The organism is Nocardia sp. PLKS1-43, from assembly GCF_059510335.1.
Map to the genome: position 1 here is coordinate 1 of NZ_JCAJZQ010000009.1, position 56,025 is coordinate 56,025.

Below are 56,025 nucleotides of genomic sequence, written 5' to 3' on the forward strand. Positions count from 1 at the left end.
GGCAGGTCGGGACGATGCCGGGCAGAACGAACGGACCCCGCACCGGAGCGCTCTCCCCCGAGTTCGGGTGCGGTGCAGCGCCATCCGTCCACTCGCTGGCTTCGCTACGTCGAGCCCAACGTGTCACGGATCGAGATCGGTTCAGGGCCAGATGCTCTCACCCTCGGCTCCGGGACCGTGCACAATCAGTTTTGCGTGCGTGGCCCGAGATCACGGGCCTTGGCGTAACCGATATTTCGCGCGAACAGCCTTCCTGGCCCAACCAAGCGGGTCACCGTCTCGACGGACGCCACCGACGAAGAACCGGCGACGTGTGTTGCCGAGGACGTTGTGAAGGCATCCCAATATCGGCAACGGTGATGGGTAGGCCGACTACTCACGCCATCGCATAACGATTCACTGTCGTATCATTCCGGCCCATTGGTCCGCTGCCCGCGCCGCCCTTCCAACCACCGCGCTTGACCCGAACCGGTTGGACCTCCGTGGCAGAAGTCCCGTGACCCCTACTGAATCCGAGTACGAGCGAAAAGCGCGATACTGAACCCGAGTTCGAGACACGCCGATGATCGAGAACCTCTTCAATCAGAACCGAACAGGCACATCAGCGCTGAAGATGACTCGAACATTCACACGATCGCGGTCGCCGCGGAAAGTGGTTCAGGAGTACCAGCCCATCGGCCCGTCCACCGCGTAACCCGCTGCTTTCATGTTGGCGATGTCCGTGGCGTTGTCACGGAAGACCCGCCACTTCCCGTTGTTGCTGAAACGCAGCAGGCGGGTCTGGCCGGGGTGCTGAGCGCTGTCGATGTAGCCGAGAACGCCCTCGTCGGTGAAGCGGGAATCTTTGCTCTCGTTGGGTGACACCGAGAGCATGTAGGACGCGGCGTCACCCTTGTGCCGCAACCGGTGCACCGCCGTCGTTCCCGGGGCGGCCTTGGTGTGCAGGAAGCCGATATCGGCGGACTTGGTGAAGTGGTACTTGCTTTGCGCGCTCGCGGCCTCGTTGCGATCGAGCGTGTAGAACCAGCCCTTGTCGCCCGGGGTCTTGAATTCCTGAAGCTGAGCCAGATCGTCCGCCACGGGCCGGGCAGGAGCCGCCGAACTGAACGGAGACCCGCCGACCAGCGATCCGACCAGAAGTACTGCCGCAGCGGCGAGTCCGGCCGTGGGCGCGACGCGGATACGGTGCAGTTTCACAAGCTGACCTTTCGGAAGTTGTTACTACGCAACACGTGGCAGCGCGTTGTCCTGATGGTGCCGATGGCAGTATTCAATGCCGCTGCATCTCCCGCATCGGTTTCTGCATAGGTATCGGATCGGTAATCTACCTATATAGGCTTCAGTCGGGGCGTCGGTGCCGCGCCTACACAATCGACACATGGTCACGTGTCGGGACGAGCAAATCCCCTGTGCCCGATCGAACCCCGAACGCCACGCTGGCAAGCCATGCCGGAGCGTTGTCGAACACACCTCGACGAGGCGATGCCATCGAGTGGTTTCGTGGGCCGCGAACCCGAATTGGGCTCTGGCGACCCCCCGGATCGGCTGTGGCACGATCCGGGCGGTCGGTACTAACGCGCGGCGCGGGCGCGTTCCAGCAGCTCGGCGGTGGCCTCCCACAGACGGCGCTCGCGTTCGCGGTCGCGGGCGACCGGCTGCACCTCGGTGGGCTTGGTCTTCACCACGAACGCGCCGTCGCGCAGGTGTGCCCACTTGTCATCGAGAGCGATGGCGGCCAGCAGCGGTCCCGAGCGTTGCGGCGTCGACACGCCGGGTACACGGCCCAAGGCGCGGCCCAACGCCTGGGCCGCCTCGGGGGCGCCGCGGCCCAGCGCCGTGCCGGGCATCCAGCCCGGCTCGAACACCGACACGTTGATCCCGGCGCCGACGTGGCGCTGCAGCTCATGGGCGTAGTACAGGATCGCCAGTTTGGCGTTCGAATAGGCGACACCGGACGCTGCCATACTCGGGGCCTGCTCACCAACAGCCGGGCGGGCGAGCTCGACAGGGTCGGCCCACTCGGCTTCAGCGACACGCAGCAGCTTGCGCCAGAAGTTCGCGTGATAGGTGTTCGAGCCGAGCAGCACGACTCGCGCCGGGGCGGTGAACGAGCCGAGCAGATCGCCGATGAGCTGGGCGTGGGCGAGGTAGTTGACGGCGAAAGTCAGCTCGTAGCCGTCGGGTGAGGCCCGCCTGGTGTCGGCCGAGACAGCGCCGGCGTTGGCGACCAGCGCGCGCAGCGGTCGTACGGCGCCGGCGGCGAGCAACTCGCGCACGGTAGCCGCGGCCGCACGCACGTCGGCCAGGCGCGACAGGTCACAGCCGATCTCGTGGACGTGGGCGCCACACGCGCGGGCTTCGCCGGCGACCGCGGTCAGGTCCGGCCCAGGACGGCCGACCAGCAGCAGATCGGGTCGCTGCCCGTGCGCGCGCTCGGCCATGGCCAGCACGGCGTGGCGTCCCAGGTTGCGAGTCGGGCCGGTGATCAGAACAGTTCCGGGTTCGGTCATAGCCCCAGCCTGCCGCGACGGCCGGGCGCAGGCAGTCGTCCGGTTTTCGTAGGACTGCCAGGGCCAGGACAACCGGACGCGCGCTCGCGCAGACTGGAGTGCGTGCAAGCGTGGGAATTCGGTCCGACGGTGCGCCGCTGGCGCGACCGGGTGGCACCGGAGGCGGTCGGCGTGCCGGTGGGGCGCCGACGCCGGGCCAGCGGGTTGCGCCGCGAGGAACTTGCCGCGCTCGCCGGTATCTCGGCCGACTACCTGACCCGCCTCGAGCAGGGGCGCGCGACCTCGCCGTCGGCACAGGTGGTGGGGGCGCTGGCCCAGGCGCTGCGTCTGTCCGGCACCGACCGCGACCTGCTCTACCGCCTTGCCGGGCACGCCGCGCCCGGCCCGGACGTCGTGCCATCACGGATACCCCCGAGCGTGCACCGGCTGCTCGACCGACTCTCGCACACCCCGGTGGTCGTGTACGACGCCGGCTGGACGCTTGTGCTCGCCAACGCGCCCTACGACGCGCTCATGGGCGACACGACCACCTGGCACGGCCTGGAACGCAACGCCGTCTGGCGCAACGTCGCCCGCCTGCCCGCACGGGTCGTGCACACCCCCCAAGAACAGGCCGAGCACGAGGCCCGGCTCGTGGCCGACCTGCGCCTGACGGCCTCGCGCTACCCCGCCGACCGCGCCCTACGACGCTTGATCACCGACCTGGCCTCCGGCAGCCCGCGTTTCGCCGAACTCTGGGACGCAGAGACCCCACCGCCCTCGACCGAACCGTCCAGGCACAAGACCATCAACCATCCGGCGGTCGGCCCGATCACCCTCGACTGCGACACGTTGTTGGTCGCCCTGGACGACCTGCGCATCAGCGTCTACACCGCCGAGCCCGGCACCGACGACGCAGACCGCCTGGCCCTCGCCATCGTCCTGGGCACCCAGTCGCTAGCGCTGTGACGCGAACCAACGCCACCCAACCCTCACACAGGCGACTGCGGCCGTGACGAAGCTCGTCGACGCGTGCGTGGCCGATGGAACCATCGCTTCCGGGCATGACCCTGCCGACATCATCATGTTGATGAGCTTTCTGTGGCGGGTCCTGAACGACGACGAGGGTGCCGCGCAGGGGCGACGGCTGATCTCCGTCGTTTTCTCCGGTCTGAAACAAGCGCCGCAACCGAGCTGAAATAGCTGGTTCGGTGACGAGTGGACCGCTTTCGTGGCCGGAATTTGCCACGGACGCACTTTCGCCATCGGCGAAACGAGCGAAGGCAAGTTGGATTCCGACTGGACGGACTGGCAGCCTGCACGTCGAGCGACAACCGGACACGCCGAATCGCTGCGGGCATGTCCGCGACAACAGCAAAACTCCGTTCGACAGTTCGGCCGAAACGTCCTGTATTCGGTAATACCGCGCACCGCCAGCGTCGAGCACTTCGTCTACGTCCACCCACAGGACCCGCAGCTGGCATGCTGGCCTGGCTCTGCTCGTCGGCCTGTCGAAAGAGTGGGTTTCGTTTGTCCGGATCAGGAAGCCGATAGTTGCCCAGTGACCTGTGGCCTGGGGCATAGTCGCCCCGCACCCTGGGAATCCGTTCCCCATGTTCACGGGTGTTCCCGGCGGGGCGCCATGCGGATGGTATCGGTACTGGCCAGTGATTTTGCTGGGGGCGCTGACGGTTGATGCGGGATTCGACTATCGGAATCCGGATTGATGACTGTTGCCTGCATCCGTCGCCTCCGTCGGTGGCTGCCCGTCGTTCGACGGGCAGCCGTTGTCTGGGAAGCTCTGGCCGGAACTGCTGCGGAAGCTGTGAATGGCCGAAAACCGCTCGATAAGCGTGGCATGCGCTCAGTTGTGCCAGATATCGCTAAGCCCGTGAGTGCGGAGTATTCACTCGTCCGAGGTGCTCAGCACGGTAGCGACGAGCGCGGTGCCATCGGCAGTCCGACCACCCGGGCCCGGTTGATACGCAACGGATTCGGCGGTCAGCGCACCGCCGCAGCGGTCACATGTCACCGCAGCATTGGTTTGCTGGTCGCACGCATGGTGCCGCAGGGTCAGTGGTGGCCCCTGTTCTCCGGATTCCCATCGATCACCCCACGCCATCAGCGCGAGCAGCGCCGGGATGAGGTCCTGTCCTTTGTCGGTCAGGTGATACTCGTAGCGGTCGGGCCGCTGGTCGTACAAACGACGCTGCAGCACACCTCCATCCACCAGCCGCTGCAACCGCTGACTCAACACGTTGGTGGCCACACCGAGGTCGCGCTGCAGTTCCTCGAACCGGCGCAGGCCCAGTGCGGCATCGCGAAGCACCAGCAGCGCCCACGGATCGCCGACGATCGATGCCGATCGCGCGATCGAGCAGGCGATCTCATGGAAGTCTGTTCTCGCCATCACCAGTCCCTTGCTTTTAGCAACCTAGCTGCTTAGAGTGCGTTTATGTACCATGTCATCGTACGATTCCTGGTCCGGAGAACCTGGCGCCGCACCGGCTCCGGCGATTACGACGCCGCGGTGTCGATGGCCGCACCCGATCTTCGGTTCCGATTCCTCGGCGATACAGCACTGGGTGCGGATCTACACGGCCCGGAAGCGTTCCGGGACTGGTTCACCCGATTCGGCCGGCTTCTGCCCGGCGTTCACCTGGAACTGGTGGACGTGGTAGCCAACGGCTGGCCGTGGAATACCAAGGTGGCGACCCAGTTACGCGTCACCGGGACCCTCTCCGACGGCACTGCATACCACAACACCGCAATGCAGTGGCTCACCCTGCGCTGGGGCCGGCTCGTGGATGATCTCGTCCTGGAGGACACGCTGACATTGCAGCGCGCCCTGAACAAGCTGCAACAACCCCGGCTGGAAGCTACGGCTGATCCGCGGTAGCGGCTTGTTAATTGCCTCGCTGACCGAAGTATGCATCGCAACGGGTAGGGCCCCGCCCGCTCGTCGGCATTATCGAGCATCGCCAGCGTCGAGCGCTCCGTCTACGTCCACCTGCAGGATCTGCAGCCGGGTGTCGTTCGGCTCGGCCCATCGCCCAGGTGGAGGAGTGGGTTTCGTTCGTAAGAAGTCGGTGGCTTCGCAGCGGCGAACGTTGCCGTCGAGCGCAACGACGGAACGCCCGGCGGCCGCCTTGGAGCCGGACGCCGGTCCTGGGTTGCGGGAAGAGGGGCGTTCAGCTCGGATCGCGTGTGCGGTGTCGGAATCACGGCTGGGTACGGTGGCTGTTGTGCCCCGAGAGACGTTGACCAGGGACCAGATCGTCACGGCGGCGGTGGCAGTGCTGGACGCCGAGGGTGCGGCCGGGTTGAATGTGCGCCGGCTCGGTGCGCAGTTGGGTGTGGCTGCCACGGCGATGTACTACTACGTCAGGAACAAGGACGAGTTGGTCACTCTCGCCGCGGATACGGTCTGGCAGGAACTGACTTTGCCCGATCCGGCAGTGGCCGAGTGGCGTTGTGCCGCCACGTTACTGGCACGTGAGCTGCAGTCGATGATCTCCAGGCATTTCTGGCTATTACCTGCCATGAGTACGCACCTGATCTATGGGCCGGGCAAGGCCCGGTTCGACGACTGCTGCCTGGCGGTGTTCGAGGGCGCCGGGTTCGCCGAGGCGGACGCGGACCATGCTGCCGCGACCATGCTGATGTTCGTTATCGGCGCGGCACAGGGATCGGCCGCCGAACGCGCCTGGCAGGCCCGGATGCGCCGCAGCGGAGTCGACGAAGACGCACGACAGGCCGAGACCAGGGCCTCCATCATCGAGACCGCGCAGCAGTTCCCTCGGCTCCTCGCACGGCTGAAGGCATCTCCGGACAGCATCGAAACCCTGCCCGGCGACACGGGATTCGAGTTCGGGTTACGCACCGTGCTCGACGGGCTGCAGGCCCGGCTGGATCACGAGAAGTAACGGCCGGCCGAGGGTAGCGCGAGCAGCACGATCACCGCGAGCGAGCCCGCGGTGGCCAGCAGCCACCGCGCCACGATCGCCGGTCGATACCACAATGGCAGGGTGTCGACTCCCGCCTGCAGCACCGCGCCGATGTCGAGTCCCCGCACCCGTGGATCGTCGAGTTTGGCGAACGCGGACACCGTCATTCGCATCGCGAACACCTGCATGGTCGTGACGAAGCCGACTCCGAGCAGCACGAGCGGCTCCGCCACCCACGACAGCACCCGCCCGATCCCGAACCCGGACAGATTGAGTACCGACAGCACGATCAGCACAGCTGCGATCGCATACCCCGCGATGAACGCCCCGCGCCCCTCCTCTAACCGAACCCCGTGCTCGGCAAGCACCTCCGGCGCTACCCCACGCCTCACCACTTCCGCGTCCATCGCGCGCTGAGCCCGTGGCCCGGCGGATCGGTACGAACCCAGCATCACCACGAACGACCCCGCCAACCCCAGCTGCAACAGACACGCCATCGCCACGGCAACGGACACGACACCTCCCGACTGTTTGAACTAAGATAAAATCGAGGCTACCGGCATCTTCAACTTTGCTCAACTCATGAACTTGCAGCTTTCATCGAAGATCGTTCCGAACATGGACAGCGACCCAGTTCGCCTGGGACTGTCTGAGATCCGGCTCTGGTGCACATTCGGTGGTCACGGCACTGCCGCCATTCCGCAGTCTTGAATGAGGCATGAATGACTTTGCCGTAGTGGGCGTTTCAAGCGGCCGTCGTGATGTGCCGCCCACCGGACCGCCGGATAGGGCGCGACCACCGAATGTGCACCAGAGCCCAGAAACTTGTGTACGACATGCCTCGGCTGTGGACGCTGAAGCGCGGAAACGGTTCGTATAACTACACACAGAGTAATAAAGCCGCAGGTCGTTGACCTGCGGCTTTGTTACTCTGTGGACCTTGGGGGAGCTTACTATAACCTGAAAGCGCAGGTAGAAGCCCTGGAAGCGCTGCGCCGGAAACTTCCCGACCCCACCGCACCCGCCCCGTCGCCCGCTGATCGACCCAAATCCGGCCGGGCTCGTCAGCTTGGTACCGATCAGGTTCAGGAACTGATCGACGGATACAAGGGTGGGGAGACGGTGTACCAGTTGGGTGCTCGGTTCGGTATCGAGCGGCGGACGGTCAGCGAGATCCTGCACCGGCATCGGGTGCCGATGCGTCGCCGTGGTCTGACGTCCGAGCGGGTTGATGAGGCCGTGCATCTTTACGGGTTGGGTTGGTCGCTTGTCAGGGTCGGTCGGTATCTGGGTGTTGACGGTATGACCGTTCTGAACAGGCTCCGCGAACGAGGGGTTCCTACGAGGGATTCCCAGGGCCGACCCCGGGCGTAGTCGACTGTCGCAGGTTCGTGCCCCCAGCGGGGCACTGTGAACACGGGCACGTGGATGACCTCCTCAGGTCGGTTATGGTCGGCAGTCACGAGCAGTCGGTAGGGGTCGCCAGGGGCCGAGCCAGGGATGCAGCTCGGTCAGCGCATGTTCGAGGTGCCGGGCGATGTCCCCGACGTCGGGAACGGCGTCGGGGCAGGCGAGGATGCCGAAATCGAGATGTCCGTCGTAGGACATGACGGTGATGTTGAGGCTGCCCGACAGCTCGGTCAGGACCGAGACGGGGTAGCTGGCCAGGACGCGGATTCCGTTGAGGTACAAGGGTATCTGCGGTCCCGGAACGTTCGACACGATCAGGTTGGCCAGGGGTAGGGCGGCTGCGGCGGCTCGGAGCAGGGTTCGGGTCGGCATGCCGTGTCCGACCGGTGTCAGCAGTGCGGTGATCTGGTGGAGCAGGGTCGGTGGTTGCGTACCGAACCGGTCCTTTGCCGCGAGTAGATCGCTGTGCAGGAGTTCGAGTCGATGGTGCGGGTCGGGTTCGGTGATCGGTAGCGGCGAGAGCATGATGGAGAACTGGTTTCCCGCGCAGCCGAACTGTTCTGGAGTTCGCACCGATACCGGCACCGCGGCCAGTAGCGGCCGGTCGGTGGGGATGGCGTGGTCGTGCATCCAGCTGCGCAGGGCCGAGGTGCACAGTGCCATCACCACGTCGTTGACGGTGCCGTTGACCGATTTCTTGATGGACTTGATCTTGTCCAGCGGCAGCGAGGTGTACGCGAGACTGCGAGCGGCGGTGGTCGGGCCGTTGAACGGCACATCGGGATGCTTGTGGTGCAGATCGTCGCGGGCACGCAGGAGCGCCGGCCCCGCCTCGAGCATGGCGTGTGCGCGCGTCGATTGCCGGGTGACCGCGTTCGGGACGCTGCGGGCGAGCATTTCGATGGCGGAAGGGGTCCGGTCGCGGCGCATGCCGGCGGCGGGTAGTGGTGTGGCGGTGGGTGTTTCGGAGATGTCGAGGACTGCTGCCATGATCTCTGCCGCCGAGACGCCGTCGATCACGGCGTGGTGCACCTTCGTGTAGACGGCTTGGCGTCCATCGGTGAGTCCTGAGATGAGGTGGCATTCCCACAGTGGGCGAGATCGCTCGAGTGGTTGGGCGTGGCGCCGCGCGACATACGCGGCAAGGTCCCGATCGGTCGCGCCGTCGTGCAGCAGTACCTCGCGGACGTGGTAGCCCAGATCGACGGTCGCACAGTCTTCCCAGTACGGCTGGTCGAGACCGAGCGGGACGGTGCGCACGCGGCACCGTAGCGGTGCCACCAGGTGCAACCGAGCGGCGAACAATCGGCGCAGTGACTTGATATCGAGCGGGCCGCGCGGTGCATCGGCGGAGTCGAGGAGCATGAGCGCGCCGACATGCAGTGGCGTCGAGACCGATTCGCTGTCCAGCAGGTACAGGTCCAGTGCACTCAGTTGCCGTGGCTTTCCGAAGATCGCCGCGTGCGGAATAGTCGTTGCCGAAGGGGGCCGTATCGCGCCCGCTCGGTCTGTGCCCAGTGCTTCACCCGGCGTCTCGATGCGCACGGTCGTGCCACGACCGTCGAGAACTGTGCTGTCCGAGCTGCCCATGAGTTTGCTCCCGATCGTGTCGGTTCCGGGAAGGGATTCGCCGAGGTCGGGGGTAATCGCACCGCATTGATCCCGGATATCTTGCGTGACACCGCGTATCGCGGAGCGGGGCCCGATACAGCGTTCGCGCATCGTTGCTCGAACCGAAGAACTGTCTCGACTTCCGAGACCGTGGGTGCGAGTCTAGTTTCGATCGCGGGTTCGTAGGCTGGGCGAGAGTTACAGCTCGTTAAGTGTGTGCAAACAACCAACGCGGGACACTGTCCAGAGCGGTCGTGGCGTGGGTGAGCACGTCTGGTTGTGCCCGACGATGGAGTAATTGGTGGATACGCCGCGGCATCTGAGCCATGATGACGGGCGACCGAGTCTGTTTGAGACATCTGATGCCGAGCCGACGGTTTCAGTTGATGACGCGCCGCGGCTCTCGAGGGTATTGAATGATCGACTGTTTACGCCGCCCTGAAATCCGGTGAGATACACCTATAGCAGCCAGGTGCGATCACTCATAGCCGTGGGAAAGGTTGTCGAGCGTGCCGCAACTCGGATCGGCCATCTTCTTCCATCACGATGACGAGCGAGGCAGCCACACTACTGTCGGTGGATCTGATCGGCAACGACGTGCTGTCCCTCAGGCAGTCGGTCGTGCAGATCATCTCCGACCTGCTGAATGGCGGCGGATACGGTGGTGGCGGTGGAGCCGTCCCGCCGGGACAATACCCGCTCGGATAACGCCCCCGCGAGGTCCATTCGCCACATCGGTCCTCCTCGCAACGAGCATCCGCACCGTGGCGCGGTACCGGTTGCACCTGCTGGTAGCGGGGGACCGAATGTTCATCGCGGAAAGGTCCGCACAGCCATCGCGGACAGCAGTTCGTATGCCACATGGGCAGCGGCGATACCGGTGATCTCGGCGTGGTCGTAGGCAGGGGCCACCTCGACGATATCCGCGCCGACCAGGTTCGCCTCGCCGAAAGCCCGGAGCATGTGCAGCAGCTCGCGGCTGGTCATCCCGCCCGCCTCGGGCGTTCCGGTACCGGGGGCGTGGGCCGGATCCAGCACGTCGATGTCGACCGAGACGTACACCGGCCGATCCCCGATCCGCGCGCGCATTCGCTCGACGGCCGCCGCGATGCCGTCGATCTCGATCTCCGGACTGGTGACCGCGGTGAAGCCGAGGCCGCTGTCGGCGGCGAGATCCCCCTCGCCGTAGAGCGGCCCGCGAATGCCGATGTGCATACTCGCCTCTCGGTCGATCAGCCCCTCCTCCGAGGCACGCCGGAACGGGGTGCCGTGCGTGTGGGACGCGCCGAAGTAGGTATCCCAGGTGTCCAGGTGGGCGTCGAAATGGACGACCGCGACCGGGCCGTGCCGTCGTGCGGCCGAGCGCAGCAGCGGCAGGGCGATGGTGTGGTCGCCGCCGATGGTCAGCAGCCGGGCTCCGGATCCGGTGAGAGCATCGGCGCCGCTTTCGATCTCGGCGATGGCCGCGGCGATATCGAACGGATTGCAGGCCAGATCGCCCGCGTCGCATACCTGCAGCGAGTCGAACGGTGCGACGCCGACCGCGGGGTTATAGGGGCGCAGCAACTTCGATGAGGCGCGCACATGTCCCGGCCCGAACCGGGCGCCCGGACGGTAACTCACCCCGCTGTCGAACGGGACACCGATGATCGCTATGTCCGCGGCGCCCACCTCGTCGATGCGCGGTAGCCGCGCGAAGGTCGCAGGCCCGCCGAAGCGCGGCACGGTAGTGGCATCGACCGGTCCGATCGTCATGGTCGGGATCTCCTCAGCGGTAGCAGGTTGGGTACGGGCGCAGGCGAATTCAGTCCGCGTAGCCAGGGTCGATCCGGTCGAGCAGCCGCAGCAGCGCCGCCCAGGCCATGTCGTAGGCCTCGGGGTCGGTGAAGTCGTCACCGATGTCCGCACCGGCCAGTTGCCGGGCACTGCGCTCGCAGACATCCGCAGCAGGCAGGTTCAGCGTCCCGGTGGCCGCCGCGCTCACCTGGATCTCGCACGCCCGATTCAAATAGAACATGCGCAGAAAAGCCTGTGCCGCAGTCGTTCCCACGGTCAGCAACCCGTGGTTACGCAGGATCAGCGCGGGGTGCACACCGAGATCGGCCACCAGGCGAGCCTGTTCGTCCAGCCTCAGTGCAACGCCCTCGTAGTCGTGGTAACCGACCCGGTCGTAGAACTCCATCGACATCTGGTTCACCGGCAGCAGCCCCTCGGCGGTCGCCGCGACCGCACACCCCGCCCGAGTATGGGTGTGCAGCACGCAATGCGCGTCGGGCCGGGCGGCGTGCACCGCGGCGTGAATGACGAACCCGGCTGGATTCACCGGATGTCCGGTCTGCCGCAGCGCAATCCCGTCCGGGCCGACAACCACCAGGTTCGAGGCGGTGATCTCCTCGAACAGCAGGCCGTACGGGTTGATCAGGAACCGCGGTTCGGGTCCGGGCAGGCGCAGCGAGATGTGGGTGAATATCAAGTCGGTCATCCCGAAGTGCGCAACCAGGCGATACACCGCCGCCAGCTCGCGCCGCAACCGCAGTTCGGTTGTGGCGCCGGACAGGGACTCCGGGTCCATCAGGTGCATCAGTACCCTCCCATCCGCTTCGCCACGCGCTGCTGAAACAGCGCGGTGACCTGATCCCAGTGCGAGACGAGGTTGGTCGCGTCGGCGGCCGGTGAGTGCCGGCCGGCCTGCAGGCGTTGCAGGATCGGCAGATCCTGCTCGTTGACCCGCCACAGCACCTCGGTCAGTTGCTCGCGCGCGGGCGCGAATTCCGCACCGGCGGCGGCGGAGTCGACGAAGACCGCCATATGTTCCACGGTGCGATCCGGCGCGAGCGGGTGATATCCGATCACCTGGAACCAGTCGGCCTCGAGGAACAGCAGCGCATTGGGAAAGACGCAGAAGATGTCCTGGCGCTCGAGCCGTTCCGTGGGCACATCCCCCAGCCATGGCAGCACCCGATCGGTCTTGTCCGCCTTGCCCACCGCCCCGCGCGGGTAGCTGCCGCCCATGATGTCCGGATGCAGTGCCACATCGTCCACGTCCAGCGCGGCGGTCACGGCGCCGACCTGCGGGTGCACGAACGGAAGGTGGTAGAAGTCGAGGAAGTTCTCCACCACCAGCTTCCAGTTCGCCGCTACGTCGTAGCCACGCTCCCCGGCCAGGTGCAGGCGGCCGAAATCGATATGGTCCCAGCGGGCCAGCAGCGGCGCGAGCCGCTCTCCGAAATCCCGCGCACAGACTTGCGGATCGGTATCGGCCGCTGACAGATCGACGAAGACCATGCCCGCCCAGACGTGGCAGGCCACCGGCAGCAGGCCGAGCGTCGCGGCTACTTCCGGCTCCACCTTCGCCCCGCGCTCGCGCCCGTAATACGGTGCGGTGGACAGTGATCCGTCCAGCCGATAGGCCCAGCAGTGATAGGCGCACTGCAGGCGCCGGTGCACGACCAGCGGTTCCTCGGTCAGGGCCATCCCGCGATGACGGCAGGAGTTGTGGAACACCCGGATCCGGTCGTCGTCACCGCGAATCATCAGCAGCGGTTTGCCACCGATCGTGATCGGATGCACCGCACCGGGTTCGGTGAGCCAGTGCGCGTAGCCCGCCCACACCCAGCCGGCCGAGAAGAGGCGGTCCTGCTCGAGCGTGAACTCCGCTGCTCCGGTATAGGCGCGGGCCGGCAACAGCGCACGGCCGTCGGGCGGATCCGGCAGCGGGCCGTCGACGACGACGTTCCCCAGCGAAGTGGTCCGTCCGGGCAGCGGACATACCGTTTCGCTCGTGTGACTCGACATATTTCTCCTCAGGACGAGATCCGCCCGCGGTGGGCGGCGGCGTATGCGGCCATCGCGCGCTCGCGCAGGGTCAGGGTGTCGGCCCACCGATCGGACAGTTCGCGGCCGTCGCGGTCGGTGATGGCGTAGGGGGTGGTGCCGAGTTCGGTGCAGAACAGCACCGGTTCGGAGTCGGCCGTGCTCGCGCGCCGCTCCAGGATGGCGTCGAAGGCCCGGACCCACCATTGCTCGAACAACGCTTCCCATTCGCGGTGCTGCGGGAAGCCGAGCGGAATCTGCACCTGGCAGCGGGTGGCTATGCGGCCCTGCACCGATTCCGTGCGCGCGAACAGCCGATCGAGGTGGCCCTCGATCTCCGCGGTGGGCGGCACCGGGAATTCGCTACCGCAGACGTAGTGCGACAGGTCGATCGCGAGCCGCACCTGCTCGTCGAGCTCGCCCAGCAGCCGTGTGGTGCGGCGCATGTCGTCGGTGAGTGTGTTGCGGTGCGTCTCGAGCTGCATCGCCACGCCCGCCTCCGCACATCGGCGGAACCAGCGGTGCACAGCGCTGACGACGGCGGCATCCTCTCCGAAAATACAGCCGCACACCACCATCCGGTACGCGCCGACGCGTTCGGCGTACCGCAGTGCGGCATCCAGATCGACATCGCTGGAGACGAAGGCGAAAACCAGCGCACCCAGCCCGCGTTCACGCAGTAGCGGAGCCAGGACGGCCGCCTCGGGCCGGCGGCGAGCACCCAGATCCACCGCCGCGCCATCGAATCCGGCCGCCGCCAGCCGGTCCAACTGCTCACCGAGCGTCCACGGCTCACCCCGGTACGGCAGGTCCTCCATGGCCCACAGCGAGTTGTAGATCTCCAGCGCGACAGTCATCGAGGCCCCCGCGGACTCACACCGCCCCGGATCGAGGGCGGCTCGGGCGGACATCCGGTGCGCTGCCAATGCACGACGTTGCGCGCCTGGGTCAGGATGTAATCGCGGGCCGTGACATCGGACAGGTATGCCACGTGCGGGGTCAGCAGCACATTCGGATGTTCGGCGAGCCGGTCACCGGCGGGGGGCGGCTCGGTGTCCAGGACATCGAGGGCCGCGCCGGCGAGGTGGCCGAGGTCGAGCGCATCGGTCAGCGCCCGCGCGTCGATGATGCCGCCGCGCGAGACGTTGATCAGCCAGGAACCCCGGGGCATCCGTCCGATCAGGTCGGCGTCGAAGAGCCCCGAAGTGGATCCGGTCAATGGTAGATGGATGGACACCACATCCGAGCGGGCGACCAGATCCTCGAGCGACGTCCCGGTGACACCGGGCACGGTCCGGCCCGGCCGGTCGAAGCCCAGGACGGTCTCGACCGAACCAACCGCGAATTCGGCGACCGCGGCGCCGATTCGGCCGAGACCGACCAGCCCCAACGTCAGCTCGGACAGGCGCCTGGGACCGTGAACCGGACGTTCCAGCCAGCCGCGCCCGCGCAGCGCGAAGAAGTCCAGCCGCCGCACCGCGGCCAGGATCAGAGCCCACGTATGGGTGGCCACCTCCGCGGTCGCGATATCCCCGACGGTCGCGACCCGGATACCTCGTGCGGCAGCGGCATCCACGTCGATGCCGTCATAGCCGCGGGACAGCATCGAGATGATGCGCAGCCGCGGCAGGCGCGCGAGCAGGGCGGCATCGATCGGCGCGAAACCCGCCAGCAACGCGGTGGCCCGCGCCGCGGCGGCGGCGATCTCGCCGGGATCGTGAGTTTCGAGCACACGGACCTCGAATCCCGCGGACTCCAGCAGCGCCACCCCGGGGCCAGGATCGAGGTCGCTGACGTCGGTGTAGACCGCCAGTGGTCTGTCGGACATGGTTATCGGTCCTCGCGGGAGTCGGCGGTTTCGGGCTGTAGGTGACGCAATGCCGCTGCGCCTCAATGGATGTGGGACAGGAATGCCCGGGTGCGCTCGTGTGCGGGCTGGGTGAAAAACTGCTCCGGCGGGGCCTGCTCGACGATGCCGCCCGAGTCGAACAGCGCCACCTCGTGCGCCACCCGGCGCGCGAAACGAGTCTCGTGCGTGACCACTACCATCGTCATCCCTTGTGCGGCGAGATCTTCCATTACGGAGAGCACCTCGTTGACCAGTTCCGGATCCAGCGCGGAGGTCGGCTCGTCGAACAGCATCACCGACGGCTCGAGCACGAGCGCCCGGGCGATGGCGACCCGCTGCTGCTGCCCGCCGGACAGCTCGGAGGGATAGTGGCGCGCATGCCCGGCCATGCCGACTCGCTCGAGCATCGCACGGGCCCGCTCGGCGGCCTCGGACCTGCTGAGCCCCCGCACCGCGGTCAGCCCGAGCATGACGTTGTGCAGCACGTCCAGATGCGCGAACAGGTTGAATCGCTGGAACACCATTCCGATATCGGCGCGCTGGCGAGCCAGTCGCCGCTCGGGCATCGGCGCCCGGTTCCCGCCGCGACCCGTCTCTACGCCGATCTCTCTGCCGTGCAACAGGATCGAACCTTCATCGGCGTGTTCGAGCAGCGACATCAGCCGCAGCATCGTGGATTTGCCGGATCCCGAGGGGCCCAGCACGGCCTTCACCTGCCCGGGCGCGATGGCGAAGTCGACACCGTCCAGAATCAGGTTGTGGCCGTAGCTCTTGCGCAGACCCACGGTCTGCAGCAATGGGGTGGCGTTCACACCGTCACCGCGTCTTTCTGTGTAGCAACCTTCCGTAGGTCGGCCCCGGGCGCGGCGGCCCCCGTGGACACCCATCGATACCGGCGCTCGATGAGGGTTTGAAGGGCCATCAGGGCACTGACGATCACCAGGTAGTAGACGAGTGCGGCGCTGTAGTACTCGGCGTAGCGGAAGGTCACCGAGACCTGGTTCTGAGCGCTGGTCAGTAGTTCGCGCAGCGAGATCACCGAGGCGAGGGAGGTGTACTTGAGCATCGCGATGAACTCGTTGCCGGTCGGCGGCAGCGCCACCTTGACCGCTTGCGGCAGAACGACCTTCAGCAGCACCCGATGCGGCGGCAGGCCGATCGCACGCGCCGCCAGATGCTGCCCCTCGTCCACGCTCGACAGCGCCGAGCGCAGAATCTCGGCCATATACGCGGCCTCGACCACGGCGAATCCGAGGAATCCGGCGATGAACGGGGTGAACCAGCTCTCCCGGAGGCTCGGGAACAGTTGCGGCCCGGCGTTCCAGATGATCAGCAACACCAGCAGCGTCGGAATCGCCCGGAAGAACCATACATAGGCGCCGCCGAGCGCCCGCAGCACCCGGTTCCGCCCGATCCGCATCAGCGCCACCCCGAAACCGAGCAGGGTCGCCACCACCATCGAGACGGCGGCCAGCGCCAGCGACAGCCACGCGCCGTGCAGGAATTGCGCCGAGGTCAGCGCTGTCCAGAAGATGTGGGTGTCGAACGTCATCACGCGCCACCGCGCTGGATCCGCGCCGGGTCGAGCCCGTACTTGGTGGCCAGTGCGCCCAGCGTGCCGTTGCCGGCCAAGGTCGCGACGGCCGCGGCCACCGGCTTGCTCAGCGGCGAGCCCTTGCGGGTGAAAACACCGAATGTCGTTTCCGTGGAGAAGATTCCGGGTGCGGACACCAGTGCGCCACCGGACTTCGCGACCATGTCGACGGTCGCGACATCGGTCTCTATCAGCGCATCGGCCTTGCCGTTGGTCACAGCCGCAACGGTTTCCGCTGTCTTCGGATACGCCTGTACGGTGATCGGCGCCTTGCCCGCCGCGGTGAACTTGACCGAGAGCTGGTTCAGGGTCTTCTCGTTGGCGCCACCGCCCTGCACGGCAACGGTCTTACCGGACAGGTCGTCGGCGGACTTGATCCGGGAATCCCCGGTCCGCACGATCAGGCCGGGGCCGGTCTGCAGGAAGGGCGCCGCATCGGCCACCGCGGTGCGTTCGGGGCTGACGTACAGCGCCGACCACAGCACATCGCACCGCTGGGCCTGCAGCGCGGGCATGAGCCCGTCGAACGAGGTGACCTGCCAGCTCACCTTCACCTTCCACAGATCCGCCAGGGCCCGGGCGCCGTCGGAGTCGAAACCGGTCGGATCGGTGGTGTCTGCGCCCTTGAAGTACTCCATCGGCGGATATTCCGGATCGGTACAGAACCTGACCTCGCCGCCACGGATCAGCCCGGCGGGCGCCGCGCCGCTGGCCGCACTTCCGGCGGATCCGCCACCGCAACCGGCGATGAGCAATGCCATACCCGATCCCATCGCCACCAGAACCAGCTTTTTCATCTGCTCAATCTCCTGCCAGTGCTGCGGCGTTATGGGCAACGTTCCCGCGCCGATCATGCTCATCTCGATTGAGTAGCACCATAGAAACTGCGATAGGTTCAGTCCAGAGGGGAAACTGGACTGAATACATCACTGATTGATATTTGGAAAAGATGATCGGTATGCCAACGGAAATATCAGCATCGACAGGAGGAAGATCTTGATGATAGGAGAATCAGCAGTGGTCCGGTCGTTGATTGTTAAGTTCCGGTGACCGGGCCCGCGACCTCGGCGGGGCAGGATCTGGATGCCCGCATCCTCGACGAGCTCCGCCTCGATGGGCGCATCGGCCGCAATGAGCTCGCCGCCAAACTGGGCGCCTCCAGGCCGACCGTCTCCAAGCGGCTCAACGCGCTGCTGACGAGCGGCCGGGCCCGGGTGGTCGGCGTTGTGCATCCGGCCACCATCGGCCTGGAAGCCCTTGCGCACGTATCGATCAACGTCGATCAACCGGTGCGGCAGGTGGCCGCGCGGCTGGCCGCGCTCGCCGAGGTGCCGTATGTCTCGCTCACCAGCGGCCGCTATCCCCTGCTCGCCGAGATCCGCACCCTGGGTCCGGTCCAGCTCGCTGCCGCGCTCGACCGGATCCGCGGCATCGACGGTGTGCGCGAGACGAATACGCTGACCTACTCCGATCTGCTCATCGATGTGGGCCGGCCGGAGAGAGCCTCGGAGGCGCCGATCGACGGGCTCGATATGCGGCTGCTCGAGGTGCTGCAGGCCGACGGCCGCGCCTCCTACGCCACCCTCGCCGCGGCCGCCGAGACCTCACCCGGCACGGCGCGGCTCCGGGTCAAGCGCCTGATCGAGGAGGGGGTGGTGCACATCGGGATGTTGTCCGGTGTGGCCCAAGGTGATTCGGAGTTCGCGGTGGGGTTCGGAGTGCGCGCGCGTGGGCACACCGCGAGCCTGGCGCCGCTGCTCGCGGAGATTCCCGGCCTGCATTTCCTTGCCGCGACGATCGGGCGCTTCGATCTGGTCGGGACCGTGCACGCGGCGGCTCCCGACGAGATCGTCGTCGCCCTCGATACCGTGCGCGCGCTCCGGCCGGTGCTCGAGGTCGACAGCTGGGTCCACCTGGTGACGGTCAAGGAGCGTTACGCGAGCGTCCCCGTACTCACCCGGATTCGCAAGGAGAAGTGAGGTTTTCCGACCTCGGAAATCCCTGGAGACACGCCTTGGTTCAGCGCGAATTCAGCGCGGACCGGTGCCGAGTTGGATCTTCCGGTGTGGGTGGTTCATCGGACCGCCGGGGAAACGACACCGCCCGAGGGGCGCAGCGTCACGATCAATCAATGCCCGGATTACGCTGCCGCGGTGCGCCTCCCGGTGCTGAGCGCGTACATGATGCCCGCGCCGAGCGCCGCGCCGATCGGCCAGGACAACGCGGTCACGTACTGCGAGTGCGGGACCAGGGCCACCGGCACGCCCACCACACCCGAGATCACCAGGGGCGCTCAGCGCGCGCGGGTTGAAGCCTCGGGTGTAGTGGTAAATTCCTTGGGGCGCTTCGGAATACAGGTCGGCCACTACTGTGCGCTGGCGGCGGATGAGGTAGTAGTCGACGATCAGGATGCCGAACACCGGTCCCATCAGGGCGCCGACGCCGCCGAGGAAGTAGACGATGAAATTCTGGTTCTCCCACAGCTTCCAGGGCAGCACCAGGATCGACAGCACGGCGGTGATGATGCCGCCGGTGCGGAACGAGATGTATTTCGGTGCGGTGTTGGAGATGTCGTAGGACGGGGAGACGAAGTTCAGCACCACGTTGATGCCGACCGTGGCGATCGCGAACACCGCCGCGGCGATGATGACGATCGTATCGCTGTGGATGTGCGCGACCAGCTCCACCGGATCGGACAGCACCTTGCCGTACACCTTCAGCGTGGCCAGTGAGATGACGATCGATATCACCACGAAAGCGGTCTCGTTGAACGGAATACCCCACGCGTTGCCGCGCACGATGGCCTTCCTGCTCGGCGAGAAGCGCGCGAAATCAGCGTAGTTCACCAGCGGCCCCGCCATGAACGCCACCATCAGGAAGGCCACTCCCACGAACGCGGCAACGGTCTTGCCGCCCGACAGCGCCGCACCCGCGCGCGAGCCGAAATCGATACTCCAACCGGCCTTTCCGAGAATCCAGATCGCCAGCGCGAGCATCCCGATCCACACCACCGGCCCCGCGAAATCCGACACCCGGCGCACCACTTCCATACCGTAGGTGATGACCAGCAGTTGTACCGCCCACAGCACCAGGAACGAAATCCAGCCCAGCGTGGATAGTCCCAGGAATTTGTGCGCGGTCAGCGATTGCAGTCCGGGCGCGACCCGCAGGAGCAGCACGATCAGGGCGGTGGAGGCCAGATATGTCTGAATGCCATACCAGAAGATCGCCACCAGCGCCCGCAGCAGTGCCGGGATGTTCGCACCGAATACTCCGAACGCGCCGCGCGCGAACACCGGGAACGGCACGCCGACCTTCTGCCCGGCGATGCCGATCAAATTGCTACCGCCCCACAGCAGCAGCACGCCCACGAACAGTGCCAGCATGGTCTGCCAACCGGTCAATCCGAGCGCCAGCATGCCGACCGCGAAACCATAACTGCCGATGCTGTGCGCCGAGGTCATCCAGAGACAGAACAGGTCCCAGGTGCGCCAGACTGCATTCTCGCTGGTGGTGGGCGTCAGATCCGGATTGACCAGCGCCGAGCGTTCCGGTGTGCCCTCGGGCTCTCGAACCTGTGTTTCCGTCATCGAAATTTCCTATTCTTCCCGGGGGCTAGCTATTCTGCGGGAACCCGAGATTGATACCGCCGTGGCTCGGATCGAGCCAGCGTGAGGTGACCGCCTTCTCCCGCGTGAAGAAGGAGAAGCCGGAGGGCCCGTAGGCCATGGCGTCGCCGAATATGGACGCCTTCCAGCCGCCGAAGCTGTGATAGGCCACCGGGACGGGAATGGGCACATTGACTCCGATCATCCCGACGGTCACCTGGCGCTGGAACCGTCGCGCCGCACCACCGTCGTTGGTGAAGATGGCAACCCCGTTGCCGTACGGTGACGCATTGATCAATTCGATGCCCGCCTCGAAGCCATCGACCCGCACGACCGACAGCACCGGGCCGAAGATCTCGTTCCGATAGACCTCCGAGCCGGTCGGCACGTTGTCGATGAGCGTGGGGCCCAGCCAGAAACCGCCTGCCGCGCCGTCGAATTCGCCCTCGCGGCCGTCCACGACGATATCGGCTCCGTCGCGCGCGGCGATGTCGAGATAGCCGGCGACGGTGTCGCGGTGCGCGCGCGTGATCAGCGGGCCCATATCGCAGCCGCGGCGGCCGTCGCCGGTGCGCAGCCCGCCCATCCGCTCGGCGATCTTGGCGACCAGGTCGTCGGCGATCGAGTCGACCGCCAGCACCACGCTCACGGCCATGCATCGTTCGCCGGCGGAACCGAATCCGGCGTTGATCGCGGCGTCGGCAGCCAGATCCAGGTCCGCGTCGGGCAGCACCAGCATGTGGTTCTTCGCCCCGCCCAGGGCCTGCACGCGCTTGTCGTGCGCGGAGGCGGTCTGATAAACGTAGCGCGCGATGGGGGTGGAGCCGACGAAGGAGATCGCGGCGACGTCCGGGTGGGTCAGCAGCGCGTCCACGGCCTCTTTGTCGCCGTGCACGACATTGAGCACACCCTGTGGCAGCCCCGCCTCGGTGGCAAGTTCGGCGAGCCAGTTCGAGGCCGAGGGATCCTTCTCGCTGGGCTTGAGCACCACGGTGTTTCCTGCGCCGATCGCGATCGGGAAGAACCACAGCGGCACCATCGCCGGGAAGTTGAACGGGGTGATCAGGCCGACCACGCCGACGGGCTCGCGTACCGAGTACACGTCCACGCCGGTCGAGGCGTTCTGGCTGAACTCACCCTTGGTCAGATGCGGCATGGACAGGGCGAATTCGACGACCTCGAGGCCGCGGGCGATCTCCCCGGCGGCGTCGCTGAGCACCTTGCCGTGCTCGGCGGTCAGGATCTGGGCCAGTTCGTCCTTGCGGCGTTGAGCATTTCGCGGTAGGTCAGCAGAAATCGATGGCGCGTGGCGATCGAGCTGTCGCGCCAGCCCGGTAGGGCCGCGGCGGCCGAGGCGACCGCCGCGCTGACGTCGGCGGCGGTAGCCATACGCACCTCGCGCTGCGTCGTGCCGAGCGCGGGATCGAAAACTGGTGCGACGCGGTCGGATTCACCGGGCCACGGCTTGCCGTCCACCCAGTGGTCGAGGATATCTGCCATCTCATTCACCTTCCTGCGATCCGGTCAGCACCTCGCGGAGTGCGGACGCGGCGGTCTTCACCTCGTCGGCGGTGACCACGCACGGCGGAACCACGTGAATTCTGTTGTCGGCCCCGAACACCAGCACCCCGCGCTCGGCCAGCCCGGATTTGAGGCGCGCCATGGCGTCCGCAGGCAGCGGGGTGCGCTCGGCGCGGTCGGAGACCAGTTCGATCGCCCAGAACACACCCTCACCGCGCACGTCGCCGATGAGCGGAATGTCCTGTGCCAGTTCGGCAAGCGCCGGACCGATCGCCTCGCGGCCGATCCGCGCGGCATGCTCGACGACGCCCTCGGCCGCCATGGCATCCAGCGCGCCCACGATCGAGGCGCAGGCCAGGGGGTGCCCACTGTAGGTGAGCCCGCCCGGGAACACCCGCTCGTCGAAGGTGTGCGCCACCGCATCGGAGATGATGACGCCGCCTACGGGCACATAGCCGGAGTTGACCCCCTTGGCGAAGGTGATCAGATCCGGCTCGCCGCCGTGGCCCTCGAACGCGAACCAGCGCCCCGTGCGGCCGAACCCGCACATCACCTCGTCGAAGATCACCAAGATGCCATACCGATCGGCTATCTCGCGGACCCCGGCGAGATAGCCGGGCGGCGGCACCAGGATGCCCGCAGTGCCGGGCACACTCTCCAGCAGGATCGCCGCGATCGTCTGCGGCCCTTCGGATTGCACCACCCGCTCGAGATGGTGCAGCGCACGCTCGCATTCCTGCTCGGGCGAATCCGCCCAGAAATCACTGCGATACAGGTAAGGGCCGAAGAAATGAGCATGGCCGCGGGCGTATTCGTTAGGCATGCGCCGCCAGTCGCCGGTCGCAACGACCGCGGCGCCCGTATTGCCGTGGTAGGAGCGGTAGGTCGACAGGACCTTGTCCCGGCCGGTGTGCAGGCGGGCCATGCGGATGGCGTTCTCGTTGGCGTCGGCGCCGCCGTTGGTGAAGAACACCTTGTTGAATCCGTCGGGCGCGAGGGCGGTGATCCGCTGGGCAGCCTCGCCGCGGGCGAGATTGGCCTGTGGGGGGCCGATGGTGGCCAGGCGGGTGGCCTGCGTGGTGATCGCCTCGATCACGGCCGGATGCTGGTGCCCGATATTGACATTCACCATCTGGCTGGCGAAGTCGAGGTATTCCTTACCCGCGTGGTCCCAGACCGTGGTTCCCCGCCCGCCCGCGATCACCACCGGGTTCAGCGACGCCTGCGCCGACCAGGAATGAAAGACATACCGGCGGTCCAGATCATAGGTGTGGGCATCGAGATCCGTTTGCGTAGAGGTCATTTCGGCACCTGCACAGCCGTCACCGCCGGAGTCAGCTGCGGGATGATCACATCTCCGTATACGCGCATGGTCTCTTCCTTGTTGTCGTGTTGCAGATAGCCGGCGAACTGGTCGACCCCGAGCGCGGCCAGCTTTTGCAGCTTCGCGACGTGCTCGGCGGGGGTGCCCAGAATGCAGAACCGGTCGACGATCTCGTCGGACACGAAGTCCGCGTGGGTATTTCCGGCGCGGCCGTGCTGGTTGTAGTCGTAGCCCTGCCGCCCGGCGATGTAGTCGGTCAGCGCCGCGGGGACCTGTCCGTTCGTGCCGTAGCGGGCGACGATATCGGCGACGTGATTGCCGACCATGCCGCCGAACCAGCGGCACTGCTCGCGCATGTGCGCGATATCGGTGCCGATGTACATCGGCGCGGCCACACAGATTTTCACCGCGTCCGGATCGCGCCCCGCGGCCGCAGCGGCGTCCTTCACGGTGCGGATCATCCATTCGGCGATATCGAGATCGGCCAGCTGGAGAATGAACCCGTCGGCCACCTCCCCGGTCAGCGCCAGTGCCTTGGGCCCGTACGCGGCCACCCACACCTCGAGCTCCGAACCGGTGCTCCACGGGAATTGCAGTGTGCGCCCGTCGCATTCGACGGGTCGGGAGTTGGCCAGCTCCCTGATCACGTGGATCGAATCGCGCAGCGTCTTCAGCGTCGTCGGGCGCCCGCCGCCCACCCGCACCGCCGAATCGCCGCGGCCGATACCACAGATGGTGCGGTTGCCGTACGCCTCGTTGAGCGTGGCGTAGGTCGACGCCGTCACCGCCCAGTCCCGGGTGGCCGGATTGGTCACCATCGGGCCGACCGTAATCCGCTTGGTCTCGCTGAGGATTCGGCTGTACAGCACGTATGGCTCCTGCCACAGGATGTGCGAATCGAATGTCCACACATGGCTGAAGCCGTACGCCTCGGCCAGTTTCGCAAGATGCACAGTGCGCGCCGAAGGCGCATCACACTGCAGCACAGCACCGAATTGCATGGCTGGCTCCCTCTCTAGATCAGATATTGACTCAGGTCGCGGCGCACGAAGCGCCCATCGCCCTTGCGGCCCAGGTACTTCCCGTCGTCGATGACGACCTTGCCGCGCGAGAGCACCGTGTCGACGTGACCGTCGATCTCGAAACCCTCCCAGGCCGAGTGATCCATGTTCATGTGGTGGGTCTTCTCGAGGCCGATGGAGGTGTGGCCGTTGGGGTCGTAGATCACCACGTCGGCGTCCGCGCCGGGCGCGAGCACACCCTTACGGCCGTACAGTCCGAACATGCGCGCCGGTGTGGTGGAGGTGATCTCGACCCACCGCTCGAGGGTGATCTTCCCGTCGACCACGCCCTGATACATCAGGTCCATCCGGTGCTCGACCGAGCCGATGCCGTTGGGAATCTTGGAGAAATCGCCGATCCCCATATCCTTCTGCCCCTTCATGCAGAACGGGCAGTGATCGGTGGCGACCATCTGAACATCGTTGGTGCGCAACGCCTGCCACATATGATCCTGATGGTGTTCGTGCTTGGACCGCAGCGGGGTCGAGCACACCCACTTTGCGCCCTCGAAACCCGGTGCGCCCAGCTGATCCTCGAGTGACAGGTATAGGTACTGCGGACACGTCTCCCCGAACACGTTGCGGCCCCGGTCGCGTGCCGCGGCCAGCTGTGCCACGCCCTGCTTCGCCGAGACGTGTACGACATACAGTGGGGCGCCGGTCAGATCGGCCAGCATGATGGCCCGGTGGGTGGCCTCCTCCTCGAGCTGCCAGGCCCGCGCGATGCCGTGGTAGTACGGATCGGTCTTGCCCTGTTCGAGCAACTGGCCGACGAGAACGTCTATGGCGGGCCCGTTCTCGGCGTGCATCATCGTCATCAGACCGGTGGACGCGCCGGTCTGCATCGCGCGCAGGATCTGCGCGTCATCGCTGTAGAACACGCCCGGATAGGCCATGAACAACTTGTAACTGGTGATGCCCTCGTTCGGCAGGTCCCGAAGCGCCTGCAGCGAGGCATTATTGACGTCGCCGACGATCTGGTGGAACGAGTAGTCGATCGCGCACTCGCCAGCGGCCATCTTGTGCCAGGTGGCGAGGCTGTCCTGCAGCCGTTCGCCGAACTTCTGTACCGCGAAGTCGATGATCGTGGTGGTGCCGCCCCAGGCCGCGGCGCGGGTGCCGGTCTCGAAATCGTCGGAGGCGGTGGTGCCGCCGAACGGCATCGACATATGGGTGTGCGCGTCGATACCGCCGGGCACGACATACTTGCCGGTGGCGTCGATTACGGTGTCGGCGGTTTCCCTCAGGTTCGCGCCCAGCACGGTGCTGTCCGGCTCGAGCAGCGCGACGATCCGCTCGCCGTCGACGAGGATGTCCGCGTTCGTGCGGCCGGTCGAGGAGACGACCGTGCCGCCGGTGATCAAAGTGGTTGGCATGCCAGTCCTCTCAGCTCACGGCGCGACGATGGCGTCGTAGGAATCCGGGCGCCGGTCCCGGTAGAACTGCCAGTCCCCGCGCACCTCACGAACCAGGCCCAGATCCAGCTCGCGGATCACCAGCTCCTCGGTGCCGGTGGAAGCGACTGCGTCAACGTAGTTACCGCGCGGGTCGACGAAATACGAACTGCCGTAGAAGGTTACGGCTGCATCGCCGAATTCGTCGGTCTCCGTCCCGATCCGGTTGTTGGCAGCGATGTAGTACTGATTGGCCGCCGCGGCTGCGGGCTGTTCCAGCTCCCAAAGCCGATTGGACAGACCGGGTTTGGTCGCTGAGGGGTTGAACACCAGCTCCGCGCCGTTCAGGCCCAGCGCCCGCCAGCCCTCGGGGAAGTGGCGGTCGTAGCAGATGTAGACCCCGACCTTGCCGACCGCGGTGTCGAATACCGGATAGCCGAGATTGCCGGGGCGGAAGTAGAACTTCTCCCAGAAACTCGGCAGATGCGGAATATGGTGCTTGCGATATTTGCCCAGGTAACTGCCGTCCGCGTCGATCACCGCGGCCGTGTTGTACAGCACGCCGGGCTGATCCTCCTCGTACACCGGCAGCACGATGACCATGTTGTGCCTGCGGGCCAGCTCGGCGAAGCGCGCGGTGGTAGGGCCGGGCACGGATTCGGCGTACTCGTAGTACTTCTTGTCCTGAACATTTCCGAAGTACGGCCCGTAGAAGAGCTCCTGGAAGCAGATCACCTGCACGCCCTCGGCGGCGGCCGCCTCGACGAACTTCTCGTGCTTGGCCAGCATGGATTCCTTGTCACCGGTCCATGTGGCCTGGGTGATGGCCGCCTTGATGGTTGTCATCGGGTGTCCTCCTTCTCGATGTTTTGTTATTCTTATTGCTAAACATTTCGTGAATATTTCATCGAGTGCCGGAAGTGTAAACCTGCTAGACCCTTCCCGAGGTGAATATGAGCAGACCGATCGTGATCGATGATCCGACCCCCGCCGGGATCGCGGGCGCCATCGCGCGCATGATCAGCAGCGGCGAACTGGCCCCGGGCGATCGCCTTCCGACCGTGCGCGAGCTGTCGGCGCAACTCGGGGTCAGCCCCGCCACGGTGAGCCACGGCTGGCAGGCCCTGTCCCAGGCGGGACTGGTCGTCTCCCGCGGACGCAGCGGCACCTTCGTTGCCGAGACGAAATCCTCGGCCCCTCGGCCTGCCCCGCCCCGCGCGGGCCGAATGGTGAAGGGCGCCACCGACGCCCGCCTGGACCTCTCGCTCGGCACACCCGATCCGGCGCTGCTGCCCGAGCTCGGTCCGCTGCTCGCGCACGTCGCCCTGAACTCCGAGCCCACCGATTACCACCAGGCGCCGGTTGTGCCCGAACTCGGTCGCCTGCTGCAACGGGACTGGCCGACCGCCTCGGGTGGGCTCACCGTGGTGGACGGCGCGATGGACGCGGTCGCGCGCGGACTGCGCGCGGTGGTCCGCTACGGCGATCGGGTGATCGTGGAGAATCCGACGTTCCCGCATTTCCTGGACTACCTGGAATACCTAGGCGCACAGCCCATCCCGGTGGCCATGGACGAGCGGGGAGTGCTCCCGGACGAATTCGAGCGCGCCCTGGCCCTGGCCCCGGCCGCCGCGGTCATCCAGCCTCGAGCCCAGAATCCCACCGGCGCCTCGATGGACGCCGACCGCATCAAGGGCCTGGCAATGATCCTGCGCCGCAGCGAAACCCCCTGCGTAGTCCTCGAGGACGACCACTCCGGCAGCATCGTCCCCACCGCCGACCTGAGCATCGGCCGCTGGCTGCCGGACCAGGTTCTGCACGTGCGCAGCTACTCCAAATCCCATGGCCCCGACCTGCGGATAGCGGCCCTGTCCGGCCCCGAGGGGGTCATCGACCGCGTCGTGGCCACCCGTATGCTGGGCCCAGGCTGGACACCGAGAATCCTGCAGCGCCTCCTGTACGAACTCCTCCAGGACGACACCGCCACCCGCGCGGTAGCCAATGCCCGTACGCAATACCGCATCCGCCGTAGCAGCTTCGCCGACGCCTTGGACCGCAACGGCGTCCGCGTCCCGCCCGGCGAGGGCCTCAATGTCTGGGTCCCTGTGGCCGACGAACGCTCGGCCCTGGTCCACCTGGCCGCCAACGGCATCCGCGTAGCCCCCGGCGGCCCCTTCTACGCCGACCCGCGCAACCACCTCCAGGCCGTCCGGGTAACGATCTCCCCGTTACGCGGCGGCGGCGAAGAGGTCGCTCGAATCCTCGCCGCCACCAGCGAACCTCACCAGGGGGACTACTTCTCTTTGGGCGGCCCCGACCGCAACTCCCCGCCCCGGCGCGGCAACGGCCGCACGACGCAGGGAATGCGGTGAGCCGGGGGCTCCTCTTGGTTCAGAGCGCGAAATAACAAGTGCACCAAAGATTCTCCTATGAAACAACCGCAACCAAGGCCTACGTCACCAGCCGACATGGTCACCAGATCGCTGCACCGACACCCGATCATCGAATGTGCGCCAGAACCATGCACGGGCCGCCCCTTGCGATCGGACCGCCGGCTCGATGCGGGTGTCGGCGGCGGTGGGTTCGATTCCGCACGAAGCGTGCGGTCCGGTCGCCTCAATCGCATGACAGTGCCGACCTCACCCGCCTGACCGGGTAGAGAGGTCACATCCGTAGCGAGTAGTCGAGGGAATTCGCCGCGAGTTCGCATACCTGATCGTCCGACAGTTGCCAGGCCTGCTGACAGCGCATGTACTCCTGCGCCAGGTCGTATCCCAGGAACAGCGGGATATCGGTGCTCAGCGTGACCGGCACGCCGGCCCCCATCAACATCGGCAGCGGATGCTCGGCGAGCGAATCGACCAATCCGAGCAGCACATTCGAGCTCGGCGCCAGGTCAAGGCACACCCCGTCGGCGGCGAGCCGACTGATCAGCGCGGGGTCGGCGGCCGCGGCCAGGCCGTGAGATATGCGCGGCGGCCGGATGTCCAGCGTCGCGGCGACGGCCTGTGGACTCGGGATCTCACCGGCATGCGGCACGCACGGCAGCCCGGCGGCCCGGGCGCGCTCGAATACCGGCAGGTACGGGGCCACCGGATGTGCCGCCTCGTCCCCGGCGAAGCCCAGCGCGACCACCCCTCGCCCGGCCCAGCGCAACGCCAGGTCGAGCGTGCGCTGCGCCGAGGCGATGCCCAGCCCGCGGTTGATCCCGAGTATCAGCCCCGCCCCGCCCGCCCCGGCGCCGTCGCGGAGTCCATCCAGCACGGCCTCCACCAGCGCCTCGTCCGGTCCCAGCCGCCCGGCGTATGTCGTTGGCGCGAAATGGATTTCAGTCCACACCACCCCACACGCCCGTTGCCGTGCACCCAGCGCGCGGGCCACCTCGCGCAGATCGTCGAGCGAGCCTATGAGGTCGCGCGCCCGCTCGTACGCGACGACGAACTCCGCCTGGTCGGCGAACGGACCGAGTGGGGGCGGCGGGGTGCCGTGGCGCGCGACGAGTTCGGCGACCGTCCCGGGCGGGATCGCGGACTCGAGGTGGGTGTGCAGCTCGGCCTTCGGCAGGGCGATGATCGCCGCGCGGTCCATCACCGGTCGTGTCCGATGTAGACGCTCTTGGTCCAGGTGTAGAAATCCACCGCGCGGGCGCCCTGCTCGCGGAAGGTGTTGGTCGAGGAGTCGCCGACGCCGCCGAACGGCACGTTCAGGTCCAGCCCGGCGGTCGGCCGGTTGACCTTCACCACGCCGACCCGGGCCCGGGCGGCGAAATCGTAGGCGCGGGACAGATCGTTCGTGCAGACTCCGGCGGTCAGGCCGTAGGACGAGTCGTTGACATAGGCTAGTCCCTGTTCGTAGTCCTCGACGTCGACGACCGCGATCACCGGGCCGAACACCTCCTCGCGAGCGAGCGGCGAGCCGTGCGCGACACCGCTGACCACGACCGGCGGCAGGTGCAATTCCGACGGCTCGGCGACCTCACCCACGTCGTAGCCCGCGGCGGCGGCCTGTTCGATCGCGGCGACGTCCTTGGCGAGCTGATCCCGCGAAACCACCGGGCCCATGGTCGTTTCCGCCGCGAGCCCGTCGCCCACACGGATGGCCGCGGCCTGGTCCCGTAGCGCCTTGACGAAGGCGTCCCGCACGCCGGGCGTCACATATACCCGCGAGGTGGCGGTGCAGGCCTGGCCGGTGAGGCCGAAACCACCGGCGGCGACGATCCGCGCGGCGCGGTCCGGATCGGCATCGTCGAGCACGAGATAGGCATTCTTACCGCCCATTTCGAGCTGCACACGGGCGTGCCGGGCGTTGACGACGTCGCGGATGGTATTGCCGACGCCCGTCGAGCCGGTAAAGGACACACCGGCGACGCGCCGATCGCGAACGAGCGCGTCGCCCGTCACGCGACCGCTGCCGTGCACCACATTCAGCACCCCCGGGGGCAGCCCGGCGTCGGTCAATGCCCGGGCCAGATGGTGCACCGACAGCGGCGTGAGTTCGGCGGGCTTGATCACCAGCGCATTGCCGGAGATCAACGCGGGCGCCATCTTCCACGCCGGGATCGCGATCGGGAAGTTCCACGGCGTGATCAGGCCGACGACGCCGAGTGGCTCGGATCGCAGGTGCACCGCGGTGTCGGGCACACCGCTCGGCAGGGTCTCGCCCTGGCTGCGCCATCCGGCCGCGCCGAAGAAGCGCAGCACGTCGATCGCGCGGCGGACCTCCCCGGTGGCCTCGGCGAGCGTCTTGCCCTCCTCCCGGGTCAGGTCCCGGGCGATATCCGCATGCCGACGGCGCAGCAGATCAGCGGCGTCGAGCAGGATCGCGCCGCGCGCCACCGGAGTTCGCGCAGCCCACGCGGCCTGCGCGTCGGCGGCGGCGGCGACAGCGGCATCGACGTCGGCGGCCGTCGAGGACGGTGTGATCGCGACGAGGTCCGACGGATCGGCAGGGTTGCGTCGTTCGACCTGCGCGGCGCCGGTCGACTCACCGGCGATGAGGTTCTGGATCTGTGTCATGGATGCTCCTGATTCTGTAATGCGCACTCGGCCTCGAATCTCGTCGTCCCAGTGTGCTTTTGGGGTCCACGGCCCATACCTGTGGACTCCGGTCGCAGGCGTGCGGGAATGACGAAGCGCGGCCGGAGCGCCGATCAAAGGTGGGCGATCATGCCGCCGTCGCAACGGATCTGGCTGCCGGTGACGTACGAGGCGAGGCGGCTGCACAGGAATGCGGCGACCGCGCCGAATTCGTCCGGCTCGCCATACCTGCGCGCGGGGATCTTCGCCAGCGACTCGGCGCGCACCTGCTCGACCCCGCGTCCGGTGCGGCGCGCGGCGGCCTCGTCGATCGCGGCCACCCGCGCGGTCGCGATGCGGCCGGGCAGCAGCATGTTCACCGTGACGCCGTCCGGGGCGACCTCGTCGGCAAGGGTTTTCAGATAGGCGGCGAGCGCGGCCCGGCCCAGACTGGAGGCGCCCAGCATCGGAATCGGTTGCTGCACACCGCTGGAACCGATGGCCAGGATCCGGCCCCAGCCCGCGGCGCGCATCGCGGGCAGGACCTCGGAGACGACCCCTACCTGCGGGGTCAGCAGGAGTTCGATGGCATCGCGCGCGCCCGTCGCGGTGAGTTCGGCGGCCGGACCCGGCGCGGGGCCCGGCCCGTTCAACACCACGATGTCCGGATCGCCGAACGCCTCGCGTGTCGCGGTGATGAGGCGTTGCGGCACAGCGGGATCGGTCAGGTCGCAGTCCACGCCGATGGCCCCGGCACCTGTCGCGCCGCGCAATTCGGCCGCGAAGACCTCGGTCCCGGTCCGCCCGGTGACGACGACATTCGCCCCCTCGGCGCTCAGGGCGCGAGCGGTCGCCGCGCCGAGCCCTCCGGTAGAAGCGAGCACCAGCGCGGTCCGGCCGGTCAGTCCCAAATCCATTGGCCCTCCAGGGCTTCGATGCGTCTTGTCAGCAGCGGCAGATACATGCGCGGCAGCGCGCGGACCGGCGAGCGCACATCGGCTCCGGGAAACGGCCGACAACGCCGAGAACACTCCCGCGCGATGCGCGAGGTCAGCCCGAAACCCATTGGCCCTCCAGGGTTTCGATATGCCGTACCAGCAGCGGCACGAGCGAGTCCGGCAGCGCCCGGCTCGGCGGGCGCACACCGGATTCGGCGATCAGCCCGCGTCGCCGCAGGCACTCCTTGCGAATCGCGAGGGCGATGCCCGCCTGCTGCTCGAAGGTGATCAGCGGCAGGAAGTCCAGCAGCGCCGCCCGGCTCTTGCCCGGGTCGGCCGCCGACCACGCCTCGACGCAGGCGACCAGCGCCTCGGGATACGAGAAGCCGGTCATCGCACCGGCGGCGCCGCAGGCGAGTTCGTCGAGCAGATTGATGCCGCCGAGCCCGCCGAAGACCGGCGCGTCGCAGTGGGCGGCCACCTCGGCGATCGCCACCGGCGTGGGCGGCGACTCGGCCTTGACCGCCGCGATGAACGGCAGGTTCGCGACCTCGCCGAGGACCGCCGTGGACACCGAGACACCGCTTGCGACGGGATAGTCCTGGACCACGATCGCCGCTCCGCTGCCCTGATGCACGGCGGTCAGATGCCCGCGCAGGGTCTCCCGTTCGCCGCTGTTGACCTGCACCATCACCCCGGCGAGCCGGTCACCGGCCACCTCCGCCGCCATGCGGGCCTCGTCCAGGACCGGCGCGGTGGCCAGGCTCGTACACCCGACCACCAGCGGCAGGTCGGTGACGTCGAGCACTGTCTCGAGCACCGTGCGCCGCTCGTCCCAAGACAGCCGCGCGGCCTCGCCGAAGACCCCGAGCACGGTCAGGCCGGTAACCCCGGCGGCTGTCGCATGCTCGGCCAGCCGGGCCACCCCGGCCTCGTCGAGGTCGAGGGTGGATCCGGAGAACGGCGTCGCCAAAACGCCCCAAACACCTTGTGCCAGATACGAATTCATCGATCGCTCCATTCCGGCGCCCGCTTCTGCTGGAACGCCAACACACCCTCGGTCGCGTTGGGGCTCTGCAGGGCCTCGATCAGCGCGGGCAGGCGCGCGGCCCGGGCATCCGAGGCGGACATGTGCCCGGTGCGATTGACCATCTGTTTGATCGCCCGCAGGGAGGTGGGTGCGCAGGCCAGGATGTCGGCCAGCCAGCGATCCACCGTCGCGTCGAGTTCGGCCGGTTCGGCCACCTCGGTGACCAGGCCCATCCGATGCAGCTCCGCGGCCGAGATCCGACGGCCGGTGAGCAGGATGGACATCGCCTGCACGTGCGGGATGCGGCGAACCAGCGAGACGATGCCGCCGTCCAGCGGGAGCCGCCCGACCCGTGGCTCAGTGAGCCCGAACGTCGCTGTGGCCGAGGCGATCACGATGTCCGCACCGAGCACGATCTCCATGCCGCCGCCCATCGCGTACCCGTTGACCCGTGCGATCACCGGGATGTCCAGCGTGGGCCGCAGGCTCAGGCCGGCGAATCCGTTGGGGTCCAGATCCGCCCAGTAGTCCAGGCCGGTCTTGGCGACGCCCGCGGACGACATGTCCGCACCGGCGCAGAACGCCCTGTCGCCGGCGCCGGTGATCACCACCGCGCGCACGGCCGGGTCGGCCTCGATATGCTCCCAGATCTCGGTGCACCGCCGCGAGGCCTTCTCGTCGACGGCGTTGCGGACCTGTGGGCGGTCGATGGTCACCCGGGCGACGCGGTCCTCGATGCGGAAGTCGATTCCCGCTGCCGCGCCGATCATTTGATCGCTCCCGCGTTCATGAGCTCGGCGATCCGCGCCTCGGAATAGCCGAGCTCCCGCAGCACCTCGGCGTTGTGCTCGCCGAGCGTCGGGGCCGGACGGCGCATCCGATGCGGCGTGCCCGACAACCGGATCGGCGGGTTGAGCACGCGAACCGTCCCCGCGCGCGGATGCTGCATCTGCGAGATCATCTCGTTCACCTCGGTCTGCGGGTCGGCGAGCGCCTGTTGCAGCGAATGCACCGGGGCACACAGGATGTCCTGCTGCTCGAGCCGCTTGACCCAGCGCTCGGTCGTGCCCTGCGCGAAACGCCTCCGGAAGATCGCCTGCAGCTGCGGACGATGCTCGAACTGCCCCTCCAGCGTGTCGTATCCGGACCGCTGGGACAGATCCTCGTCCAACTCGAGCGCGACGCTGATATCGCGCAGCGGATTCTCCTTGAAGGCGCCGACCATGCACACCGCGCCGTCCTCGGTCGGGAAGACGCCGGACAGCGGCATCGCCGCCCAGTTCACCTCGTGCCCGCGGTTGAGCTGAGTCGCGGCCTCCTGCATCTGCATGTGCAGCATCGAGTCGTACATGTTGACCTGCACCTTCTGGCCCTCACCGGTGCGGTCTCGGGCCAGCAGCGCGAGCAGGATGCCCTGACACAGGTGCATGCCGGTGGTGTAGTCGCACAGCGTCGTCGGATAGACGCTCAGCGGCGTGGTCTCGTCGGTGCGGCGCCACATCACCCCGCTGTACGCCTGCGCGATCACGTCCTGTCCGCCCTTGTGCGCATACGGTCCCGACTCGCCGAAGCCGGTACCCGAGGCCCAGACGATATCGGGCTTGATCGCCTTCAGGTCGTCGTAGCCGAAGCCCAGGCGCTCCATCACGCCCGAACGGAAGTTGCTCACCACGACGTCGGCACGGCGGACCAGATCGCGAATCACCTCGCGCCCGGGGTCGGTGCGGGTGTCGATGGTGACGCTGCGCTTGTTGCGGTTGATGGAGATGAAGATCGGATTGTCCTGCCCGTCGGGGTCGGGAAAGGAATTGCGGCTCAGGTCTCCCGCGCCGGGCCGCTCGACCTTGATCACCTCGGCGCCGTAGTCGGCGAGCATTTGTGTCGCACTGGGCCCTAGGTACACCTGGGTGAAGTCCAGGACGACGGTGCCCGCCAGCGCTCCCTTCGCGTCTGTCATCGGTCGGTCTCCTCATCGGTCGTGTCGGCCGTCGCATTCGCCGACGGTTGGTCCCCCGGGTCTGCCCCTTGATCACGCATGCGCAGCCGGATCTCCGAGATGGGCACGTCCCGCACGAGCAGCCCCTTCTGCACGGCCAGCGCGGCCGCGATTCCCGTGGCCTGCCCCTGGGCCATGCACGGTGGGATCTCCCGCGACATCCGCTGGGCCTCCGGCGTCGCGGAGTAGTGCCGGCCCGCGACGAGCAGCTGGTCCACCTCTCGGGGCAGGAGCGCGCGGTACGGCGTGTAGTAGTCCCGGCCGCGGCATACGGTGTCGGCGAAGTGTCGCCGTTGCACGACGTCGTCCTTGGTGACGATGTATTCGCCGTGCAGCAGCCGGGTCTGGCGCACGCCCATCTGCTGGGCCACGTCGAGGATGTAGGCGTTCGCGAAACCCGGTAGTTCGGAACGGATTTCGACCAGGGCCTGCTCGATGCGCTCACGTGCGGCGAACTCGGCCGAGGTCAGCGATTCGGGATCGGTGCCATCGAAACCGGTCATGTGCGGGGTGTTGCACCACACCACACCCGGCAGCGGGGTCTTGAGCCACCACAGATCCCAGGCGCCGCCGAACAGTCGTTTGATCCGGCGGTTGATGGCGCGGGCCTGCTGCGGATTCTCCTGCTCGAACGCCTCTGCCGCCGCGGTGTCGACGCCGCCGAGGCGGAAGACGAGGGTGACCAGATAGCTGTCGGTCCCGTACGGCGCGCCGGCGCGGGAGGCGACGTCGATATCGCCGGTGGTGTCGATCACCACATCACCGGTGATCGCCTGCGGCCCCTGCTTGGTCTCGACGACGACGCCCCTCATGACGCCGTCCTCGACGATCGGCCGGGAGAACCAGCTGTGCAATCGCAGGTGCACGCCCGCCTCGCGAATCAGGTCGTTCGAGGTCGCCTTCCAGCCGTCGGGATCGAAGGCGACCGCGTAGCAGATGGGCTTGGGGTTGGTGTGCGAATGGAAGTTGAACGTGCCCCAGCGCGACCACTTGTTCCACAGTTCTTGCGAGGTGATGCGCTCCTCGACGGGCGGGTAGACCGCGAGGCCCTTGCTCGCCATGCGCTCGACGTACTCGTCGACGACGCCGCCGACGGTGATCTCGTCGCCGTTGACCATGTCGTCCAGGACGAGCACCATGCCGCCGGACGCGAGGCCGCCGAGGGAGGAGTAGCGCTCGACGAGGGTGACCGAGACTCCGCTGCGGGCGGCCGCGACGGCGGCGCTGACCCCTGCCGGGCCGCCCCCGACGACGACCACATCGCTGCGGCGCGCCACCGGCGCGGCCAGGTCGTCGGTGCCGATGCGGAACTGCGCTTGGCTCATGGGAATCACTCTCCGGCGAACGTGCCGCTGTGGCGGCGGGCGAGAACATAGAGGACGACGCTGATCAGGCACAACGCGGCGACATAGACCGGGAACAGCCAGGCGGCGCCGATCTTGTTCAGCCAGACCACCAGGTACGAGGCGGTTCCGCCGAATACCGCGACCGCGACGCCGTAGCCGAGGCCGACGCCGGTGGCGCGGCAGTACTTCGGCATCAGGGAGGTGGCGATGACGTTGTACAGCGTCATATTGAGGGCGACCACGACGCCGCCACCGAGCAGGACGACCGAGAACATGCCCAGCCCGTGTCCGGTGTACAGCAGCAGCAAGAACGTCGTCGGGATCGCGGCGATGCGGGCGATCAGATAGGCCCGCGACAGTTTGATGCGATCCGCCCAGCGGCCGGTGAACAGGGAGCCCGCGAGCAGGATCACCCCGAGCATCGTCGTCAGCGCGAAGACCGTGGTCGGGTTCTCGTGGTAGGTGCCACGGGCCAGGCTGGGCAGGCCGGAGTTCCACGCGTAGTTCAACGCCTGCGCGGCGCCGACTATCGCGATCATCGCGACCAGGCCGAGCCAGTGCTTGCGCACACCGCCCCACACGCCCGCGTTGGTCTCGTGGGCCTCGCTCTCGTGCAGCGATTCGGGCAGGAAACGACGCAGGTACACCACGACGAAGCTCATCACCGCGCCGAACAGGATGGGCACCCGCCATCCCCACTCCGACATCACATGTCCCCCAACGAGATAACTCGTGATGAAGGTGACGAGCGAGGCGAGCAGAATTCCGAGGTTGACGTAGAAGCTGATGTAACCCGCGGCCCTGCCTTCCTGTCCCCGCGGCATCAGTTCGACGGCGTAGGCCGTGGACAGCGGTGCTTCCACCCCCGTCGAAAGGCCTTGCAGCACACGGAGAACGAGCAACGTGACCCCGGCACCGGTGCCGATCACGTCGTAGGTCGGCAGAACGGCCAGCACGAGGGTGGTCAGCGCCATGACGGCGACGGACCAGAGCATCACCCGGCGGCGGCCGATCCGGTCGGCGACGTTGCCGAGCAGAACACCGCCCAGCGGGCGTGCGACGAACCCGACGGCGAACACCGCCAGCGCGTCGAGTGTGGCGGAGACGGGGTCTCGGTCGACGAAGAATTTCGGTCCTATGTAGGTGGCCAGTAGGCCGAAAATCATCCAGTCGTACCATTCAAGGGTGTTTCCGAGCCCGAGGCCGAGCATGGCCTTACGGCTCGCCCGCTCCGGCGGGGATGTTGGTATGAGTGTGGCCGAGACCGGATGTGGAGTTGCGGTCATGATGAACCTTCATCAGGGGAGCACGCGGGGTCGGCCGAGTGGGCGCTCGGCCGGCCCAATGCTCAGTTGGGTTGAGATTCCGGATATCCCGCCGGAGCGGCGGATTACCAGGTTGGTGGAGTGCTGACCCAAATGGCCGTGCACTCGTCGGTATCCGACGGGTTGACGTACCAGTGCGGAATGGTGGACGGGTAGCGAATCGAATCGCCCGCCTGTAGCCGGTATCGCACACCGTCGAGGTAGACGTCCTTGGTCCCCGACAAGACGATGCCGAACTCTTCGCCGTTGTGGCGGTAGGGATTTGCGCTCGTGTCGTATCCGGGTGAGGTGACCACCCAGTTGGCTTCGAGTGCACCGTTGAGATCTGGAGTGAGCAGCTCGTACGTGCCGCCGTCATCCGAGGCGACCCCATGGCCGCCCAGTTTCCTGCGATCCTCCTTCCGGACGACGATGTCCTTGGCCTGCGACGGGGCCATCAGCTGCCCGATGGGCAGTTGCAGGCCGTGGGCGATCTGAACCAGGGTGGCGAACGAGGGGTTCCCCATGCCGCGCTCGACCTGGCTGACGATTCCGGCGCTGACGCCCGCCTTGGCCGCAAGACCCTCGGTGGTCAGGCCCCGTTCTTTGCGGAGCGTGCGGATTCGGCCGCCGACCTCACCGAGCATCGATGCGATCGTCTCCTCGTCGGGTTTATCGCCCATCGGGCCTCCCTTCAGCCGTGATCCTGATCACCGTGAACCGCCGTCACTATAACAATGGTTCCGTCAATATGATGAAGATCGGCGATTACGCTCCTGCTACGCGGACGTCACGTCCGCGTCAATCGTGCAAGGGGTGACAGGTTGCGAGCTGCGTGAGTACGGCGGCGAGCCAGTGTCGTCCGGATCCTCGATGATGTGGCGATGCGGCTCGGTGGTCATCTCGGATTCAGGAGGTCGGTGCAACACTCCTGGTTGAATGGGGATTCATGGGCAGGTTGGCCCACTCCTCTTGCGGCCTCGCCGCCACCGATCGAGGACTTGTGGCCCTGTCCGGCCTTCTTCGATCCCGGCACGATCGTGGTCGTGGTTGAACCGCGACAACTCGGCCAGCCCGGTCGCCGCTGGATCGGAGTTGCTGAGCGGTGAGTACACCCCTCTAACTTCTTTCCCCATCGAACCGAGCCAGCGCAGTGTAGGTAGCTGGCGAATACGCCACGCGTCTGTGCAGATGCTTCAGCGAGATCGGGTTGCGTGTGTTTCGGCAATGTTTCCGACCTGTTGCCACAAAGTTGCCGAGGATCGGTGGGCTTCGGTGAGAATGGCTTCGGCACGCGAGTTCTTCCAGCAGCACCCTGATTGTCAATCCACACATCCATCGTTGGAAGGGAGTTCGACCATGGCGGTACAGGAGAGCAGTGGTACGACGACCCAGCGCCGGGAGATCGATGTGCAGGCGGAAGTGGAAATGCTGCGGCTGCGGCTGGACGAGGCCCGGCAGGAGACCCAGAACGCTCGCCAGTACGCGATGCAGGCATCGGGTCTCGCGCGCCAGGCGCAGGCGCAGGCGCGGCAGGTGCAGCATCAGGCCCAGCATGCGCAGCAGGACGCCAACCAGGCCAACCAGCAGGCCCAGCAGGCCCGCCAGCAGGCGATCCTGGCCACCAACCAGGCCCAGCAAGCCCAGACCGAAGCCGACCGGGCCCAAAGCCAGGCCCAGCAGGCCCAGGGCGAGGCCAACCAATCCCAGCAGCGGGCCGGCAGCGCCCAGGAACAAGCCGACCAGGCCACCCAACTGGCGCAGCAAGCCGAGGACCAGGCCAGCCGGGCCCAAGACCGGGCCGGTCAGTGGGAGATGCAACTTCACCAGATCCGCCAGCAGGCCCGGCTCCAACAGGGCCGCTGACCCAGCGAGGATGACACTGTGATCGCAGTGTTGGCGACCGGCCGTACCCGAGAGCTGGTACGGCCGGTTCGTCAGGCCTGCCGCCCGGGAGATCCGCGGTGAGCGGCCCGGCTCCGCCGCCCGCGGACGAACCCGATGTCGACGTCGAGGTCATCGTGCCAGAGATGGTCGGTGCCGGGGTGTATGCCAACGGGTTCACCTGCTGGTACAACCGCACGGACTTCACTCTCGATTTCCTGGTCTATCTGCCCAGCGAACCGGGTGGGGTCAACGAGACCGGGCACGCGGCGATGCGGCAACCGGTGCAGGTCACCTCCCGGGTGAAGTTCCCTCCCGCGCTGATCTTCCGGCTCATGCAGACGCTCAACGACAGCATGAACAACTACGAACGACAATTCGGCCCTATCACCCACCTGGGTGAATAACCCTGCCCGGAGAGAATATGCAGACCCCGAAATCAGGCCCTGTCACCCTCATCGCCGGCCGGCGCGACCGCCTCGTCATCTCCGATCCGGCCGTGCGGTACCGGCCCGAGCCGATCCCCGGCCGTCATTACTTCGTCACACCCGTCGCACCGCACAAGCAACCCGAACCCACCGAATAGTCCCGAGAATCACCCAGCAGGCCAGCCCTGCTTCGACTGCGATCATGACGACGAACCAGAACCACCAGTGCCGCCCGGATCGAGTGGACGCATGACAACTCCGATCAACATCGTTACTTGGTGGGGTGAACTTGCGGTTCGTGGGGTCCGCCGTGATCGGTCCGACGCCGGCAAGATCGTGAAGGCGCTCGTCGAGTTGGCGCGAGAACAGATGGCCGCAAGCCATGTCGTCGTGATGACCGCGCCGCGATCGGTGGCGGGAGTTCACCTTTGCCGCGCCGCCGGTCTATGCCGAGGCGGGCGCGACAATTCGATCAGGACCACGTCCAGATGCTGATACACGACTATGTCGCGGGCGCGGCGACCTACGAACTGAGCAACAGATTCGGTGTCGACTGCCGTACCGTCAGCGCGATGTCCCGATGTCCCGATGTCCCGATGTCCCGATGTCCCGATGTCCCGATGTCCCGATGTCCCGATGTCCCGATGTCCCGATGTCCCGATGCGCCGACGTGACCTGTCTCGCGACCAGATCGACGAGGCGATCCGCCTCTACGGTCTCGGTCGTTCCTGGCACGAGTCGGGAAACACTTTGCCGTCGATCCGGCCACCGTGTTGAATCGTCTGCGCGAGCGTGGTGTCCGCACTCGCGACACAAACGGGCGGGCTCGCCCCTGACGCCAATCCCCGACGACCGGGTGAGACCCCACCCCCGACGAGCATGGCTCGCAGTCGCGGCAATGAAAGAGTGCCTTCCGAACTAATCAATACCGAGCCGGAAAAGAGCACACCTCGGGAGGCCAAGTAGAACAAGAAAACAGGCGCTGACCAGGAGCTATGTGATACCCGACCGACGCTGGTCTCATGGCTGAAAGACAGTAAAACCCCTGATCAACAGCACCATTCATCTTAATTTGTGGACTACATAGGAGGTTATGCGAGGAAGGATTACCTCAGAGATCGCTTCCAAGCCATGAAGGATCGCCTTGCCTCCGTGCCGCATCGGGAGCCCGATCCGGTTGTCCCGCGCAGGCTCAAGCGTCACCTGAACCAAGCAGTGCGTGACGAGATCGTGGCGAAGTACAAGGCTGGCATGCCGTCAACGCAGCTCGTGCGTGAGTATGGGATGGCCAAAGGCACGGTGCTGAAGCTGCTACGAGATGCTGGCGTCGCGATGCGGAACCAAGGATTGAGCGGCGGCCAGATTGCCGAAGCCGACCAGCTGTACAAGTCAGGGCTGTCGCTCGCTCGCATCGGTGAGCTGCTCGGAGTCGATGGCTCCACGGTCCACAAGGCGCTGCTTCGACGGGGAGTCACCATGCGGGACACGCATGGACGGGAGCGGTGAACGGAGACTGTCAAAGGGTTTTTACACCAAGGACAACGGCTCGATGACAGACGGCAACCTGAGCCCAGGCGACGTCATGTGTCGAGAAAGTCCCACTCGCTGCCCAGTACCCATCGAAGAGTTGAAAGTTTGCCATGTAGCATTCCGAGTTCGAAATCGCTGTACGGCCCGAGATTCTCGGCTCCACCGAATTTCTCTTCTACTCGCTTGCGCCCCGGCCCAGCAACCTTGTTCAGCTGCATGACGCCAGCGTTATCGTTGGCGTCCTCAAGTTCGTACTCATGCATGAGGGATCGGTGGTACCAAATACGATCGAAGTATTCCTGCTCTGCCTCAATTATCTCGTCCAGCCGCCTTGGGTCTTCGCTAAAGTCATAATCTGCAAGCCTCTCATCCAGCTCTTCGCGACCGATCTCCGCCGCAAGAACACTTTCCAACCCCGTCATTCCGAGTCCATAATTAGAACGACTATCAGTAAACATTTCCGCCAAGTCTGGGTGCGGATCACGCTTATCGCCATTGACCTTGGAGAAATCGTCTGAGTTTGTCGTTATGAAGGCATGTGAGTGGGCAGCCAGTTCCGCCTCTTCGAGTTCGGTCGCGTACAGTTCGATAAGCAGCGCATCCGCCACACTGTTTTTTGACCTGTGGAAGGGGGCGCGCTTCTCAAGCCCTCGTTGCACAACTCGTGCATGCTGATCCGGCGTTGGGTCGAGCTGCCGCCCGCTAATCAAAAGCCTATGAATGTCGTCGAAGTTCCGCGTCGTCATTGCGCCGATGAGTGGAACATTATGAGCAAGTCCTTCGACTATTGCGATCGCCTGCTCATGATCGTCACCTGCATAGTCGTTAAGGTCTTTCTTTATCAGTCTAAAACGTTCCGCTACGCTTGCCGTCATTGACGCCTCGATGCGAGGACGGTTACGGGTGAACTCCTCAATTACCAAGGTAGGAACTAACAATTCCAACTGACCGCTCTGTGTCAGATCGTGAAGTGTCCATATCCAACGTTGACCGTCCCTGCGTTTCGCAAGGTCAAGCCATGTGGAAGTGTCAATCAGTAGGCGCAGCATAACGACGACTCACCCATACTCCGGGAAGTTCGACCCGAGAATGATCCTCCAGAGTCGCATTGCCTCTTTATGGTCACCCCGGTTCTCCGCCGAAATCGCCTGGTCTGCCCTATCGCGGGCAGCGCGGAGCGCATTGTTGATAGCATCTCGGTCACTCATAGATAGGTACGTAGATATGTCGCCGCCATACCCAGCGGGATCCTGAACGCTTAGATTATAGAGGTTGTAATCAAAGAACATCTTCAACGCTGTACGCCTGTTCGCACTGAGCGAAGAGAATGTTCGAGCTGCCATCATTTCAAGATGAAATGACATCAGTCGACTGCTGTGCGCCTTGTTCCACTGTTTTACGATCACGACGAAACGCTTGAGATTCCCGTCGAGCTCAGAATTTCTTCTGTTCATGTACGATTCATGCTCGATCGGGTCAGTCGTAATCCATCCCCCTGAACCATCAGGAATTCCGTATCCGCCCGTGTCGTACTTAACTACCGCCGCAACATCAACCACTGGGCCGCTTGTATAAAATAGCCTGACAGCCTGTCCCCTGGCGCCGATCTTCTTGACCGAGGAGGCGTTATTCAGCTCACGCCGAACCCTGTACAAGAAGTCCGTCGAGCTGTAGCAATACGTCCTGCTCCAAAGGTCGGCATCAACATGCAAGTGAACAAGCAGGTCGATGTCGTCGAACGGACGACTTGCTGTATGTCGACCAAGTGAACCGATAATTTTAGTCGATTGATACTGCATCGTCGATGTAGACGGAAACGCCTTCTCAAGCGCGTTTACCACATACGCCTTGCGAGCGGCAACTATGTCCTTTATCGCGGTATCTTCTTTAATTGCATCGTAAAATTCGTCAAAAGCCTGCGCTGTAGTGATAGCCATATCAATTACCGTGCCCTGCCTCGCGTGAGAGCAACTTCGCCGCTGTTGTCATGGCTGCCTCATTTCGGTTACGCCTGAGCTTATAGATCAAATCTGGAACCTGCGGCGAATAGCGACGCAGTTCAAACAATCGCTCCTGCCAAACAAGCAGGTCCCGACTTTCGAGTTGTCTAGCGTTGTCTGCAAGTTTCTCTTCAATCGCAATGGACATTTCCCTGCGTTCCCGCCCAGCTCTACGAATTCCTACCCAATACTCCCAGACATCCAAAGCTGCGGGAAGCAGGGGAAACGCGATGCCGAGCAAAAGCTTTTCCAGGCTTAGGTCTAGGATGAAACTGACGGCCACTAGAGCTACAGTCCACAGAACAAGTGCAATAATCCAAACTCTGGCCGTAGTTCTAAGAAGTTGGTCCCAATATGAAACGTTAGCTCGTTGGCAGATGGCAACTGTCACAATACCGCGCTGATCCGGATCAACCGGATACCAATCGTGCAGATTCTGCTTTTCAACCTCTGAGTCGATAAGATGGTCCGGACCGGCAAGGAGGGAGATTGCTTCCCAGGACGGAAACTCTGCTCGTCGCCCACTAGAGGGCATGCCGTAGACGGCAAAGTCGAAGCGTTCCTGCACTGCGGCCGCTTGCTCGGTTCGGTTACGCTCAAGCTGTAGGAGAATTGTACGCCCAAGGAACACCCACAAGCCGGCAACGGCACCCGCGATAACAGCGAACTTCGGCCAGATAACGGCTACGGGCGGCGCCACTAACGCAATCACTAGCATGCCTAACCACCGAAGGCCAAGCCATCGCTTCGACAGCGAATACAATCGCCTCTGTGCGAGCAATAACCTAAGGGCACCAGGCTCGTTTTGAGCGGCTGAAATACTCCGACTATCGGGAACTATATATTCGTGCGCCTCATCTGCGACCATGATGTGGCCATCTACCTTTCTATATGAACAGTAGCATAACGAACAAAAATTCACCACATTTGTTCGTGGAAATAACGCTTGGGGAAGCGTACGGTTTATTCCAACATTTGCCAGTGTGACCATGGTCGGTTATCGGCCTGGCCGCGAATGCATGCCAACCGATGGAGGGCCTGCCCTCGCCAGTTTGGCTCAGTCGTTGCCATCTGCACCCCCATCGTCGTCATCCGGAACTCCCTGATGTCCCGAAGCAACTCGAAGCCCTCCCACGTCGTGACGTCATACCCGTAGACATCGCAGAACTCGCCGTACTGTTTCGCGCTGATCCAGCCGAACGACGACCACTTGATCGCCGTATGCACTAGGTCCCACTCCGGTGGTCCGATCGAGGTTCGCTCTAGGTCAAGCAGGATCGCCCGCCCGTCGTCGGCGGCAACCACATTGCCCACCCAGGCGTCACCGTGAATCACGCACCACGGCAAGCCCTTCGGCAATTGCTTCCACCGTTCGCGAAGTTCCGCGAGGTGCGAGAACATCCAACTTCGATCGTCATCGCTAAGGACAGTTGCCGCCTTGATCCGCTCCTCCAGCCGGACGAACGGTGCAACCTCCCCGAGCGTGAAATCTGCCGGCGGCACCAGCGCGTGCAGCTGTTTGAGCGCGGCGGCCACCTGTGCCGGGGTTCCGTGATGGTGCGGCGGAAGCTCACGCCAAAACGTCACCGATCGGCCGTCAACGTCGACGGGCTGTTCGATGCTCGGCGCGACTTGAACAGCATCGACGCCCGCGGCTTCCAACCATCGAGCCACCGCTACCTCTCGCGAGGCGGCAGCCTGTTGCCCTGGTCGGCTAATCCGCACCACAATGTCGCCAGGCAGCCGGTAGATAGCGTTCTCGCCGAGACGCAGCAGTTCGGCTTTCGTCGGATCGAAGCCCGCTGCGATACAGGCAGACTGAAGAACGGTCGACACGTCGTCCTGGCGCGCTTCGCTCATACCCCCGCCACAACAGCGCCGATCCTGGTGCGGAGCTCGTTAGCCTCCGTTGAATCCTGGTGCCGCTGGGCAAAGTTCGCCAGTTCTCGCAAATCGTCGGCAGCCCGCCGCGATCGGACGTGGCCGGCATCGACCAAAGCAGCTGTTCCGAGCGCGGCCGCTTCGAGCGGGTCGCCGGTAGCCATTGTCAGTGACGCTAGCTTGGTGCCCGAGATCGCGCGGGATCTGACATAGGTGTCAGTGTGCCCAATGACGGCCGTGCGAAGCCGTTGCTTCGCCTCGGTGACGAACCGTCCTTGAACAGCGAGGTCGAACAGTGCGTGGCCGGTATCGCCGGAATGCTGGGCCGCGTCGTAGTAAGACATCCACGGCGGATCGTTCTCGGGCGACGCATCAGAAAATGAGTCGTCAGCCTCGCCGATCGTCCGCATTGCGTCTTCGACGCGATGAAGTTTGGCTAGCGCTCGCGCTCTCGCCGACTGAAGCATTGCCCGCTCGGTGGCCGTCAGCCGATCAGATCGCACCATCGCGAGTTCGATGTACGTCAGTCCGTCATCAGGGTTGCCGCACCAGATCGCTTGCCGAGCCATGGACGAGAGCACCTTGCTTCGGAGGTGCCAGTCACCAGCCTCTTCAGCACAGGTCAACGCCAGCTGGAACATGTTGCGGGCATCAGCGTGGGCGTAGGCGTCGAACGCCATGAACCCGGCGGTGTGACCGAGGAACCCGACCGCGCTGTGCAGGTCGGCGCGGTGCCGTTCCAAGCACCGGGCATTGAGCAAGCTGACGGCGTAGCGAAGCTGCGCGCCGACGGCTTCGCGAACCAGGCCGCCACCGTATGCATGATCCCAGGTGCTGAACTCGCGGGCAGTTTGGCGGATCTGCTCGATCTCGGTCGCACCAACCATCGAAGGCACGGGGGTGGGCTGAATCGTGTTGAGTAGGTCCATCAGCGGCGCGGCAGCGCTGGTCGCCGTCACTCCGAGCGCGGCCCGAAGAAAGTCTTGGCGCTTCACGTCATCGAGCGTAGCGGCGGAAGCGTCGGGCAGCTTGAACCACAACAAGTCCGCAGGAATGCCGAGAACCTGCGCCCACCGAATGAGCTTCGACAGGTACTCCGGGGCCGGCCCCTTCTCCATGCGGCTGAGCTGGGCTTGAGTCACGCCGAGCCAGCTGGCTACGAGTTCCTGTGGCAACGTTCGGCCATGGTAGGGATGCGTCCGGTACGCCGCGATGACCAGCCCCATGTGCCAGGTTGCAAGCGCGTCGCGCATCTGATCCGTTTGCCAGAATCCGAGCGGCACCTGCGGCGGCTGAGCCATCTCTTGACGGAAGGCGGCCTCGCACGAAGCGCAGAACGACTGCCCGTTGTAGCTGTTCAGACGGTTGCCGCAGCGTGTGCAGTACCGCTGCGTTTTGGGTGCCCGCGTCATCAATGCCCCTGATCCGGTCGGTTCACGCACGGTTTGCCCTGGTCGGCGGGACATTACCACCGGCGGACATCCATCGCCATACGCCGAACGTATATCGCAAAACCGCTGGTCGCGTGGCAATTCGGTGCCATGAAACGCGCGCCAGACATCACCGGAGCGCATCCGAATGCATAGCGGTCGTACAGATTTCGGCATAACGGAGGAATGGAGGATCGGGAACGGTGGACATGGCACCCGACACCAAGCCGACGTCGTTCTTCCGTACGGCGCACCTGTTCCGATGAGTCGGCGCGGGTGGCGAAAGCCCTTGGTGTCGAGTGCCTTTAGCAAATTTATTCACGTAGTGGGAGGTCGCTTCCGATGCCACTTACGACGTTGGCCATACGTTGCCCGATCAAGGTTGCGACGCTTCAGGCTCTGATCGCAGCCGACCGTGTCATGCCTCCGAGTAGACCTCGGTGATAGCGATGCCGCACCGCCGCCACATTCACATCGAAACTGGTGTCTTGAGCCTCGACTACCAGGCAAGTGCGGAGCAGGCGCAAAACGTAGCTGATGAGCTGGCGCAACAATTTTCGAGTCTGAAGCTCCGAGTGACCGTCGATGATGAGGTGCGCCCCGATCTTCCGCTGTTGCCCTGCGCGGAACTGTGGGACTGACGGCCAAAACATCACTGCTACAGAAGGTTTCAACTAGCGACCAGGACGGAACAACTCTCAATGCCGAAGCCGATGCCAGATAGGACATTCGTTCACGCCGACGGCAAGTTGGCCGAGTTCATGTGCCAAGTGCACCTGCTGGAACTGACCTACGATCGCGCAGAGGAGCTGCGGCGCATCCATCGGTTTCATCATCCGGATGAATGCATCGTCCATCTGGAGGCGTCGTACTTGCTCCTGATCGAAGCTGATTGATATGGGCGCGGAGCTGGTCTGGCTCCTATGGCCTGCGTCGCTGTTCTTTACGGCAGTCTTGAGTTTTCGTGTTGGCGCGTACTGGAATTCGAATGACACCCCGGGGCGGCATCGCCCAGAGATGATGTCAACGGGAGACGGAGAAGTTGGCGAGCTGGTCGAACAAGACGCTCGTTCGCTGCCGCCGCGCCCAGTGCGTTGGTGGAGCGATGAAGATGACACGGAAGAGCTGCCGATTGTTGACGATGGCTCATGAAATTTTCCAATTGAAAGGGGCCGTGTCGCAATTGCAACACGGCCCTGTCCTTCATTTTTCCCAGAAGCCTGGATCTTCATCAGTGGAGTCTTCCGGCTCGTCCTCGTCGAATATTGAGTCGACGGTCTCTGACAGCGCCTCGATTTGCTCCTCCAGATCCTGGATCTTCTCGTTGTTCTTGTCCAGAGCGCCACGAAATCCAGCCTCGTGGACGTAGCACAACAGGAGAAGGAAAACCAGCCAACATATCGCGAGCAGGTGAACTACAGAGGACATGTGCCGCCATTCACTGATGACCAGCGCCAGCGTGAATGCGAAGACCGCACTCTGAACGTTACTCCAGTAGAAGGGCGGCTTCAGGCTAGGGGAGTTGGGGGTTGAAGGGTTCGTCGTCGCCATGATTACCTCCGACGCGCGTGACCTGAAGCTACAGGTCAGTTGAGTCGCGACGGGAATGCCGACGACCGCCAGTTCTGCGCGCATTGGCTCAAAACCCACGGCATGTTTATTGTATCACATTTTGTATCAATAGTCAATATTGTATCTCTTTGACATGCACCTTTCTGTAAGGCGCACTTTTCTTATCTGCGTAGAGCGTGTACCAGTCCTCGCCGGATTTCTCAAGTTCTGCACTAACGGGTCTCTCAGTGTCGGGAACTTCGAGCCAGCTAACCGTTGTCAGCGTCTCCTCTGGACCCAGTGTCCAGTTGGTAGCGATTCCTGGGGCGGCCGGGTGACCGCAACGGAACTGGGGATGGTCAATGTCCGGCGACTGATGTTCAAGATCGTAGAAAACGAATTGGCCATTGGTTGTGTTGTTTCCGAAGAAGTTTTGGCAGTAACTTCCATCTTGGAGAATGATTCGCCACGGGAATTTCGTCATAGCTCCGAGGGGCCGAGACTTATCAACCTTGACGCCACCTGCCACGTGGAATCGCGTGTACTCGCCAGTTTTACCAGGGCCGTTACATATGACCGAATCGCCGTCGACCGCGAAGCACGGATCTAGTTTAAGTCGACCGCCCGCGTCGTTTGGAACTGGATATGGTGTTGGCGGCAAGCATAGAAAGGCGTCGTTGCGATTTGATGTCACGGACTTTCCGCAATAAGCTTGCCCGGGCTCTTCAAATGGCTGATCAGCGAACCTGCCACCGCTGAAGAAGGTCAATGCCGTTGTGGTTGAGACTGACGGAGATACGGCCGCCCCTGACAAGTTTGAATCTGTCGATTGTTCATTCGAACAAGATCGAATCCCCAAGGCTGAGGAGATTGCTAGCCCCACGCCAATCGCTGTTGCGAAGAATTTTATAAAATGAGATCGTTCAAGTCCCCTAAATGCACGATCAAATCGTTGCGCGCGACTCGTTAACGCTGACAGAAATGCTCTCCATGCATTGAAGGCGGACCTTCTTTCTCCCGAGGATGATTCACCCCCTGTGGGTTCGACCCCATCCGCCTCTTGTATCCTTTGCGCGCAGAATTCCAAGATGGCTTTGATGTAGTCTGTGATGAGTCGTTTCTCAATATGTCGGGTGAAGTACGACAGTTTTATATCCAGAACCGCCGCCGCCTCCCTCTGACGTTGCTCAACCCCGGTGCTTTGCTTCTTGTTAAAGCCGAAAAGGCGCGCGATAGCTTCCTGCTCAGCTTCATTTTCGAATTCCCCCGCCGCCAACCAAAGCAAATCTGAAATTTCTTTAGCCGTTGCTTTATCTGCCTTGGTCAGTCCTGCCGCGACCACACACTGCTTCAGGCTTGGGAGTGTCAGTTGGCGGATCGAAACCAGTCCTTTTTTCCTGATCTGCCCCAGTTCGCCTCTGATCGTCGCAGACGTCGGCAGGGTCGGTTGATCGGCCACGCACCGATCATGCCTCACGCCATCAGTGCCCGCCCAACCATCGGGCGCGCCCTCTACGCCTCCTGATCAGCACTTGCCGGAAGTTGCCGGTTTCCGCGTGCCGATTCCTGCCCATTTTTGCCTGGTTTCTCGGTGCACGATGGCGAACGTCCAGCTCAGACAACCGAAGGAGACAGACATCATGCCCTCGCTCATCCCTCGCTCCAACCCTCAACTCGCCGTGAACATCCTGGATGGCTTCACCCGTGCGGAAAGCCGGGAAGTGCAGCGACTCCAGAACCAGGCGATCGCCCGCGGGCTGGTTCGGGCTACCCGCATTCAGGCCGCCGGCATGGTCGCCGCTATCGGCCTCCAGACCACGGCGATGCTCTCGCGCGAAGCCAGCTACCACGCGGACGGCGATCCGGACATGGTCGCCCGGCTCGGCTACATCGTCGACCAGTACGCCTCGTTCGTGGGCAACGAGACCTCGCAATTTCACTACTGACAGAAGGAGTTTCAACATGACAAATTTCAACCCGGCACCCCTGCCGGAAGAGCCCGACGACCTGACCCGGCAGGCCCGCGACCTAGCCGATCTCCTGAAAGTGACGCCGCCCGGCGATCATCCGATCGTGGCGGAACACCTGGGGAACGGCGTGGTGATCTACATCGCCGGAGCCATGCACGACATCAAGGAGATGGTAGACGTCCATCACGACATGGCACCCGTTACGGCGCACCGGGTCATGACGTTCGTGCAGCAGGTGTCCCGCGACACGATGGAGTGGGTCAAGCAGTGGGCGCAGGAATGAGCCGGGGTCTTGACGCGACGGTGTTTCAGTGGCTCGCCGAGTTCATCGCGTGGTGGGTGCTGCTGTTCGTTCTGTACTTGCTCATCCTCTGGGGCATCAACAGGGCCGAGGTTGCGTGGGAGCGACACCGAGAGTTGCGACGCCTGCGGACTGCCACCCTCCGCGAATTGGCACGGATTGAGAGGCAGGCGGCTTGGAGTGCCGTCCGCGTCAATGCCGCGTATGCCGTTGCCCGGCACCGTGTTCGTGAAGCGGGTGCGAGGAGGCAGCGATGAGCAGTGCCGACCCGAAGAGTTGGGGCGACCGGTTCCTGTCGTTCTGCCTCGCTGTGCTGGGCGGCGTGGTCGCGTTGGCCATCGCCGTGGCCGTGCTCAAGTTCATCTTGGGCTGGCTTCTCGGCGCGTTCGGTCTCGCGGTGCTGGTATGGCTCGGCATTGTTGTATATCGCGCTACGCGAGACCGCTGGTAATTATCCGTCATATACACCCCGAGGGGATATGTCCGCCTCGCTGTTGTAAAAACAGCAGATCGTCTGTGAAGTTCGTTGACGAGGTAAATAGTACCCCGCATAGTAAAAGCAGACGACGCGGCAACAATTACCCCGCTCCCGGCTGAGCCAGCCTTACGCTGATCAGCAGTTCGTCCAAATCTACATCCCGCCGCCTGATTCCAGGCGTGGTTTTCTGCGCCCAAAAACTAGTCGGGCGGCGGGATGAGCGATAGCAACTAATACGCATGAAGGAGGACTAGAGATGTCAAAAACTAATCGACCCAATTACCGCCGAGAGGCTCAGGGAAAACATCGTCAGACCCGGCATCGGGGAGAAATTACGGTACGCAGCGTCAAGCGCAAAACGCCCGATCTGCGCAAGCTCAGTCGGGCGGTCATCGCGCTGGCTATGGCTGAAATGGACACCGAGAAGGAGACGACCAGCGACGCTCGCGTGGCCGCGTCGTCCGCTGACGGGCAGGCGCCGGCTTCGGGTGGCTCCGGCCAGGCGGAGGTCCGTCATGACGACTGACCAGCAAGCCTTGCCCCTTACGGCGGATGCGCTCGTGTGGCAGCAGGTGTTCTGGCCAGCGCCGTTTCCGGAGGCCACTGCGCTCGCCATCCTGCGCCACTGGGGAGCGCAGACCCACGCGCCTCAGCTCATCCTCGAAACACGCGCGGACGCTGACGGCGTTGAGTACCTGATCGGCTCCCGACTGCGCCACGCTCAAGGTGTACGGACGGCAATTGAACAGCTGGTGAAAGGCAGTGTCGTGGTCGGCTATCCGGACGACCGCGAGCCGATCACTGTGGCGCGCAAGCTCAAGCTGTCATCGGTGCGCCCGATCGACCCACGCGACGCGGTGGCCTCCACGCGCTCCATCCTCCACGCGCTGACCTCGGTACGTCATGGCGAACGGCTCGTGATTCAACAGGTGCTCGGACCACGTTGGCACCCGCGTTCAGTACCGGCTGAGCTGCCGCAGCATGATCAACCCGTAGTGTCCAAGGTGCTCTATGGCACTCTCCCGGAACGCCGGGCCGATGCCCGGCAGGCCATTGCCGAGAAGGTCGGCCAGCACGGGTTCATATCCACGCTTCGTATTGGCGTTCACGCTAGTGCGTCCGAGCGGCGGCGGTCACTGTTGCTCGGCTTGGCGGCGGCGATGAATACGGTCGAAGCTCCGGGAGTCCGCTTGACCTTGCGCCCGGAGCAGCCGGCCAAGCTGAACCGCCCGCGGACTGCGTGGTCGCTGTTCGCGCGAGCTCAGCAGCTTTCGGTTGTCGAGACCGCACGCCTCATTGCCTGGCCGATCAACGACCGCGACCACGACGAACCCTTCCCCGGCCAGCCACCGCGTCATCCGAAGCCAGTCCGGCCGTCAGCTGCCGTACTGGCGGGCGAGCGGGTGATTGCCAATGCCAACGCACCCGGCGTGACGGGCACGCTTGGCTACAGCGTTACCGATGCGATGCGGGCGACCTGGGTACTCGGGCCGCCGGGCGTGGGCAAGTCGAGCCTGTTCACCAATTTGATCGTTCAGGATCTGGAAGCAAACCGCCCCGTCGTTGTCATTGAGCCGAAAGACCTTGTGGCCGACATCTTGGAGCGCATTCCTGCGTACCGAATGGACGACGTAGCCGTCCTCGACGTAATGGACAGCGCGCCAATCGGTATCAATCCGTTGGACGGCAAGCATCGAGGCGGAAGAACACCTCAAGTCGTGGCCGACTCGCTTTTCTCGATGTTCCGTTCGATTTATGGTGACAGTCTCGGCCACCGATCCGCCGATATTCTACGAAATTCGCTGGAGGTGCTGGCCCGGCGTGATGACGCCTCGCTGGTAATGATTCCGCTCCTCCTCACCAATCCCGGCTTTCGCCGTTCTCTGACACAACAAATTGTTCGCGAAGACCCCTATGTCGCTGGCCCGTTCTGGCAGTGGTTCGACAGCCTGTCGCCCGAAGCGGTCGCGAATATCACGGCACCGTTGTCCAACAAGCTCCGGCCGCTGATGACAAGGCAGCTCCGCGCGGTCCTCGCGCAACGCAATCCGAAATTCAATATCCGCCAGGTGCTTAATGAGGGAAAGGTGCTGCTTGTGCCGCTCCAGAAGGGCGTTATCGGGCCTGAGTCCGCGCAGTTGTTGTCGGCCGCCGTGCTTTATGAGCTGTACCAGGCAATCCTTGAACGCGCGGGCACGCCTGAAAGTAGCCGCATTCCGGTCATGGTATATGTCGATGAGGTGCAGGAATTCCTGCGCTTCTCCGACGATTTGTCTGAATCGTTGGCGGTCGTACGCAGCCTCAAATGCGCCTACCATCTCGCACACCAGCATGAGGCGCAGCTTCCAAAGGCGATGCTGGAGGCATTTAGAAACAACATCCGAAATCGAGTATGCTTTCAGCTTCAGCCGGGTGACGCTAAAGATATGGCAGCCGGTCAATCTGACCTGTCATCAGAAGATTTCGGCTCTCTTCCGGCCTTTCATGTGTACGCAAGTTTGATCCGTGACAACAGCGTACAGCCGTGGATCTCCGGGGTGACCCTGCCGCCACCACCGAGGACCAGCGACCCCGACGAGGTGCGCCGACGCAGCCGCGAACGCTACGGCCAGCCGCTCGATGAGATTGAGGCCGGGTTCGCCGACTTGGTGGCTGGCATGGACGGCAAGGGGCATGTAGCAAATGCCAACCAGGGCCGGAAAGCGAGGCGGTCATGAGTGGTGAACCAGTGGGGCGACGGGGAAGCGCCGAGGCTGACAGTAGCCGTATCGCTGGCCGTTTCCCCTCAACGAACACCCCAGCATCATCGCTGGCCAGTCCATCTCCTTCCGCTTTTCCGCCCGCTAATGATGGTGGCCATCCGGCCACCACACCGCCACCAGCGAACCGTGTGGGCAAGCACCAACTGCAGCGACTTGCCGATCAGCTGAGCGACCGCGACTGGGCGATCCTGCATTCGGTTGCCGAACACCGCTTTTTGACCGTCAGTCAGATTTGCGCGCTGCATTTCCATGATCTTGGCTCGATATCTGGCTTGCGCCGGACGCAACGAGTCCTTGCCCGCCTAAGAAAAACCGGCTTGCTCGAAACGTTGACCCGACGGGTGGGTGGCATGCAAGCGGGCAGTCACGGCCTGGTGCATTATGTGGCAGCTGCCGGAGAGCACCTGCTGAGAACTGAATCAGGTGACGTCGCGCGGCGGCGCTGGCATGAACCATCGGCGCGGTTCGCTGATCACCATTTAGCGATTGCCGATTTGCGGATCGAATTGGAGATTGCCCAGCGCGGCCAGTCCCTCGAACTTGTGCGGCATGAAGTTGAACCGGCCGCCTGGCGACGATACAGCGGACTCGGCGGCACGCTCACTACCTTGAAGCCGGACGCTTACTTTGAGACCTCTTCGACTCCCGACAGCGACTTTGTTGACGCTTGGTTCATCGAAGTAGACCTCGGCCACGAAACAATCCGAACGCTGATCAAGAAATGCCACGAGTATGAGCAGTATCGACGCCAAGGCATTGAGCAAGAAGAGGGCGGATTTCCCTGGGTGATCTGGAGTCTGACCCACAAGGACAAGGCCAAAGCGGAACGACGACGCACCGCGCTCCGAGAGGCTATCGACAATGACCGTCAGCTTGACCCCGACATTTTCCATGTGACAGCACCTGAACAAGTGCTGCCGATAATCCAGAAAGGAGCGTCTATATGACCAAACATTCCCATCTTAGCCTCGTCCACGGAGGGCACTTCGAACGCAACCAGATTCTTTTGGGTGACGCGCTCGATCGGCTGCGTCAGATACCGGAAGGTTCCATTGACCAGGTGCTCACCAGTCCGCCGTACTTTCGGCTTCGCAACTACGGCACCGACGATCAAATCGGCCTCGAAAGCCACGTCGAGCAATGGGTCGAGCGGCTCGCCGCTGTCAGCGCGGAGGTTCACCGTGTCCTTGTTCCCACCGGCACCTACTGGCTGAATCTCGGTGACACATACTCGTTTCACCACTCCCAAGGCGCCCCACGAAAAAGCTTGCTGATGGCGCCCGAACGTCTGGCGCTGCGTTTGCAACGGGATGGCTGGATCATCCGAAACAAAGTCGTTTGGGCCAAGACCAACCCAATGCCGATCAGCGTGCGCGACCGCCTGGCCTGCACCTACGAAGTCATCTACGTGTTGGCCAAGCAACCGACATACTTTTTCGACCTCGACGCCATCCGCCAGCCGCACAAGACCCGCTCACCTAAGCCGTACCGTATGAAACGTCCCAGCGAGGAAGCTTGGCGCGGCCCCAACGGCGACACCGCCACCGGCCTCGACAGCCTCAAGGCGTCCGGACTGGCCGGGCATCCGCTCGGCAAGAACCCGGGCGACGTCTGGCAGCTTGCTACCGCCAACCATCGTGGCGATCACCACGCCATGTTCCCAATGACGTTGGCCTCAAGGGCAATCCAAGCTGGGTGTCCGGAGGCGCGTTGCACCCGATGCCGGCGGCCATGGCGTCGGCGCGTTATCCGGGCTCTCGGCGGCGTTGCTTCGCGGGCAGCGCTCGGGCCCACCTGCGATTGCCGTGCGCCAAACGAGCCCGGCATTGTCGCCGACCCGTTCATGGGCAGCGGCACCACCGCCGTCGCCGCTGAAGAGCTGGCACGCGAGTGGCTGGGAGTCGAACTCAATCCGGCCTTCGCCGCGCTAGCCAACGACCGCATCGCGACCGAACGTCAGAAGCGGCAACCCGACGCCGAAGGCACCCACCCCGGCGCTCCGGCCGCGTAGTCAGAGGTCGGCACCTCGTCGGTGCCGTGCGGCTGGGAATCGAAACGGCACACGGCCATTCACCAGTCGCACCAACACCGAGGAGGACTCGTGTCCGCACCGGAACAGCAAGGCCGCAGCGTAAAAACGCTCGGGGTCAAGCTGGAACCTGATGTCCACGCCCAGCTGAGCTTTATCGCTCAGCTCCGGGAAGGGACGATCACCGACGAAATCCTGATCGCCATCCGCACGCACATCGAGCGCGCGAAGGACGATCCGGAACTCCGCTCGCGCGCCGAAGAGGTGCAAGCAGAAATCGAGCGCGAGGCCGCGGCGAGGCGCGACGCCATCGCCACCCTGTTCGCTACACCTGGCACCACACCGGAGGCAGCATCCAGCAGCGGCGCGGCTCGATCCCGCGGGCGGAGTAAGGAGGCCACGTCGGATAGCTGACCGCGAGAGCTTCGCGCTCGGCAAGTGGGCCGGGAGGGTGCAGATTGAGCGACATGTTCGCTCTCTGCATCCGCTCGGCCCTCCACCCTACAAACGTGGCGAACTGACCTGGCGGAC

At 64.7% G+C, this 56,025-nt stretch carries 56 protein-coding genes and 2 pseudogenes; 23 read left to right on the plus strand and 35 right to left on the minus strand.

What is annotated here, in order from left to right; all coding sequences use genetic code 11:
* Window positions 1-657 precede the first annotated feature (657 nt).
* On the minus strand, window positions 658-1,197 hold the full coding sequence (locus AC5WS7_RS27415) for a hypothetical protein (RefSeq protein WP_495957476.1): 540 nt from the start codon (window positions 1,195-1,197) through the stop codon (window positions 658-660).
* Between the two features lie 374 nt (window positions 1,198-1,571).
* A complete protein-coding gene (locus AC5WS7_RS27420; protein ID WP_495957477.1) occupies window positions 1,572-2,510 on the minus strand; it encodes an SDR family NAD(P)-dependent oxidoreductase in 939 nt (312 codons plus the stop codon).
* A gap of 102 nt (window positions 2,511-2,612) precedes the next feature.
* Here AC5WS7_RS27420 and AC5WS7_RS27425 point away from each other — a divergent pair, with 102 nt between their 5' ends.
* Entirely contained in the window at window positions 2,613-3,458 is an 846-nt protein-coding gene (locus AC5WS7_RS27425; RefSeq protein ID WP_495957478.1) for a helix-turn-helix transcriptional regulator, read from the plus strand.
* Between the two features lie 43 nt (window positions 3,459-3,501).
* Complete coding sequence (locus AC5WS7_RS27430) at window positions 3,502-3,687, plus strand: hypothetical protein (protein WP_495957479.1); 186 nt, start codon at window positions 3,502-3,504, stop codon at window positions 3,685-3,687.
* 708 nt (window positions 3,688-4,395) lie between these two features.
* Here AC5WS7_RS27430 and AC5WS7_RS27435 read toward each other — a convergent pair.
* Window positions 4,396-4,899, minus strand: coding sequence for a winged helix-turn-helix transcriptional regulator (locus AC5WS7_RS27435; protein ID WP_495957480.1), 504 nt, complete (start codon window positions 4,897-4,899; stop codon window positions 4,396-4,398).
* A gap of 45 nt (window positions 4,900-4,944) precedes the next feature.
* On the opposite strand from AC5WS7_RS27435, the gene AC5WS7_RS27440 reads away from it, so the two are divergent.
* Window positions 4,945-5,388 (plus strand): nuclear transport factor 2 family protein, encoded by a 444-nt coding sequence (locus tag AC5WS7_RS27440; protein ID WP_495957481.1) that lies wholly within the window; start codon window positions 4,945-4,947, stop codon window positions 5,386-5,388.
* A gap of 346 nt (window positions 5,389-5,734) precedes the next feature.
* The gene (locus AC5WS7_RS27445) at window positions 5,735-6,415 is read left to right on the plus strand and encodes a TetR/AcrR family transcriptional regulator (RefSeq protein WP_495957482.1); all 681 of its coding nucleotides are present in this window, start codon (window positions 5,735-5,737) and stop codon (window positions 6,413-6,415) included.
* Here the strand turns inward: AC5WS7_RS27445 and AC5WS7_RS27450 are convergent.
* Complete coding sequence (locus tag AC5WS7_RS27450) at window positions 6,403-6,951, minus strand: hypothetical protein (protein WP_495957483.1); 549 nt, start codon at window positions 6,949-6,951, stop codon at window positions 6,403-6,405. The genes AC5WS7_RS27445 and AC5WS7_RS27450 overlap by 13 nt on opposite strands.
* 931 nt (window positions 6,952-7,882) lie before the next feature.
* On the minus strand, window positions 7,883-9,436 hold the full coding sequence (locus AC5WS7_RS27455) for a wax ester/triacylglycerol synthase family O-acyltransferase (protein WP_495957484.1): 1,554 nt from the start codon (window positions 9,434-9,436) through the stop codon (window positions 7,883-7,885).
* A 597-nt stretch (window positions 9,437-10,033) separates the two neighbouring features.
* Between AC5WS7_RS27455 and AC5WS7_RS27460 the strand changes: the two genes are divergently transcribed.
* A complete protein-coding gene (locus AC5WS7_RS27460; RefSeq protein ID WP_495957485.1) occupies window positions 10,034-10,165 on the plus strand; it encodes a hypothetical protein in 132 nt (43 codons plus the stop codon).
* A gap of 102 nt (window positions 10,166-10,267) precedes the next feature.
* Here the strand turns inward: AC5WS7_RS27460 and speB are convergent, their stop codons facing one another.
* The 8 genes from speB to AC5WS7_RS27500 form a co-directional block, all read right to left on the minus strand.
* Window positions 10,268-11,212, minus strand: a complete 945-nt coding sequence (speB, locus tag AC5WS7_RS27465; protein ID WP_495957486.1) for an agmatinase — start codon at window positions 11,210-11,212, stop codon at window positions 10,268-10,270.
* Window positions 11,213-11,261: 49 nt separating this feature from the next.
* Complete coding sequence (locus AC5WS7_RS27470; RefSeq protein WP_495957756.1) at window positions 11,262-12,029, minus strand: class II aldolase/adducin family protein; 768 nt, start codon at window positions 12,027-12,029, stop codon at window positions 11,262-11,264.
* 8 nt (window positions 12,030-12,037) lie between these two features.
* Complete coding sequence (locus AC5WS7_RS27475; RefSeq protein ID WP_495957487.1) at window positions 12,038-13,252, minus strand: aromatic ring-hydroxylating oxygenase subunit alpha; 1,215 nt, start codon at window positions 13,250-13,252, stop codon at window positions 12,038-12,040.
* A gap of 8 nt (window positions 13,253-13,260) precedes the next feature.
* Window positions 13,261-14,127, minus strand: a complete 867-nt coding sequence (locus AC5WS7_RS27480) for a sugar phosphate isomerase/epimerase family protein (protein ID WP_495957488.1) — start codon at window positions 14,125-14,127, stop codon at window positions 13,261-13,263.
* Window positions 14,124-15,098 (minus strand): C-terminal binding protein, encoded by a 975-nt coding sequence (locus AC5WS7_RS27485; RefSeq protein ID WP_495957489.1) that lies wholly within the window; start codon window positions 15,096-15,098, stop codon window positions 14,124-14,126. The genes AC5WS7_RS27480 and AC5WS7_RS27485 overlap by 4 nt, the downstream gene beginning before the upstream one ends.
* A 62-nt stretch (window positions 15,099-15,160) precedes the next feature.
* A complete protein-coding gene (locus tag AC5WS7_RS27490; protein ID WP_495957490.1) occupies window positions 15,161-15,931 on the minus strand; it encodes an amino acid ABC transporter ATP-binding protein in 771 nt (256 codons plus the stop codon).
* Entirely contained in the window at window positions 15,928-16,671 is a 744-nt protein-coding gene (locus tag AC5WS7_RS27495) for an amino acid ABC transporter permease (RefSeq protein WP_495957491.1), read from the minus strand. Before AC5WS7_RS27495 ends, AC5WS7_RS27490 begins: the two co-directional genes overlap by 4 nt.
* The gene (locus AC5WS7_RS27500; protein ID WP_495957492.1) at window positions 16,671-17,573 is read right to left on the minus strand and encodes a transporter substrate-binding domain-containing protein; all 903 of its coding nucleotides are present in this window, start codon (window positions 17,571-17,573) and stop codon (window positions 16,671-16,673) included. Before AC5WS7_RS27500 ends, AC5WS7_RS27495 begins: the two co-directional genes overlap by 1 nt.
* A 186-nt stretch (window positions 17,574-17,759) precedes the next feature.
* On the opposite strand from AC5WS7_RS27500, the gene AC5WS7_RS27505 reads away from it, so the two are divergent.
* Window positions 17,760-18,692 carry a winged helix-turn-helix transcriptional regulator gene (locus AC5WS7_RS27505; protein ID WP_495957493.1) on the plus strand — a complete coding sequence of 311 codons (933 nt, stop codon included), beginning with the start codon at window positions 17,760-17,762 and terminating at the stop codon, window positions 18,690-18,692.
* 161 nt (window positions 18,693-18,853) lie between these two features.
* On the opposite strand, the pseudogene AC5WS7_RS27510 reads toward AC5WS7_RS27505, so the two are convergent.
* From AC5WS7_RS27510 to AC5WS7_RS27535, 6 genes and pseudogenes are all read right to left on the minus strand, one after another.
* A pseudogene (locus AC5WS7_RS27510) lies at window positions 18,854-20,303 on the minus strand (NCS1 family nucleobase:cation symporter-1).
* A 25-nt stretch (window positions 20,304-20,328) separates the two neighbouring features.
* A pseudogene (locus AC5WS7_RS27515) lies at window positions 20,329-21,821 on the minus strand (CoA-acylating methylmalonate-semialdehyde dehydrogenase).
* Between the two features lies 1 nt (window position 21,822).
* Window positions 21,823-23,145, minus strand: a complete 1,323-nt coding sequence (locus AC5WS7_RS27520) for an aspartate aminotransferase family protein (RefSeq protein ID WP_495957494.1) — start codon at window positions 23,143-23,145, stop codon at window positions 21,823-21,825.
* The gene (locus AC5WS7_RS27525) at window positions 23,142-24,167 is read right to left on the minus strand and encodes a TIGR03842 family LLM class F420-dependent oxidoreductase (protein ID WP_495957495.1); all 1,026 of its coding nucleotides are present in this window, start codon (window positions 24,165-24,167) and stop codon (window positions 23,142-23,144) included. The genes AC5WS7_RS27520 and AC5WS7_RS27525 overlap by 4 nt, the downstream gene beginning before the upstream one ends.
* A gap of 14 nt (window positions 24,168-24,181) precedes the next feature.
* The gene (gene hydA, locus AC5WS7_RS27530) at window positions 24,182-25,603 is read right to left on the minus strand and encodes a dihydropyrimidinase (RefSeq protein ID WP_495957496.1); all 1,422 of its coding nucleotides are present in this window, start codon (window positions 25,601-25,603) and stop codon (window positions 24,182-24,184) included.
* A 15-nt stretch (window positions 25,604-25,618) separates the two neighbouring features.
* Window positions 25,619-26,467, minus strand: a complete 849-nt coding sequence (locus AC5WS7_RS27535) for a nitrilase-related carbon-nitrogen hydrolase (RefSeq protein ID WP_495957497.1) — start codon at window positions 26,465-26,467, stop codon at window positions 25,619-25,621.
* 107 nt (window positions 26,468-26,574) lie between these two features.
* Here AC5WS7_RS27535 and AC5WS7_RS27540 point away from each other — a divergent pair, with 107 nt between their 5' ends.
* On the plus strand, window positions 26,575-27,993 hold the full coding sequence (locus AC5WS7_RS27540; RefSeq protein ID WP_495957498.1) for an aminotransferase-like domain-containing protein: 1,419 nt from the start codon (window positions 26,575-26,577) through the stop codon (window positions 27,991-27,993).
* Window positions 27,994-28,285: 292 nt separating this feature from the next.
* Here the strand turns inward: AC5WS7_RS27540 and AC5WS7_RS27545 are convergent, their stop codons facing one another.
* The 9 genes from AC5WS7_RS27545 to AC5WS7_RS27585 all read right to left on the minus strand — a co-directional run bounded on the left by AC5WS7_RS27545 (window position 28,286) and on the right by AC5WS7_RS27585 (window position 37,933).
* On the minus strand, window positions 28,286-29,209 hold the full coding sequence (locus AC5WS7_RS27545) for an adenosine deaminase family protein (RefSeq protein WP_495957499.1): 924 nt from the start codon (window positions 29,207-29,209) through the stop codon (window positions 28,286-28,288).
* Complete coding sequence (locus AC5WS7_RS27550) at window positions 29,209-30,636, minus strand: aldehyde dehydrogenase family protein (RefSeq protein ID WP_495957500.1); 1,428 nt, start codon at window positions 30,634-30,636, stop codon at window positions 29,209-29,211. The genes AC5WS7_RS27545 and AC5WS7_RS27550 overlap by 1 nt, the downstream gene beginning before the upstream one ends.
* A 134-nt stretch (window positions 30,637-30,770) precedes the next feature.
* Window positions 30,771-31,553, minus strand: a complete 783-nt coding sequence (locus tag AC5WS7_RS27555) for an SDR family oxidoreductase (protein ID WP_495957501.1) — start codon at window positions 31,551-31,553, stop codon at window positions 30,771-30,773.
* A gap of 133 nt (window positions 31,554-31,686) precedes the next feature.
* Entirely contained in the window at window positions 31,687-32,583 is an 897-nt protein-coding gene (locus AC5WS7_RS27560) for a dihydrodipicolinate synthase family protein (protein WP_495957502.1), read from the minus strand.
* Window positions 32,580-33,374, minus strand: a complete 795-nt coding sequence (locus AC5WS7_RS27565; RefSeq protein WP_495957503.1) for an enoyl-CoA hydratase-related protein — start codon at window positions 33,372-33,374, stop codon at window positions 32,580-32,582. Before AC5WS7_RS27565 ends, AC5WS7_RS27560 begins: the two co-directional genes overlap by 4 nt.
* On the minus strand, window positions 33,371-34,561 hold the full coding sequence (locus AC5WS7_RS27570) for a CaiB/BaiF CoA transferase family protein (RefSeq protein ID WP_495957504.1): 1,191 nt from the start codon (window positions 34,559-34,561) through the stop codon (window positions 33,371-33,373). Before AC5WS7_RS27570 ends, AC5WS7_RS27565 begins: the two co-directional genes overlap by 4 nt.
* Window positions 34,558-35,925, minus strand: coding sequence for an FAD-dependent oxidoreductase (locus AC5WS7_RS27575; protein WP_495957505.1), 1,368 nt, complete (start codon window positions 35,923-35,925; stop codon window positions 34,558-34,560). The genes AC5WS7_RS27570 and AC5WS7_RS27575 overlap by 4 nt, the downstream gene beginning before the upstream one ends.
* 5 nt (window positions 35,926-35,930) lie before the next feature.
* On the minus strand, window positions 35,931-37,232 hold the full coding sequence (locus AC5WS7_RS27580; protein WP_495957506.1) for an MFS transporter: 1,302 nt from the start codon (window positions 37,230-37,232) through the stop codon (window positions 35,931-35,933).
* A 104-nt stretch (window positions 37,233-37,336) separates the two neighbouring features.
* Entirely contained in the window at window positions 37,337-37,933 is a 597-nt protein-coding gene (locus AC5WS7_RS27585) for a helix-turn-helix domain-containing protein (RefSeq protein ID WP_495957507.1), read from the minus strand.
* A 676-nt stretch (window positions 37,934-38,609) separates the two neighbouring features.
* Here AC5WS7_RS27585 and AC5WS7_RS27590 point away from each other — a divergent pair.
* The 5 genes from AC5WS7_RS27590 (at window position 38,610) to AC5WS7_RS27610 (ending at window position 41,068) form a co-directional block, all read left to right on the plus strand.
* Complete coding sequence (locus tag AC5WS7_RS27590; RefSeq protein ID WP_495957508.1) at window positions 38,610-39,116, plus strand: hypothetical protein; 507 nt, start codon at window positions 38,610-38,612, stop codon at window positions 39,114-39,116.
* Between the two features lie 98 nt (window positions 39,117-39,214).
* On the plus strand, window positions 39,215-39,541 hold the full coding sequence (locus AC5WS7_RS27595) for a DUF3467 domain-containing protein (protein ID WP_495957509.1): 327 nt from the start codon (window positions 39,215-39,217) through the stop codon (window positions 39,539-39,541).
* A gap of 17 nt (window positions 39,542-39,558) precedes the next feature.
* Window positions 39,559-39,720 carry a hypothetical protein gene (locus AC5WS7_RS27600; protein ID WP_495957510.1) on the plus strand — a complete coding sequence of 54 codons (162 nt, stop codon included), beginning with the start codon at window positions 39,559-39,561 and terminating at the stop codon, window positions 39,718-39,720.
* Window positions 39,721-39,811: 91 nt separating this feature from the next.
* Window positions 39,812-40,057, plus strand: a complete 246-nt coding sequence (locus AC5WS7_RS27605; RefSeq protein ID WP_495957511.1) for a hypothetical protein — start codon at window positions 39,812-39,814, stop codon at window positions 40,055-40,057.
* 636 nt (window positions 40,058-40,693) lie between these two features.
* Window positions 40,694-41,068 carry a hypothetical protein gene (locus AC5WS7_RS27610; RefSeq protein ID WP_495957512.1) on the plus strand — a complete coding sequence of 125 codons (375 nt, stop codon included), beginning with the start codon at window positions 40,694-40,696 and terminating at the stop codon, window positions 41,066-41,068.
* 74 nt (window positions 41,069-41,142) lie between these two features.
* On the opposite strand, the gene AC5WS7_RS27615 is transcribed toward AC5WS7_RS27610, so the two are convergent.
* From AC5WS7_RS27615 to AC5WS7_RS27635, 5 genes are read right to left on the minus strand one after another with little or no spacing between them, the layout of a single operon-like run.
* Window positions 41,143-42,141 (minus strand): PIN domain-containing protein, encoded by a 999-nt coding sequence (locus AC5WS7_RS27615; protein WP_495957513.1) that lies wholly within the window; start codon window positions 42,139-42,141, stop codon window positions 41,143-41,145.
* A gap of 9 nt (window positions 42,142-42,150) precedes the next feature.
* On the minus strand, window positions 42,151-43,029 hold the full coding sequence (locus tag AC5WS7_RS27620; protein WP_495957514.1) for an SMODS domain-containing nucleotidyltransferase: 879 nt from the start codon (window positions 43,027-43,029) through the stop codon (window positions 42,151-42,153).
* Between the two features lies 1 nt (window position 43,030).
* A complete protein-coding gene (locus AC5WS7_RS27625; RefSeq protein ID WP_495957515.1) occupies window positions 43,031-44,083 on the minus strand; it encodes an S-4TM family putative pore-forming effector in 1,053 nt (350 codons plus the stop codon).
* On the minus strand, window positions 44,056-44,952 hold the full coding sequence (locus AC5WS7_RS27630; protein WP_495957516.1) for an aminoglycoside phosphotransferase family protein: 897 nt from the start codon (window positions 44,950-44,952) through the stop codon (window positions 44,056-44,058). The genes AC5WS7_RS27625 and AC5WS7_RS27630 overlap by 28 nt, the downstream gene beginning before the upstream one ends.
* Window positions 44,949-46,385 carry a helix-turn-helix domain-containing protein gene (locus AC5WS7_RS27635; RefSeq protein WP_495957517.1) on the minus strand — a complete coding sequence of 479 codons (1,437 nt, stop codon included), beginning with the start codon at window positions 46,383-46,385 and terminating at the stop codon, window positions 44,949-44,951. The genes AC5WS7_RS27630 and AC5WS7_RS27635 overlap by 4 nt, the downstream gene beginning before the upstream one ends.
* 506 nt (window positions 46,386-46,891) lie before the next feature.
* Between AC5WS7_RS27635 and AC5WS7_RS27640 the strand changes: the two genes are divergently transcribed.
* The 3 genes from AC5WS7_RS27640 to AC5WS7_RS27650 are packed head-to-tail and all read left to right on the plus strand — an operon-like array spanning window position 46,892 to window position 47,555.
* Window positions 46,892-47,044, plus strand: a complete 153-nt coding sequence (locus tag AC5WS7_RS27640) for a hypothetical protein (RefSeq protein WP_495957518.1) — start codon at window positions 46,892-46,894, stop codon at window positions 47,042-47,044.
* A 60-nt stretch (window positions 47,045-47,104) separates the two neighbouring features.
* Window positions 47,105-47,299: a hypothetical protein gene (locus tag AC5WS7_RS27645; RefSeq protein ID WP_495957519.1), complete on the plus strand. Its 195-nt coding sequence runs from the start codon at window positions 47,105-47,107 to the stop codon at window positions 47,297-47,299.
* A gap of 1 nt (window position 47,300) precedes the next feature.
* Window positions 47,301-47,555 carry a hypothetical protein gene (locus AC5WS7_RS27650; protein WP_495957520.1) on the plus strand — a complete coding sequence of 85 codons (255 nt, stop codon included), beginning with the start codon at window positions 47,301-47,303 and terminating at the stop codon, window positions 47,553-47,555.
* Between the two features lie 51 nt (window positions 47,556-47,606).
* Here AC5WS7_RS27650 and AC5WS7_RS27655 read toward each other — a convergent pair whose 3' ends face one another.
* Both AC5WS7_RS27655 and AC5WS7_RS27660 read right to left on the minus strand, forming a co-directional pair.
* Entirely contained in the window at window positions 47,607-47,954 is a 348-nt protein-coding gene (locus AC5WS7_RS27655; protein WP_495957521.1) for a hypothetical protein, read from the minus strand.
* Between the two features lie 133 nt (window positions 47,955-48,087).
* The gene (locus AC5WS7_RS27660) at window positions 48,088-49,413 is read right to left on the minus strand and encodes a hypothetical protein (RefSeq protein WP_495957522.1); all 1,326 of its coding nucleotides are present in this window, start codon (window positions 49,411-49,413) and stop codon (window positions 48,088-48,090) included.
* 181 nt (window positions 49,414-49,594) lie between these two features.
* On the opposite strand from AC5WS7_RS27660, the gene AC5WS7_RS27665 reads away from it, so the two are divergent.
* The 8 genes from AC5WS7_RS27665 (at window position 49,595) to AC5WS7_RS27700 (ending at window position 55,908) form a co-directional block, all read left to right on the plus strand.
* Window positions 49,595-49,900: a hypothetical protein gene (locus AC5WS7_RS27665; protein ID WP_495957523.1), complete on the plus strand. Its 306-nt coding sequence runs from the start codon at window positions 49,595-49,597 to the stop codon at window positions 49,898-49,900.
* 16 nt (window positions 49,901-49,916) lie between these two features.
* On the plus strand, window positions 49,917-50,207 hold the full coding sequence (locus tag AC5WS7_RS27670; protein ID WP_495957524.1) for a hypothetical protein: 291 nt from the start codon (window positions 49,917-49,919) through the stop codon (window positions 50,205-50,207).
* A gap of 271 nt (window positions 50,208-50,478) precedes the next feature.
* A complete protein-coding gene (locus AC5WS7_RS27675) occupies window positions 50,479-50,676 on the plus strand; it encodes a hypothetical protein (protein ID WP_495957525.1) in 198 nt (65 codons plus the stop codon).
* A 283-nt stretch (window positions 50,677-50,959) separates the two neighbouring features.
* Entirely contained in the window at window positions 50,960-51,229 is a 270-nt protein-coding gene (locus AC5WS7_RS27680) for a hypothetical protein (protein ID WP_495957526.1), read from the plus strand.
* Window positions 51,219-53,420 carry a type IV secretory system conjugative DNA transfer family protein gene (locus tag AC5WS7_RS27685; protein WP_495957527.1) on the plus strand — a complete coding sequence of 734 codons (2,202 nt, stop codon included), beginning with the start codon at window positions 51,219-51,221 and terminating at the stop codon, window positions 53,418-53,420. The genes AC5WS7_RS27680 and AC5WS7_RS27685 overlap by 11 nt, the downstream gene beginning before the upstream one ends.
* On the plus strand, window positions 53,417-54,412 hold the full coding sequence (locus AC5WS7_RS27690; protein WP_495957528.1) for a replication-relaxation family protein: 996 nt from the start codon (window positions 53,417-53,419) through the stop codon (window positions 54,410-54,412). Before AC5WS7_RS27685 ends, AC5WS7_RS27690 begins: the two co-directional genes overlap by 4 nt.
* Window positions 54,409-55,476 (plus strand): DNA-methyltransferase, encoded by a 1,068-nt coding sequence (locus AC5WS7_RS27695; protein WP_495957529.1) that lies wholly within the window; start codon window positions 54,409-54,411, stop codon window positions 55,474-55,476. The genes AC5WS7_RS27690 and AC5WS7_RS27695 overlap by 4 nt, the downstream gene beginning before the upstream one ends.
* Window positions 55,477-55,566: 90 nt before the next feature.
* Window positions 55,567-55,908 (plus strand): hypothetical protein, encoded by a 342-nt coding sequence (locus AC5WS7_RS27700; RefSeq protein ID WP_495957530.1) that lies wholly within the window; start codon window positions 55,567-55,569, stop codon window positions 55,906-55,908.
* Window positions 55,909-56,025 lie beyond the last annotated feature (117 nt).

Excerpts from the sequence above, each read along its gene's own strand:
- AC5WS7_RS27495 (WP_495957491.1), bottom strand. The coding sequence starts at position 16,671 with ATGACGTTCGACACCCACATCTTCTGGACAGCGCTGACCTCGGCGCAA.
- AC5WS7_RS27565 (WP_495957503.1), bottom strand. The coding sequence starts at position 33,374 with ATGATCGGCGCGGCAGCGGGAATCGACTTCCGCATCGAGGACCGCGTC.
- AC5WS7_RS27570 (WP_495957504.1), bottom strand. The coding sequence starts at position 34,561 with ATGACAGACGCGAAGGGAGCGCTGGCGGGCACCGTCGTCCTGGACTTC.
- AC5WS7_RS27520 (WP_495957494.1), bottom strand. The coding sequence starts at position 23,145 with ATGACCTCTACGCAAACGGATCTCGATGCCCACACCTATGATCTGGAC.
- AC5WS7_RS27600 (WP_495957510.1), top strand. The coding sequence starts at position 39,559 with ATGCAGACCCCGAAATCAGGCCCTGTCACCCTCATCGCCGGCCGGCGC.
- AC5WS7_RS27630 (WP_495957516.1), bottom strand. The coding sequence starts at position 44,952 with ATGAGCGAAGCGCGCCAGGACGACGTGTCGACCGTTCTTCAGTCTGCC.
- AC5WS7_RS27580 (WP_495957506.1), bottom strand. The coding sequence starts at position 37,232 with ATGACCGCAACTCCACATCCGGTCTCGGCCACACTCATACCAACATCC.
- AC5WS7_RS27500 (WP_495957492.1), bottom strand. The coding sequence starts at position 17,573 with ATGAGCATGATCGGCGCGGGAACGTTGCCCATAACGCCGCAGCACTGG.
- AC5WS7_RS27525 (WP_495957495.1), bottom strand. The coding sequence starts at position 24,167 with ATGCAATTCGGTGCTGTGCTGCAGTGTGATGCGCCTTCGGCGCGCACT.
- AC5WS7_RS27485 (WP_495957489.1), bottom strand. The coding sequence starts at position 15,098 with ATGTCCGACAGACCACTGGCGGTCTACACCGACGTCAGCGACCTCGAT.
- speB (WP_495957486.1), bottom strand. The coding sequence starts at position 11,212 with ATGACGATCGGACCGGTCGATGCCACTACCGTGCCGCGCTTCGGCGGG.
- AC5WS7_RS27590 (WP_495957508.1), top strand. The coding sequence starts at position 38,610 with ATGGCGGTACAGGAGAGCAGTGGTACGACGACCCAGCGCCGGGAGATC.
- AC5WS7_RS27585 (WP_495957507.1), bottom strand. The coding sequence starts at position 37,933 with ATGGGCGATAAACCCGACGAGGAGACGATCGCATCGATGCTCGGTGAG.
- AC5WS7_RS27695 (WP_495957529.1), top strand. The coding sequence starts at position 54,409 with ATGACCAAACATTCCCATCTTAGCCTCGTCCACGGAGGGCACTTCGAA.
- AC5WS7_RS27670 (WP_495957524.1), top strand. The coding sequence starts at position 49,917 with ATGACAAATTTCAACCCGGCACCCCTGCCGGAAGAGCCCGACGACCTG.
- AC5WS7_RS27685 (WP_495957527.1), top strand. The coding sequence starts at position 51,219 with ATGACGACTGACCAGCAAGCCTTGCCCCTTACGGCGGATGCGCTCGTG.
- AC5WS7_RS27675 (WP_495957525.1), top strand. The coding sequence starts at position 50,479 with ATGAGCAGTGCCGACCCGAAGAGTTGGGGCGACCGGTTCCTGTCGTTC.
- AC5WS7_RS27575 (WP_495957505.1), bottom strand. The coding sequence starts at position 35,925 with ATGAGCCAAGCGCAGTTCCGCATCGGCACCGACGACCTGGCCGCGCCG.
- AC5WS7_RS27625 (WP_495957515.1), bottom strand. The coding sequence starts at position 44,083 with ATGGTCACACTGGCAAATGTTGGAATAAACCGTACGCTTCCCCAAGCG.
- AC5WS7_RS27645 (WP_495957519.1), top strand. The coding sequence starts at position 47,105 with ATGCCGAAGCCGATGCCAGATAGGACATTCGTTCACGCCGACGGCAAG.
- AC5WS7_RS27470 (WP_495957756.1), bottom strand. The coding sequence starts at position 12,029 with ATGGACCCGGAGTCCCTGTCCGGCGCCACAACCGAACTGCGGTTGCGG.
- AC5WS7_RS27655 (WP_495957521.1), bottom strand. The coding sequence starts at position 47,954 with ATGGCGACGACGAACCCTTCAACCCCCAACTCCCCTAGCCTGAAGCCG.
- AC5WS7_RS27665 (WP_495957523.1), top strand. The coding sequence starts at position 49,595 with ATGCCCTCGCTCATCCCTCGCTCCAACCCTCAACTCGCCGTGAACATC.
- AC5WS7_RS27635 (WP_495957517.1), bottom strand. The coding sequence starts at position 46,385 with ATGACGCGGGCACCCAAAACGCAGCGGTACTGCACACGCTGCGGCAAC.
- AC5WS7_RS27550 (WP_495957500.1), bottom strand. The coding sequence starts at position 30,636 with ATGACACAGATCCAGAACCTCATCGCCGGTGAGTCGACCGGCGCCGCG.
- AC5WS7_RS27680 (WP_495957526.1), top strand. The coding sequence starts at position 50,960 with ATGTCAAAAACTAATCGACCCAATTACCGCCGAGAGGCTCAGGGAAAA.
- hydA (WP_495957496.1), bottom strand. The coding sequence starts at position 25,603 with ATGCCAACCACTTTGATCACCGGCGGCACGGTCGTCTCCTCGACCGGC.
- AC5WS7_RS27615 (WP_495957513.1), bottom strand. The coding sequence starts at position 42,141 with ATGCTGCGCCTACTGATTGACACTTCCACATGGCTTGACCTTGCGAAA.
- AC5WS7_RS27475 (WP_495957487.1), bottom strand. The coding sequence starts at position 13,252 with ATGTCGAGTCACACGAGCGAAACGGTATGTCCGCTGCCCGGACGGACC.
- AC5WS7_RS27455 (WP_495957484.1), bottom strand. The coding sequence starts at position 9,436 with ATGGGCAGCTCGGACAGCACAGTTCTCGACGGTCGTGGCACGACCGTG.
- AC5WS7_RS27480 (WP_495957488.1), bottom strand. The coding sequence starts at position 14,127 with ATGACTGTCGCGCTGGAGATCTACAACTCGCTGTGGGCCATGGAGGAC.
- AC5WS7_RS27560 (WP_495957502.1), bottom strand. The coding sequence starts at position 32,583 with ATGAATTCGTATCTGGCACAAGGTGTTTGGGGCGTTTTGGCGACGCCG.
- AC5WS7_RS27535 (WP_495957497.1), bottom strand. The coding sequence starts at position 26,467 with ATGACAACCATCAAGGCGGCCATCACCCAGGCCACATGGACCGGTGAC.
- AC5WS7_RS27435 (WP_495957480.1), bottom strand. The coding sequence starts at position 4,899 with ATGGCGAGAACAGACTTCCATGAGATCGCCTGCTCGATCGCGCGATCG.
- AC5WS7_RS27440 (WP_495957481.1), top strand. The coding sequence starts at position 4,945 with ATGTACCATGTCATCGTACGATTCCTGGTCCGGAGAACCTGGCGCCGC.
- AC5WS7_RS27690 (WP_495957528.1), top strand. The coding sequence starts at position 53,417 with ATGAGTGGTGAACCAGTGGGGCGACGGGGAAGCGCCGAGGCTGACAGT.
- AC5WS7_RS27545 (WP_495957499.1), bottom strand. The coding sequence starts at position 29,209 with ATGGACCGCGCGGCGATCATCGCCCTGCCGAAGGCCGAGCTGCACACC.
- AC5WS7_RS27540 (WP_495957498.1), top strand. The coding sequence starts at position 26,575 with ATGAGCAGACCGATCGTGATCGATGATCCGACCCCCGCCGGGATCGCG.
- AC5WS7_RS27420 (WP_495957477.1), bottom strand. The coding sequence starts at position 2,510 with ATGACCGAACCCGGAACTGTTCTGATCACCGGCCCGACTCGCAACCTG.
- AC5WS7_RS27620 (WP_495957514.1), bottom strand. The coding sequence starts at position 43,029 with ATGGCTATCACTACAGCGCAGGCTTTTGACGAATTTTACGATGCAATT.
- AC5WS7_RS27605 (WP_495957511.1), top strand. The coding sequence starts at position 39,812 with ATGACAACTCCGATCAACATCGTTACTTGGTGGGGTGAACTTGCGGTT.
- AC5WS7_RS27650 (WP_495957520.1), top strand. The coding sequence starts at position 47,301 with ATGGGCGCGGAGCTGGTCTGGCTCCTATGGCCTGCGTCGCTGTTCTTT.
- AC5WS7_RS27555 (WP_495957501.1), bottom strand. The coding sequence starts at position 31,553 with ATGGATTTGGGACTGACCGGCCGGACCGCGCTGGTGCTCGCTTCTACC.
- AC5WS7_RS27610 (WP_495957512.1), top strand. The coding sequence starts at position 40,694 with ATGAAGGATCGCCTTGCCTCCGTGCCGCATCGGGAGCCCGATCCGGTT.